62 protein-coding genes and 1 pseudogene (1 of these 63 cut by a window edge) are annotated in these 56,989 nt (G+C 48.2%); 4 read left to right on the forward strand and 59 right to left on the reverse strand.

Going from position 1 to position 56,989, the window contains the following annotated elements; all coding sequences use genetic code 11:
* The 3 genes and pseudogenes from ACS5WU_RS10200 to ACS5WU_RS10210 all read right to left on the reverse strand — a co-directional run.
* Positions 1–300, reverse strand: a pseudogene (locus tag ACS5WU_RS10200) (hypothetical protein); the annotation flags it as partial.
* 58 nt (positions 301–358) lie between these two features.
* A complete protein-coding gene (locus ACS5WU_RS10205; RefSeq protein WP_302761835.1) occupies positions 359–2,878 on the reverse strand; it encodes a dockerin type I repeat-containing protein in 2,520 nt (839 codons plus the stop codon).
* 53 nt (positions 2,879–2,931) lie between these two features.
* Positions 2,932–3,072 (reverse strand): hypothetical protein, encoded by a 141-nt coding sequence (locus ACS5WU_RS10210; protein WP_156415096.1) that lies wholly within the window; start codon positions 3,070–3,072, stop codon positions 2,932–2,934.
* Between the two features lie 175 nt (positions 3,073–3,247).
* Between ACS5WU_RS10210 and ACS5WU_RS10215 the strand changes: the two genes are divergently transcribed.
* Positions 3,248–3,646 (forward strand): helix-turn-helix domain-containing protein, encoded by a 399-nt coding sequence (locus tag ACS5WU_RS10215; RefSeq protein WP_082103497.1) that lies wholly within the window; start codon positions 3,248–3,250, stop codon positions 3,644–3,646.
* A 47-nt stretch (positions 3,647–3,693) separates the two neighbouring features.
* Here the strand turns inward: ACS5WU_RS10215 and ACS5WU_RS10220 are convergent, their stop codons facing one another.
* Genes ACS5WU_RS10220 through ACS5WU_RS10230 form a run of 3 tightly spaced genes read right to left on the reverse strand, consistent with a single transcriptional unit; the run spans position 3,694 to position 6,069 of the window.
* Complete coding sequence (locus ACS5WU_RS10220) at positions 3,694–5,103, reverse strand: glutamate synthase-related protein (protein WP_302761831.1); 1,410 nt, start codon at positions 5,101–5,103, stop codon at positions 3,694–3,696.
* A gap of 28 nt (positions 5,104–5,131) precedes the next feature.
* Entirely contained in the window at positions 5,132–5,674 is a 543-nt protein-coding gene (gene rbr, locus ACS5WU_RS10225; RefSeq protein WP_046443863.1) for a rubrerythrin, read from the reverse strand.
* Positions 5,662–6,069, reverse strand: a complete 408-nt coding sequence (locus ACS5WU_RS10230; protein ID WP_059109142.1) for a Fur family transcriptional regulator — start codon at positions 6,067–6,069, stop codon at positions 5,662–5,664. Before ACS5WU_RS10230 ends, rbr begins: the two co-directional genes overlap by 13 nt.
* A 202-nt stretch (positions 6,070–6,271) precedes the next feature.
* Here ACS5WU_RS10230 and ACS5WU_RS10235 point away from each other — a divergent pair, with 202 nt between their 5' ends.
* A complete protein-coding gene (locus ACS5WU_RS10235; RefSeq protein ID WP_302761827.1) occupies positions 6,272–7,180 on the forward strand; it encodes an NAD-dependent epimerase/dehydratase family protein in 909 nt (302 codons plus the stop codon).
* A 185-nt stretch (positions 7,181–7,365) separates the two neighbouring features.
* Positions 7,366–8,697 (forward strand): H2O-forming NADH oxidase, encoded by a 1,332-nt coding sequence (gene nox, locus ACS5WU_RS10240; protein WP_046443860.1) that lies wholly within the window; start codon positions 7,366–7,368, stop codon positions 8,695–8,697.
* Positions 8,698–8,871: 174 nt separating this feature from the next.
* Here nox and ACS5WU_RS10245 read toward each other — a convergent pair whose 3' ends face one another.
* The 52 genes from ACS5WU_RS10245 to fliK form a co-directional block, all read right to left on the reverse strand.
* A complete protein-coding gene (locus ACS5WU_RS10245; RefSeq protein WP_046443859.1) occupies positions 8,872–9,714 on the reverse strand; it encodes a sugar phosphate isomerase/epimerase family protein in 843 nt (280 codons plus the stop codon).
* 1 nt (position 9,715) lies between these two features.
* The gene (locus ACS5WU_RS10250; protein WP_302762034.1) at positions 9,716–10,660 is read right to left on the reverse strand and encodes a ribokinase; all 945 of its coding nucleotides are present in this window, start codon (positions 10,658–10,660) and stop codon (positions 9,716–9,718) included.
* Positions 10,647–11,483: a BtpA/SgcQ family protein gene (locus ACS5WU_RS10255; RefSeq protein WP_046443857.1), complete on the reverse strand. Its 837-nt coding sequence runs from the start codon at positions 11,481–11,483 to the stop codon at positions 10,647–10,649. Before ACS5WU_RS10255 ends, ACS5WU_RS10250 begins: the two co-directional genes overlap by 14 nt.
* A 14-nt stretch (positions 11,484–11,497) precedes the next feature.
* The gene (locus ACS5WU_RS10260) at positions 11,498–12,577 is read right to left on the reverse strand and encodes a DUF4432 family protein (RefSeq protein ID WP_302762032.1); all 1,080 of its coding nucleotides are present in this window, start codon (positions 12,575–12,577) and stop codon (positions 11,498–11,500) included.
* A gap of 19 nt (positions 12,578–12,596) precedes the next feature.
* Positions 12,597–13,664: an ABC transporter permease gene (locus tag ACS5WU_RS10265; RefSeq protein ID WP_052740499.1), complete on the reverse strand. Its 1,068-nt coding sequence runs from the start codon at positions 13,662–13,664 to the stop codon at positions 12,597–12,599.
* Between the two features lie 15 nt (positions 13,665–13,679).
* The gene (locus ACS5WU_RS10270; protein ID WP_046443855.1) at positions 13,680–14,699 is read right to left on the reverse strand and encodes an ABC transporter permease; all 1,020 of its coding nucleotides are present in this window, start codon (positions 14,697–14,699) and stop codon (positions 13,680–13,682) included.
* Positions 14,700–14,716: 17 nt separating this feature from the next.
* A complete protein-coding gene (locus ACS5WU_RS10275; RefSeq protein WP_046443854.1) occupies positions 14,717–16,225 on the reverse strand; it encodes a sugar ABC transporter ATP-binding protein in 1,509 nt (502 codons plus the stop codon).
* A gap of 89 nt (positions 16,226–16,314) precedes the next feature.
* Entirely contained in the window at positions 16,315–17,409 is a 1,095-nt protein-coding gene (locus ACS5WU_RS10280) for an autoinducer 2 ABC transporter substrate-binding protein (protein ID WP_082103496.1), read from the reverse strand.
* 228 nt (positions 17,410–17,637) lie between these two features.
* Positions 17,638–18,669, reverse strand: a complete 1,032-nt coding sequence (locus ACS5WU_RS10285; protein ID WP_046443853.1) for a LacI family DNA-binding transcriptional regulator — start codon at positions 18,667–18,669, stop codon at positions 17,638–17,640.
* A 103-nt stretch (positions 18,670–18,772) separates the two neighbouring features.
* A complete protein-coding gene (locus tag ACS5WU_RS10290) occupies positions 18,773–19,522 on the reverse strand; it encodes a glutamine amidotransferase (protein ID WP_046443852.1) in 750 nt (249 codons plus the stop codon).
* Positions 19,519–20,532, reverse strand: coding sequence for a sugar phosphate isomerase/epimerase family protein (locus ACS5WU_RS10295; RefSeq protein ID WP_197408912.1), 1,014 nt, complete (start codon positions 20,530–20,532; stop codon positions 19,519–19,521). The genes ACS5WU_RS10290 and ACS5WU_RS10295 overlap by 4 nt, the downstream gene beginning before the upstream one ends.
* Before the next feature lie 13 nt (positions 20,533–20,545).
* Positions 20,546–21,622, reverse strand: coding sequence for a LacI family DNA-binding transcriptional regulator (locus ACS5WU_RS10300; RefSeq protein ID WP_302762176.1), 1,077 nt, complete (start codon positions 21,620–21,622; stop codon positions 20,546–20,548).
* Between the two features lie 455 nt (positions 21,623–22,077).
* Positions 22,078–22,221 (reverse strand): hypothetical protein, encoded by a 144-nt coding sequence (locus ACS5WU_RS10305; RefSeq protein ID WP_465089147.1) that lies wholly within the window; start codon positions 22,219–22,221, stop codon positions 22,078–22,080.
* A gap of 46 nt (positions 22,222–22,267) precedes the next feature.
* Positions 22,268–22,681 carry an RrF2 family transcriptional regulator gene (locus ACS5WU_RS10310; RefSeq protein WP_052740497.1) on the reverse strand — a complete coding sequence of 138 codons (414 nt, stop codon included), beginning with the start codon at positions 22,679–22,681 and terminating at the stop codon, positions 22,268–22,270.
* A 66-nt stretch (positions 22,682–22,747) separates the two neighbouring features.
* Complete coding sequence (gene csrA, locus ACS5WU_RS10315; RefSeq protein ID WP_046443849.1) at positions 22,748–22,990, reverse strand: carbon storage regulator CsrA; 243 nt, start codon at positions 22,988–22,990, stop codon at positions 22,748–22,750.
* Complete coding sequence (gene fliW, locus ACS5WU_RS10320; protein WP_052740496.1) at positions 22,962–23,450, reverse strand: flagellar assembly protein FliW; 489 nt, start codon at positions 23,448–23,450, stop codon at positions 22,962–22,964. Before fliW ends, csrA begins: the two co-directional genes overlap by 29 nt.
* 15 nt (positions 23,451–23,465) lie before the next feature.
* Positions 23,466–24,068, reverse strand: coding sequence for a DUF6470 family protein (locus ACS5WU_RS10325; protein ID WP_046443848.1), 603 nt, complete (start codon positions 24,066–24,068; stop codon positions 23,466–23,468).
* 29 nt (positions 24,069–24,097) lie between these two features.
* The gene (flgL, locus tag ACS5WU_RS10330) at positions 24,098–25,672 is read right to left on the reverse strand and encodes a flagellar hook-associated protein FlgL (protein ID WP_046443847.1); all 1,575 of its coding nucleotides are present in this window, start codon (positions 25,670–25,672) and stop codon (positions 24,098–24,100) included.
* 13 nt (positions 25,673–25,685) lie between these two features.
* Complete coding sequence (gene flgK / locus ACS5WU_RS10335; RefSeq protein ID WP_046443846.1) at positions 25,686–27,233, reverse strand: flagellar hook-associated protein FlgK; 1,548 nt, start codon at positions 27,231–27,233, stop codon at positions 25,686–25,688.
* Between the two features lie 10 nt (positions 27,234–27,243).
* Positions 27,244–27,738: a flagellar protein FlgN gene (locus ACS5WU_RS10340; RefSeq protein ID WP_320606651.1), complete on the reverse strand. Its 495-nt coding sequence runs from the start codon at positions 27,736–27,738 to the stop codon at positions 27,244–27,246.
* On the reverse strand, positions 27,731–28,045 hold the full coding sequence (locus ACS5WU_RS10345) for a flagellar biosynthesis anti-sigma factor FlgM (protein WP_046443844.1): 315 nt from the start codon (positions 28,043–28,045) through the stop codon (positions 27,731–27,733). Before ACS5WU_RS10345 ends, ACS5WU_RS10340 begins: the two co-directional genes overlap by 8 nt.
* Before the next feature lie 12 nt (positions 28,046–28,057).
* A complete protein-coding gene (locus ACS5WU_RS10350; RefSeq protein ID WP_046443843.1) occupies positions 28,058–28,480 on the reverse strand; it encodes a hypothetical protein in 423 nt (140 codons plus the stop codon).
* Between the two features lie 26 nt (positions 28,481–28,506).
* Positions 28,507–29,271: a flagellar hook-basal body protein gene (locus tag ACS5WU_RS10355; protein WP_046443842.1), complete on the reverse strand. Its 765-nt coding sequence runs from the start codon at positions 29,269–29,271 to the stop codon at positions 28,507–28,509.
* A gap of 13 nt (positions 29,272–29,284) precedes the next feature.
* On the reverse strand, positions 29,285–30,040 hold the full coding sequence (gene flgF / locus ACS5WU_RS10360; protein WP_302761963.1) for a flagellar basal-body rod protein FlgF: 756 nt from the start codon (positions 30,038–30,040) through the stop codon (positions 29,285–29,287).
* 104 nt (positions 30,041–30,144) lie between these two features.
* Entirely contained in the window at positions 30,145–30,648 is a 504-nt protein-coding gene (locus ACS5WU_RS10365) for a hypothetical protein (protein ID WP_302761961.1), read from the reverse strand.
* Between the two features lie 14 nt (positions 30,649–30,662).
* A complete protein-coding gene (locus ACS5WU_RS10370; protein ID WP_302761959.1) occupies positions 30,663–30,995 on the reverse strand; it encodes a hypothetical protein in 333 nt (110 codons plus the stop codon).
* Positions 30,992–32,734, reverse strand: a complete 1,743-nt coding sequence (locus ACS5WU_RS10375) for a FapA family protein (protein ID WP_302761957.1) — start codon at positions 32,732–32,734, stop codon at positions 30,992–30,994. Before ACS5WU_RS10375 ends, ACS5WU_RS10370 begins: the two co-directional genes overlap by 4 nt.
* Before the next feature lie 11 nt (positions 32,735–32,745).
* A complete protein-coding gene (locus tag ACS5WU_RS10380) occupies positions 32,746–33,519 on the reverse strand; it encodes a sigma-70 family RNA polymerase sigma factor (RefSeq protein WP_052740502.1) in 774 nt (257 codons plus the stop codon).
* Between the two features lie 30 nt (positions 33,520–33,549).
* The gene (locus tag ACS5WU_RS10385; protein WP_302761954.1) at positions 33,550–34,200 is read right to left on the reverse strand and encodes a PilZ domain-containing protein; all 651 of its coding nucleotides are present in this window, start codon (positions 34,198–34,200) and stop codon (positions 33,550–33,552) included.
* Between the two features lie 4 nt (positions 34,201–34,204).
* The gene (locus ACS5WU_RS10390) at positions 34,205–35,077 is read right to left on the reverse strand and encodes a P-loop NTPase (RefSeq protein WP_465089148.1); all 873 of its coding nucleotides are present in this window, start codon (positions 35,075–35,077) and stop codon (positions 34,205–34,207) included.
* Position 35,078: 1 nt separating this feature from the next.
* On the reverse strand, positions 35,079–36,254 hold the full coding sequence (gene flhF, locus ACS5WU_RS10395) for a flagellar biosynthesis protein FlhF (protein WP_465089149.1): 1,176 nt from the start codon (positions 36,252–36,254) through the stop codon (positions 35,079–35,081).
* 76 nt (positions 36,255–36,330) lie between these two features.
* A complete protein-coding gene (flhA, locus tag ACS5WU_RS10400; RefSeq protein WP_046443834.1) occupies positions 36,331–38,385 on the reverse strand; it encodes a flagellar biosynthesis protein FlhA in 2,055 nt (684 codons plus the stop codon).
* 66 nt (positions 38,386–38,451) lie between these two features.
* Entirely contained in the window at positions 38,452–39,525 is a 1,074-nt protein-coding gene (gene flhB / locus ACS5WU_RS10405) for a flagellar biosynthesis protein FlhB (RefSeq protein WP_302761851.1), read from the reverse strand.
* Between the two features lie 5 nt (positions 39,526–39,530).
* Positions 39,531–40,328, reverse strand: coding sequence for a flagellar biosynthetic protein FliR (fliR, locus tag ACS5WU_RS10410; RefSeq protein ID WP_052740495.1), 798 nt, complete (start codon positions 40,326–40,328; stop codon positions 39,531–39,533).
* An 11-nt stretch (positions 40,329–40,339) separates the two neighbouring features.
* Positions 40,340–40,606, reverse strand: a complete 267-nt coding sequence (fliQ, locus tag ACS5WU_RS10415) for a flagellar biosynthesis protein FliQ (protein ID WP_082103498.1) — start codon at positions 40,604–40,606, stop codon at positions 40,340–40,342.
* Between the two features lie 78 nt (positions 40,607–40,684).
* The gene (gene fliP / locus ACS5WU_RS10420; protein WP_046443831.1) at positions 40,685–41,443 is read right to left on the reverse strand and encodes a flagellar type III secretion system pore protein FliP; all 759 of its coding nucleotides are present in this window, start codon (positions 41,441–41,443) and stop codon (positions 40,685–40,687) included.
* Positions 41,444–41,469: 26 nt separating this feature from the next.
* Complete coding sequence (locus ACS5WU_RS10425; protein WP_046443830.1) at positions 41,470–42,105, reverse strand: flagellar biosynthetic protein FliO; 636 nt, start codon at positions 42,103–42,105, stop codon at positions 41,470–41,472.
* 15 nt (positions 42,106–42,120) lie between these two features.
* Positions 42,121–42,417 carry a flagellar hook-basal body complex protein FliE gene (gene fliE / locus ACS5WU_RS10430; protein ID WP_046443829.1) on the reverse strand — a complete coding sequence of 99 codons (297 nt, stop codon included), beginning with the start codon at positions 42,415–42,417 and terminating at the stop codon, positions 42,121–42,123.
* Positions 42,418–42,443: 26 nt separating this feature from the next.
* Positions 42,444–42,881: a flagellar basal body rod protein FlgC gene (gene flgC / locus ACS5WU_RS10435; protein ID WP_046443828.1), complete on the reverse strand. Its 438-nt coding sequence runs from the start codon at positions 42,879–42,881 to the stop codon at positions 42,444–42,446.
* A gap of 23 nt (positions 42,882–42,904) precedes the next feature.
* Positions 42,905–43,312, reverse strand: coding sequence for a flagellar basal body rod protein FlgB (gene flgB, locus ACS5WU_RS10440; protein ID WP_302761458.1), 408 nt, complete (start codon positions 43,310–43,312; stop codon positions 42,905–42,907).
* Positions 43,313–43,419: 107 nt separating this feature from the next.
* The gene (locus tag ACS5WU_RS10445) at positions 43,420–44,373 is read right to left on the reverse strand and encodes a chemotaxis protein CheV (protein WP_302761460.1); all 954 of its coding nucleotides are present in this window, start codon (positions 44,371–44,373) and stop codon (positions 43,420–43,422) included.
* A 25-nt stretch (positions 44,374–44,398) separates the two neighbouring features.
* A complete protein-coding gene (locus ACS5WU_RS10450) occupies positions 44,399–44,806 on the reverse strand; it encodes a bacteriohemerythrin (protein ID WP_046443825.1) in 408 nt (135 codons plus the stop codon).
* Between the two features lie 260 nt (positions 44,807–45,066).
* Complete coding sequence (locus ACS5WU_RS10455) at positions 45,067–46,869, reverse strand: flagellin N-terminal helical domain-containing protein (protein WP_302761462.1); 1,803 nt, start codon at positions 46,867–46,869, stop codon at positions 45,067–45,069.
* A gap of 178 nt (positions 46,870–47,047) precedes the next feature.
* On the reverse strand, positions 47,048–48,259 hold the full coding sequence (locus ACS5WU_RS10460) for an EAL and HDOD domain-containing protein (RefSeq protein ID WP_302761464.1): 1,212 nt from the start codon (positions 48,257–48,259) through the stop codon (positions 47,048–47,050).
* A gap of 12 nt (positions 48,260–48,271) precedes the next feature.
* Entirely contained in the window at positions 48,272–48,991 is a 720-nt protein-coding gene (locus ACS5WU_RS10465; RefSeq protein WP_302761466.1) for a lytic transglycosylase domain-containing protein, read from the reverse strand.
* A 15-nt stretch (positions 48,992–49,006) separates the two neighbouring features.
* Positions 49,007–49,816: a CheR family methyltransferase gene (locus tag ACS5WU_RS10470; protein WP_046443822.1), complete on the reverse strand. Its 810-nt coding sequence runs from the start codon at positions 49,814–49,816 to the stop codon at positions 49,007–49,009.
* A 32-nt stretch (positions 49,817–49,848) separates the two neighbouring features.
* Positions 49,849–50,298, reverse strand: a complete 450-nt coding sequence (locus ACS5WU_RS10475) for a YaaR family protein (RefSeq protein WP_046443821.1) — start codon at positions 50,296–50,298, stop codon at positions 49,849–49,851.
* A 12-nt stretch (positions 50,299–50,310) separates the two neighbouring features.
* Positions 50,311–50,745 carry a hypothetical protein gene (locus ACS5WU_RS10480; protein ID WP_131924812.1) on the reverse strand — a complete coding sequence of 145 codons (435 nt, stop codon included), beginning with the start codon at positions 50,743–50,745 and terminating at the stop codon, positions 50,311–50,313.
* On the reverse strand, positions 50,711–51,115 hold the full coding sequence (fliS, locus tag ACS5WU_RS10485) for a flagellar export chaperone FliS (protein ID WP_302761469.1): 405 nt from the start codon (positions 51,113–51,115) through the stop codon (positions 50,711–50,713). The genes ACS5WU_RS10480 and fliS overlap by 35 nt, the downstream gene beginning before the upstream one ends.
* Positions 51,116–51,174: 59 nt before the next feature.
* Positions 51,175–53,493 (reverse strand): flagellar filament capping protein FliD, encoded by a 2,319-nt coding sequence (gene fliD / locus ACS5WU_RS10490; protein WP_320606850.1) that lies wholly within the window; start codon positions 53,491–53,493, stop codon positions 51,175–51,177.
* A gap of 94 nt (positions 53,494–53,587) precedes the next feature.
* Complete coding sequence (locus ACS5WU_RS10495) at positions 53,588–54,529, reverse strand: hypothetical protein (protein WP_302760140.1); 942 nt, start codon at positions 54,527–54,529, stop codon at positions 53,588–53,590.
* Between the two features lie 21 nt (positions 54,530–54,550).
* Entirely contained in the window at positions 54,551–56,254 is a 1,704-nt protein-coding gene (gene fliK, locus ACS5WU_RS10500) for a flagellar hook-length control protein FliK (RefSeq protein WP_302760141.1), read from the reverse strand.
* A 105-nt stretch (positions 56,255–56,359) separates the two neighbouring features.
* On the opposite strand from fliK, the gene ACS5WU_RS10505 reads away from it, so the two are divergent.
* Positions 56,360–56,650 carry an EscU/YscU/HrcU family type III secretion system export apparatus switch protein gene (locus ACS5WU_RS10505; protein WP_046443817.1) on the forward strand — a complete coding sequence of 97 codons (291 nt, stop codon included), beginning with the start codon at positions 56,360–56,362 and terminating at the stop codon, positions 56,648–56,650.
* A 5-nt stretch (positions 56,651–56,655) separates the two neighbouring features.
* On the opposite strand, the gene ACS5WU_RS10510 is transcribed toward ACS5WU_RS10505, so the two are convergent.
* On the reverse strand, positions 56,656–56,989 hold the 3' end of the coding sequence (locus ACS5WU_RS10510) for a protein-glutamate methylesterase/protein-glutamine glutaminase (RefSeq protein ID WP_320606849.1). The gene runs 740 nt beyond the window's last position; the window shows 334 of its 1,074 coding nt (coding positions 741–1,074); its start codon lies beyond the right edge, outside the window — the gene reads right to left on this strand; its stop codon occupies positions 56,656–56,658.

Genomic DNA, 56,989 nt, shown 5'->3' on the forward strand with positions numbered 1-56,989 from the left:
AGCTGTTACCTTATAGGTGTAGGAAGCGGAGTTGCCAAGTGTGACAAGCGTATTTTCTCCGCCCATACCAGCAGGTGTCGTCGTCCTGCTGACATACTGCAGTCCGCTTGTTGCGATATCTCCCTGAATTCCCGCCACGTCCGACGGGCAGCTCACTGTAAAGGTAACCGTATCGCCAACGTTTGGCGAAGGATTGCTGACGCTCACCGAGGGAGCCGCGGCGAACGCGGTAACGCTCATCGCCATTACCAGCACGGCCGCCAGCACGATCGATAAAACAATCTTTTTCTTTTTATTCATTTCTGTTCATCCTCCGAATTTATTGCTTTTGAAATATCTTAATCTGTCGTGGCTACAGTTATATCAGCTTGGAAGCCTTTACAACGTCGCCAATCGAAACCTTTCCGTCGCCGTTAATGTCCGCCGCCTTCAGGTATGCGCCATCAAGCGAGGCATTTCCTGCTATATCGCCCGACATCTTCACAAGGGAGCCGATGCTTGCAACACCTGTTCCCATGACGTCGCCCGGTACTACTACCAGTACAGTCTGGAATGGCGTTCCGTCTCCGTTCAGAAGCTGGATCATGCAGCCTGTTCCTACGTTTGCGTCCGCCGCAAGCACATTGCCGCCAGCGTCTTTTACAGCGATCGCGCCATTCGGGTTATTGAAGAGCGCCGCTACAGCATCTGCTTTCAGAACCCCGTCTTTCGTCCCGTCACCGATTCCTCCACCTGAAACGTACTGGTTACCCGTTCCTTCTTCCGGCTGTGAAATCTCAACTTTTTTGTCCGGATCAGAAGGCTCAACAGGCTTCAATTCATGTCCGCCATAGGTTGCTACAACAGGTTCTAAAGTCTTTGCAACCCCGTCGCCGACTGTTTCGCCGTTTTTCGCGCTGATTGTCACCGTATAATCACCATATTGGTTCGCATCTGCGATCCCAAGGAAATCGTTATTGCCGGAAAATACCTGCCTGCCAATCGCCGCATTGTATTTGAGTGTGATCGTATCCCGCGTAGGATCCTGATAGGCTGCGCTGTTTGACAGGTCTATCGTGCGGGTAAATGTAGCCGATCCGTCACTGTACGCGTTTCCTGCCGGCACGCCGCCGTCTACCGCAGCCGTTGTGCCTGACGCGATATGACTGTTTTCTATCTTTACCTCAAATTCAAAGTTCACCGGATCTTTGACCATGCTCTTGTTGATCTGGAAGGTCGTCTCAATCCACGGCAGGTCATTATGGGCAGGATCAAATATTCCGCCATCCTCTCCAAGTTTGTCATAATTGCTTTCGTCGACAAAATGCACTTCCGGGTTCATGACCAGATCGTCCGTTGCCGGCGCTCCATATGTCATTTCCACCGGCTCCGAAGCTCCGATGATTTCATCGCCTGCGCCGAGCAGTTGCAGCGTAAAGGTATATTTTCCCTCCTGCTTATCTGCCGGGATTCCCAGAAAATCATGGTTCGTTCCGTTAACGAGCTCTCCCAGTACCGCCTGGAAATATCCATCGTTCCCGTTCTCGCTGTTCACCGTTCTGGTAAATACAGCCTTCCCATCAGTAAACACATTGGAGCCGCCGTCGAACACATCCGACTTATGGTCTCCATCCGCAGTGATATTAGCGTTTTCTACCGTAATCACAGCCTTAAGTGCAGCTTTGTTTGCAGTGCTCATATTGGCGAGGTCTCTTGTATACGAAATCTCGAACCACGGAAGGTCAACCGGCCTTACGCTCGCGCTGACATCCTGCGCCGTCTTCCAGTTCGTGCTGTCAATAAATTTAACGTTTGCGTTTGTTGCCGCATTGCTGCGAAGCGTTGTTACGCCAGTGCAGTCGACCGTATAAGTGGTAGGCGCATATACCATGCCATTCTCGCCGTCCCAGTCAATCGTGAAAGTAAATTCTTTCGCGTCTTCTTTGACAAGCGGATACCACCAGAAGAAATCATCGCCGTCCTGTACTTCCTCCCAGGTATACGTTTGATCATTTGTGCCAAACCTGACCGTTGCTTTGGAAAAATCGGTTATTGTTTCGGGGGCTTTGATTTCCACGCCAACGCGGTTTCCCGCAGTGCGTCCGAGGCTTTTATCCGCCGCATACCAGTCGACAGTTCCTGTGAATTTAACCGTATGATCGCTTGCAAGTGCTGTATCATCAAAAGTACAGTCCACTCCGCCGGTTCCCCCTGCCGGACTCGGATCGCGCGTGATCGACACTGCGCTGTCCTCGCCAAGCTGGAGCCTGCTGTAATCAAACGTGTAAACCGTTTCGCCATATTCCGCTCCATCGCCATCAAGGTCGACCGCTACACTGATCGGTTTTTCCTGGTCTTCCGGAAGCAATACCAGGCATTCAGGATCGTTCGTAATATCCTTTTCCCCGCCGCGTCCGTTCAGAGTTACCCTTACATTCGGAAAACTCCCTTGGGGAAGCTCTACCCCAAACGGCAGGTAATAACCATTCTGCTGGTCCGGCTCCGTTTCATTGAACGCCTCAAACCCAGTGATATAGTTGAGCGCGCCTTCCGGCACGATCTTATTGTCCTCACTTACGCTGAAGCTGAGGTCTTTCCCGACAAATTCCGATACTTGCTTACCAAAAGCGTCCGTACTTCCGTTAAGCGCTTTGAAAGTTACTCCTGTGCTTGGTTTCGCGCTTTCACTTTCGTCGCTGGCCTCATCCTGAGTCACAGCCTCGGAACTCTTTTCGTCCGGATTCACTTGTAAATCCGCATCATCCTTCTCGTTTTGCGTTCCCGTAAGCGGCGTAAACGCATCCCCGGACTGTGCAGCCGGCTCTGCCAATGCCATTGCGGGCAGCATAGTAACGACCATAAGCGCCGCAACTAATAACGCAATCAATTTTTTCTTCATCTTTCTTCCTCCCTATAATTTTGTTTTTCGTGACTATATGGTGTAAAAAAAATTTATTTCATAATTCTCTTATTTTTGCCCTCCTGTATGTTCTTGATGTCTTTTGCCAGCAATAAAAGCTTCCATTTATTTTCAATCGTAAGCCGGGAATAGATTATTTTGATTTCGTGTAACCGGGCATCGTAATTTTTCATATCAATCTCATCCCCATCGCATTTTATCCACAACTTCATTTTAATCACTTACACATTAAAAGTCAATATATTTTAATCTATTTGTAATAATACGTGAAAATCCGTTATTCTTCCTATTCCACTGAGGCAGCGCCTATTTTGAGCTTTTATATCATGTTGTGTAATTATTTAATCTATGGTAAAATTGAAGCATTCTTTGAGAGGCGATGAAAGTTTGTATCAACGAATAAAGGAAATACGAAACGCATTACATATGAATCAAATGGAATTTTCCAAAAGACTTGGCCTGAGCCAGTCTTCTTTGGCGATGATAGAGGTTGGAAAACGGAAATTCAGTGATAAACATATCAAAATTATTTGCTCTGAATTCCACGTCAACGAAAAATGGCTTCGCACCGGCGAAGGCGAAATGTTCCTTGTTTCCTGTTATGATAAAGAATTCATCGACATTTTCGAAAAGCTGCTTCCCGAATCGCAGGATTTTCTTGTAAAAATCGCAAAAGACTTACTGGTGACGCAAAATAAGCTCGTTAAGGAAGAATCCCCCAAAAAGAATATTTCTCACAAAAAATAAAAAAGAACCGAAGCGTTTTACCGCTACGGTTCTTTTTTTGCTATTGTTTATACATGTCTGATATCGGTATGCCCTGATAATTCCGAGCTTGTCGTTTCGATATCGTCCATTGAAAGCTCGTGGATGTTCCCGTGCCCGGTACACCGTGCAAACGCGCGCAGCTCTTCTGCCGCTACATTCAGGAAATTGCCCACACGCTGCGCCCCTTTTTCTACCAGAAGACGTGCACGAAGCTCCGGATCCTGCGTTGCGATGCCCATAGGGCAGGTCCCTTTATGACATACGCGGTACCGCTGGCAGCCAAGCGCGATCAACGCCGCAGATGCAATCGCCACTGCGTCAGCTCCCATTGCGATCGCTTTCGCAAAATCGCCGCTCGTGCGAAGTCCTCCTGTGATCACAAGATCGATATCGAGGTTATGATCCCGCAGGAATTTCTTCGCGCGATACAACGCATATACGGTCGGCACGCTCGTCGAGTCCTTCAGAAATTTCGGCGACGAGCCTGTAGCTCCGCCCCGTCCGTCAATGGTAATAAAATCCGGCTGTGCCTGGGCAATGTACTGCATGTCCTTTTCAATATGCCCTGCCGCTATTTTTACGCCAATCGGCCTGCCTCCACTGCGTTCGCGCAACTCGCCAACCAGTTTTTCCAAATCCTGCGGGCAGTTGACACAATCAAACCTGCACGGGCTGATTACATCCTTCCCTTCCGGCTTGTTGCGTATCCGCGCAATTTCGCCGACTACCTTCTCACCCGGCAAATGACCTCCCATACCGGGTTTTGTACCCTGGCCAATCTTGATTTCAATCGCATCCGCGCTTTGCAGGTTCTCATCCGTCACACTGTAAAGATTCGGCACATACTCAAAAATATAACGGTACGCCGCCTCCTTTTCCTCAGGAAGAATGCCTCCCTCTCCGCTGCAAATGGCAGTCTGCGCTATAGCGCTCCCCTTTGCAAGCGCAATCTTGGTTTCTTTGGAAAGCGCGCCAAAGCTCATATGCGAAATGTAAACCGGACTATTCAAAACCATTGGTTTTTTTGCCCGCTTGCCAATCACCGTTTCAAGGCTCACCGGCTCATTTTCATCAAGCGGCGCCGTTGCAAGCTGCGCGCCCAAAAGTACGATCTCTTCAAAACCCGGAACCTGTTTTTGCGTATTCATCGGTTCGGTGATCGATTTGCCAGTTTCCGCCATGGCGTGGATCTCGTCGAGGATTCCTCCGTCGTGCTGTACGAACTCCTCCGGCCAGGCAAGAGAATTCCCTTCCGGTTCCACTGGAGCGGCTTTCGCCTGCACAGCGGCCTGCATACCGCCATCCGCTCCCTTATACATCGATTTTGGCCCCATACACACAGGGCAAACCCAATCCCCGGATAGATCGGCAAACAGCACTCCTTCTGTTTCCTCGTCATACGTATTGCCGCAAAGGGCACAAACATATTTCGCCATTCAATCCAACCCTTTCACTATGCCTTCATTAATAATTTTCAGCTTTGATCTGGAAATATGCCTGTGGATGCGCGCATACCGGACAAAGCTGCGGAGCCTTCTGGCCGATTACAATGTGTCCGCAGTTTGCGCACTGCCAAATCATATCGCCATCGCGGGAGAAAATAAGTCCGTCGTTGAGGTTTTCAAGCAGCTTACGATACCGTTCCTCATGCTCTTTTTCAATCTTGCCGACCATTTCAAATAAATATGCAATGCGGTCAAAGCCCTCTTCCTTTGCTTCCTTTGCAAAGGTTGCGTACATATCCGTCCACTCGTAGTTTTCACCGTTTGCAGCGTCTTCCAGATTTGCTTCCGTTCCGGGAATATCGCCTTCATGCAACAGCTTAAACCAGATTTTTGCATGCTCTTTTTCGTTTCCTGCCGTTTCTTCAAAGATCGACGCAATCTGATTATATCCTTCCTTCCTTGCCTTGGAAGCATAATAAGTATATTTGTTCCTTGCCTGGGATTCTCCTGCAAATGCTGCCTGCAGGTTCGCTTCTGTTTTCGTTCCTTTTAAATTTTCCATTCTTTCATACCTCGTTTCTTTATTTTGCAGCCGGGGCAAACCCCGACAAATACAATCTCATGTCCTTCGATATCAAATCCGTGCGTATCGCGTATTTCATCTTCCAGTTTCGAAAGATATGGCATATCGACATCGAATACCTTCCCGCATTCGCTGCACCGGATATGATAATGCTTTTCCAGCGTTTTATCAAAGCGATCCGCCCCATCCGGTATTTTTACGCGGGAAATGGCGCCTTTTTCAGACATTGCACTCAGGTTGCGGTACACAGTCGCTTTACTTATACTTGGATGCACCTTCACAACGGCGCCATACACCTCGTCCGCTGTCGGATGCTGCAGCTTTTTAAGCTGTTCCAATATGATGCTTTTTTGCATCGTATTCCTTGTTTCCATTTCCATTTCCTTATTAGTAATTATTCTTTATTAGTATAATATATCAATAGCGACGCTTTGTCAATCCTTTTTCTCCTTTTTTAAATAAAACAGGATATTTATTGGCCTGCCGTTCTCTTTCATCGCATAATCTGCGCCAACCGGCCTTTACATTCAGGCTATTTCTTTATTATAATGAAAGGAAAACGAGAGGAATCACCTCATGAAAAAAATTCTGGCAATCGGCGGCAGCTATTTTATCGGGCGCATTTTTTCCCTTCTGGCGTTGCAGACAAATGAATACGAGCTTCACGTACTGAACCGCGGACGCTTCCCCTTCAGGCAGAAAGGCATAATACAACATATATGTGACCGCCACGATGCAGCCATGTTTTCAGATTGCGTCGGCGGACTTTCATTTGACGCGGTAATTGATTTTTGTGCTTACCAACCGGGGGATATCGCCTCTATACTCGACATAATAGGTCAAAATACGAGACAGTATATTTATATCAGCAGTTGCAGCGTTGCAAAGCCGGGGAATGAATCTCGCACAGAGTCTTCGCCCCTTGTGGATACAAAACCCAGGAATCCTGTGGAGCAATATTCCTATGATAAAATGTTGCTTGAAAAAGAGCTCGCGGATTATGCGAATCGCTCCGCCCTTTCCGATACCATTCTGCGCCCCGCTTACGTTTATGGCCCTTATAATTACGCGCCGCGTGAATCCTTCTATTTTGACCTGTGGCGGCAAAAGAAGCCCATTCCGGTTCCCATCGATTCTTATTCCCGTTTCCAGTTCGTATACGTGAAAGACATCGCGCGTATCATCATGAAATGTATCGGCAATGAAAAGGCACGCCATAATATATACCAGCTTTCCGCACCGGAGGAAATATCCTACGCCTCTCTGTTAAAAACGCTGGAAGACGCGATTGGACAAAATTTGCCAACAAGGCCCGTCACAATCCAGAATGTTTATGCACAGGAGATTCCCCTTCCCTTTCCACTCGACCAGAACGACTTATTTTCCGGCGAAAAAGCATCGAAGGATTTTGATTTTGAATATACCGCTTTTACCAGGGGGATGCGCGAGACCTTTGACGTATACAAACAGGTGCACCGCCTGTAATCCAACACCGCGCCGTTCAGGCAAGCTGATCTGAAGCCGGATTCCCTTCCGGCTTTTTATATTTCAATAATATTTTTGTTTTTTCATCAAAAAATCGTGTAATACCGCTGAAAACGGGTATTAATCATTTATATGGTCTGATTTCATCAAAATTTAAAACGGCCATTGAAAGAGAGGGTATAGAAATGAGTAAAATTGTTTTGGTCGGTGCAAACCATGCGGGTACAGCCGCGGCAAACACAATCCTGGATCAATATCCGGATAATGAGCTGGTGATTATCGACAGGAACTCCAACATCAGCTACCTTGGCTGCGGCACGGCACTGTGGGTTGGCCGCCAGATCGAAGGAACAGACGGCCTGTTTTATTGTTCGCAGGATGTCTTCGAGAAAAAGCATGCAAAGGTATATATGGAAACCGAGGTTACGAATATTGACTTTGCAGGAAAGAAAGTTTATGCGTCCGGTAAGGACGGCAAGGAAATCGTGGAAGATTACGACAAACTCATCCTCGCAACCGGTTCCCTCCCAATCATTCCCAAAATCAGCGGGCTTGAGCTTGAAAACGTTGACGTCGTAAAACTTTTTCAGGATGGGCAGCGCATCAATGCCGCGCTTGACGACGACAGCATCAAAAATGTCGCTGTGGTAGGCGCAGGGTATATCGGTGTTGAGATTGCGGAAGCTGTTCGCCGCCGCGGAAAAAACGCGATGCTCTTTGAAGCGCAGGACACTTCCCTTTCCAGCTATTACGATCCATGGTTTACGCACGATATGGATCAGGTGCTTTCCGAAAATGGTATTGACCTGCATTTTGGTGAAATCGTAAAAGAAATCAAGGGCGACAAAAAAGTCAGCTCTATCGTGACGGATAAGGGCGAATACCAGGCAGAGCTTGTCATTATGGCAATCGGCTTTATTCCAAACAACAAGCTCGCAAAGGATCAGCTTGAATTATTCAAAAATGGCGCAATCGTTGTAGACCTTCATCAGGAAACGAGTCTTCCGGGCGTTTACGCGGTGGGTGACTGCGCGACAGTATACAGCAACGCCCTGCGTGCCCCTGCATATATTGCGCTTGCCACCAACGCGGTACGCAGCGGCATTGTTGCGGCGCATAACGCGTGCGGTACCCCGCTTGAATCTGCGGGCGTGCAGGGCTCGAACGGCATCAGCATTTACGGTTACAATATGGTTTCAACAGGGCTAAACCTCAAGGCTGCCGAAAAAGCCGGTATCGACGTGCTTTACACGGATTATGAAGATTTGCAGAAACCTGCGTTCATTCACGATAACAAACGTGTAAAAATCCGTATTGTATACGAAAAGGGCTCGCGCCGGGTTGTTGGAGCGCAGATTGCTTCTTATGAGGACATCTCAATGGGTATCCATATGTTCTCCCTCGCAATCGAGGAAGGCGTTACAATCGATAAACTGAAGTTGCTCGACATCTTCTTCCTCCCGCATTTCAACCAACCGTATAATTATATTACGATGGCTGCACTTGGCGCAGAATAAAAACAGCACAAAAAAGAGGCTGTCTTGGCATATAACTGAGACAGCCTCTTTTTGATATAGCCGCCGCTTTTTTATTTCAAGCGTGCCGCCTGCCTTTGCTTCTTTGACGATACATTTCTTTTATCCGAACGCTTTCCGAAGCAAACAGCAATAGGAACATAGAAGGCAAACGTATCAAAGATCATATTTCTGTATCATTTTTCTTGCAAAATCAATACTCTCACGTACAAAGGTATCTCCGTCCGGCGCCAGCTTACGCCATACCCACGTACTCATATTATCCGTACAGTCGGAAAACCCTTCAAACCCAAGGTAACCGTTGAACCCGATCTCCTTGAAGGCCTGGAAAATACCGTCCCAATCCACATGTCCCGTCCCCGGGATTCCCCTGTCATTTTCGCACATATGAAAATTGGCAAGCCTGCTTCCCGCTGTTACAACCGCATCATGGAAGTTCTTTTCCTCCACATTCATGTGATAGGAATCGAGATGGATAAATACGTTTGGTTCCCCGATCATATCCACCAGCCGCACCGCCTGCTCAGCCGTATTGAGCAAATAGGATTCATACCGCGTAACCGGTTCAAATGCAATCGACATACCGAAATCCGCGGCATACCGCGCAACTTCACGCAGGCTGTCCGCGCTGAACTTCCACTCTTCCCCTGAGGGCATTTTTTTAGCGTCCTTCATATACTGGGAATAGATCACTCCGGAAAACATTTTTGCGCCTGCTTCGGCGGACGCCTTGACGCAATCCTTCAGGTAATTCACCCCATTTTTCCGTATTTCCGGATCAAAGGAGGTAACATCCACGTTGTCCGAAAGCAGTACGTTTGATGTTGTCACTCCAAAACCGTCGAGACGTTCCTTTACCGCCCTGGGATCGAAAAGATCAAGGCGCATCAGTGGAATTTCAATAAAATCGAAGCCCCATTCCTTTACTTTATCGATGATATCCAGCGTGTCATTCGACCATTCGCCGCACCATTCATATGCGTGTATTCCTAATTTCATTTTATCTTTTCCTTTCCTGCCGCATAAATTCTTCCACCTGGCTGCGCGTTGGAATTGAGGTCTGCGCGCCCTTCAAAGTTGTGCTCATCGCAGACGCAACCGAAGCAAATTCAACAGCTTCGAAAATTTCCCTGCCATTTGAAAGCGCGGCTGTAAACGCGCCAAGAAAAACGTCGCCTGCTGCCGTAGTATCGACAGCCTCCACATCAGGCGGCAAAAACTTTCGCGTATTTTCCCCATTCCATGCCAGGCACCCGTCTTTTCCAAGTGTGATAAGCGGATTTTGGAAGCGCATTTCGCGCAGAGCTTTCATACATTCTATTGCCGTTGCGTTATCGGTTACCTTTATCCCTGCAATCTGCCCTGCTTCAATTTCATTTGGCTTAATAAAATCTACCATAGGCGGAATATCCCTCGGGATCTGTTCCTTTGGAACAGGAGCAGGATCCATTACAACCGTCATTCCTTTGATTTTTGCCATACGTATCGCCGCAAACAGGGTGTCTGCGGGAATCTCGGCAGTAATCAGTAAAAAACCATATTGTTCAAATAACGTTTCGTGTTCCTGTACATCTTTCGGCCTGATCAGGGCGTTTGCACCCGGCGTAAAAGAAATTGAATTGATTCCTTCCGCATCAATCCGAATCATTGCAACGCCTGCTGTCGCCCCCGGTTCAATAAGGATATTTGAGGTTTCAACCCCATCCGCCTGCATGGCTGCAAGCAGCTCCTTGCTGAACATGTCGTCGCCCAGCTTGCCGAAAAATCCAACTTCCCCGCCCAGTCGTGCCGCCGCTACCGCCTGATTCCCGCTTTTTCCGCCCGGGTAAGTTGCAAAATTATCTGTCGCCACCGTTTCGGCAGGTTCAGGCAGGCGCTCCATGAACATTGTCAGGTCCATGTTGATGCTGCCCATGCACAATATACGATTCTTATGCTTTTTCATTACGCATACTCCATACCTGTTCCATGAATCCCTTGGTACGCTCCAGACTCACTGGATTTTTCCAATGATTAGCTTCCTTGAAATAGCTCCCAACGATTGCGCCGTCCGAATACTTCAATAACTCCCGCACATTTTCTTTTGTCGTACCGCTTCCAAGGAATACCGGCACATCCACATGCTCCGAAAATTCACGCACCTTTTCGGGCGTGGGAGCAATCCCCGTTTCAAAGCCGGTAACAATAAGCGCTTCAGCCCCTTCTGTGACCGCATCGTTCGCCTGCTCAGCAAGCGTCCTGTCGGAAATGATAAAGTGGCTCCCATGCTTTACGTTCACATCGCACAGGAACAATACATCGTCGCGTGCGTCAAGCGCAGTGCGGCGTCTTGAAAGCCTGCCGCCCACTCCCTCGAGGATGCCCGCATGGGAAACATAGGCGTTCACCCATTCAAACACACGAATCCAGCGGGCCTCTGCGGCAACCGCGATTGCAAGCGCCTGCTGTGCACCGTTAAGATGGCAATTTACCCCAATCGGAATTTTAACGTTCTGTTTTACATTCACCGCGGCAGCCGTCATTGCCGCAATCGTCTCGTCACTGATGTCTTCTCCCTTTACATAGGGATAATCCCATATGTTTTCAATTTGCAGTCCATCCACGCCGCCTTCTTCCAAAAGCCGCGCCTCCTGAACGGCGGTGTCGATGATCTGCTGCATACACATATTCTTTTTATCATACATCGGCGAGCCGGGAAGCGGCCGCAAATGTACCATGCCGATAATCGGTTTTTCATAAGTAAAAATTGATTTCAAGTCCTGCCCCATCGCTTCTCGTCTCCTTATTTCATGACCGTTTCGATCTTGTGCTTGATTCGCCGGGCATCTTCTGGCGCAAGACAGCCAACCGTAACATCCGCGCGGAAGGTTTCTTTTCCGGGCAAAATACGTACGTTACCTTTTTCTTTTTCCGCGAGATAGCCCTCTGGCTCTGCTGTCGCAGGAAGTACCATGCCCATTGATTTCCAGTCTTTATGATTCACCATCCAGCGCACCCCGCGGTTTAATACCGCCGCATCATACGTCGTATAATCCGCCGAACCATCTTTGTGCATATACAGGAAATGCGCCTTTCCGTTTTCATCGCCTTGCACGCCGCGCAGGAACAGCACGATTTCCGGATCATATACATCTCCTTCGCCTATCACGCGTGTAACCGACACATCCTTTTGAACCCGGTCAAGAAGCTCCATAAATGCGGGATCGGGCTCGTTGTATTGCGGAATACTTACCCGGACAACCATATTTTCCTTCGTCCACGCAAGCGTCTGGAAAATTTCAGCTCCCGGTTCCGGTGCGTTGTTGACATGGCACATATACATCAGGTCCATCGGATGCGACGCCATATTCTCGATCTCAATTCCGACATCGATGAGCGTACTTCCTTCATATACCCTTGCAACAGGCCGCGCCATATAGTGGCTGCCGAACGCGCGATTGTATTCGTATTCCCCCGTTACGCCCATATAACGGCCCTTTTCGTCTTCCCCGCTCACGACGAACGCCCTATCATATCTCACATATGGCAATTCGCCATGGTGCCCATGGTCGTCTTCCGGCGAGGGGCATCCCATTGCAAGCGCGCCGCAGTGCATCACATAGCAGCCGTAGGTATCGCGAAAAATCTCACGTCTGCGCGGCATATCAAAGCTCGTTTGCATTTTCAGGGAGCGGCCGCAGAAAACTGCGTCCCACACCATTTGCCCGTCGAAAGGGAGTACCGTGATATACCCTTTGCTGTTCTCGATTTTAACCGCGCAGATTCCGCTTTCATACCGGAAAATGTACGCTTTCAGTTCGCCAGCGTCTGCAAACAGCGTTTCCCTGTCTGTAAACGCCGGTTCGTTCAATCTTATTTTCATTGTCATCCCTCTCCCGTTTTTACACCTTTGCCGCTTCCTTAGGCTTATCCTTTTTGTAGGAAGTCGATATTCTCTTCTTCTCTCTGAGCTCGGTAAAGTAATTAAGCGTCAGTACCGCAAGAAGCACACCGCCCCAGATCAGCTGGCGGTAGAAATTGCTGATGGTTGGGAACAGGTTGAGTCCTGAAGAAAGCACCTGCAATATCAGGATCGCAAGCGTTACTCCGCCGACCTTTCCAAAGCCGCCGTTTGGATTCACACCGCCCAGCACGACGATCAGGATGCACTGGAGGGTGTAGGCACTGCCGTAATCCGGTTTTGCCGAATTGTAGTTTACAAGCATGATCAGTCCGGCGACAGCGGAAAGCGTTCCGGAAAGCATATAGGCTTTATTCGTCACCGCCGTGTTGTTGAGCCCGCTGAATTTAGACGCAACGGGATTGGAACCCATCATGTAAAGGCTCGTTCCGAACCTCGTTTTATTGAGCATAATACTCAGGACAATGACAGCGCCGATAAAAAAGAACAGCGCCAGCGGAATAAATCCCGCTACCAGCGTCTTTCCGGTCTCCGCATACATTGCGGGCAGGCGGCTGATAGAGCTCCCCTGCGTAATAATCAGTCCGATACCGGTGAAAAGCTGCTGACTGCCAAGCGTAGCGAGAATCGGCGGTATATGGAGCCGCGAAACCAGGTTGCCGTTCAGGAAACCCGCCGCGCTGCCCACTATGATTCCGAGGATTACCGCAAACACGATGACGATCATTGTCTGTCCGTCGCTTGCCCCTTCCGGCACAAATGCAACAAGCGTTGAAGCCGCCGTAATTGCGGTCAGGTTTGCCATACCCACAACGGAAAGGTCGATTCCTCCAAGGAGCATTGTCAGCATAACACCGAGTGACATGAGGCCAAATTCCGGAAACTGGTACACCATGGACTGGAAATTGGCTATCGACAAAAATTTCGACGGATTGATAATGCTGAACGCAACGACAACCAATATAAAGATAATCAAAAGCCGCGCAAAGTTCTTATCGTGCCCATACCAATTCCTGATTCGCATGGAAAATGTAGCATCATTTTTCATCTCATCATTCCTCCCTTACGATCCCGCCTTTGAAAGGCTGGGTTTTCTTTGTTTCTGGCTGCGAAGTATCTGTACGGAGGACACTGCCGTACCGATGATGATCAGAAGGCCCGTCATGAAATCCTGCCAGTAAGCCGGTACGCCGAGCATAATAAGGCTGTTCTGTACCATGGTCAACAGGAAAATACCAAGGATTGTCCCCGTAAGGGTTCCCGTACCTCCCGTAATGCTCGTACCGCCCAGGACGATTGCCGCAATAACGGTCATTTCCATGCCAAACATGTTTGTCGGATGAACCATGTTCATCATGCACGCACGGATAACGCCTGTAATACCGGCAACAACGCCTGCGAAACAATATACGAAAAATTTCGTTTTTACTACTTTGAAGCCCGCACGGTTTGCCGAGCTTTCATCCCCGCCGATTGCATAAATCCCGCGTCCCAGCATCGTATAACGCAGGATGATAAACGCGATTACCAATACAACCACAAGCGCCAGGAAGGCCGTCGGCATCATTGATGTCACACCCTCCGCATTCTGTGAAACAAACAGGCTGCTCTGCCCGAATTCCTTCATGGAAGGCGGCAGCGTATTGATCTGCTGCGCGTTGAGCGCCCCCTGCAGGATTCCGCGGAATACGCTTTGCGTACCCAGCGTTGCAATCAACGCGGGCAGCCGCATCTTTGCGATAAACAGTCCGTTGAACGCGCCGCACGCAAGCCCGATCGCTCCGGCGAACAGGAATGGAACGACAATCGGCCCAGTATAGTTTGCTCCATTGAGCACAACGGTTACAATATACGACGCAAGCGCTGCAAGTGCCGGAAATGACACGTCTATCCCGCCGGACACGATGATCATAAATGTTCCGATGCTGAACAATGCGGGAACAATCAGCGCGTTGGCAAGGTCCACAAGGTTATTCCCCGTGAAGAACTGGTTGCTGCGCGCCTGTATAATCAGTGCCAAAACAATGATGACAAGGAAAATATAAAATTCCGTCTGATGAGTCAGTTTTTTTATTTTGTTCATAGTTTCGCTCCTTTCCCTCAACCGTTCACGGCAACGTCCGTGACCTGTTTTGCGAGGTCGGCTTCCGTGACCTGGAGCGGGTCGACTTCTCCTGTTATCCTGCCGCCGCGCATAATCAATACCCGGCTGCAGTTGGTAATTACCTCAGGAAGGTCGTCCGATATGATAATGATTCCAAGTCCGCTCTTTGCAAGCTCATGCAGGATGGCGTGCATATCATGTTTCGAGCCGATATCAACGCCCACCGTCGGCCCATTGAGGATCAAGACTTCCGGGTTCGTCGCCAGCCATTTTGCAAGTACGATACGCTGCTGGTTTCCTCCTGAAAGCGTTGATGCGGGCAGATCCGGATCCGCCACCTTGATCTTCAGTTCGTCAACCCACTTTCTCACTTCATCCTGCCGCTTCTCCTGATCGATCATGCCAAGCTTTGAGGAAAGCGCTTTGAGTTCGGAGATCACAATATTCCGGCTGATGGACTGGTCCAGGAACAATCCTTCCGTAAGGCGGTCTTCCGGCACATAACCGATCTTGTTTTTCATTGCCTCCTCAACCGAAGTAAGCTTGATTTCCTTTCCATTCATAAAAATCTTGCCTCCCGTCGGCTTTTTCAGGCCAAACAGGGAGAGGGCAAGCTCCGTACGCCCGGAACCAAGCAACCCTGTCACTCCAAGAATCTCGCCCTTGCGCAGATCAAACGTAACGTCTTCATAGTCGCCTTCGCACGATAGATTCCTGACTTCAAGCACCGGCTTTTCATCTTTAATCTCCGCCGTGAAATGCTCGTTTTCAAAATGACGTCCTGTCATATAATAAGTGAATTTATCGCTGTCGAGCTCTGAAGTATCGCCATCTTTGACGTTCTGTCCATTTCGCAGAATGGTAAAACGCTCCGAAATTTCAAACACCTCGTCGAGCTTGTGACTGACGAAAAGAATTGCGATTCCCTGGCTCTGCAAGTCCTTGATGATTTTGAAAAGCGCCTCAACTTCCTTTTTGGTGAGCGCCGTAGTAGGCTCATCCATGATAATCAGCTTTGCGTTGTTGATGAGCGCGCGGGAAATTGCAACAAGCTGTTTATCCGCAACCGGCAGCGTGCCTACCTTTGCTTCAAGATCTACGTCAAAATTGATTTTACTGACCGCTTCTTCGGCGATCCTGCGAAAACGCTTCCAATTCACGAACTTCCTCTTCTGCATGAGTTCGCTGTTGTACGCCAGATTCTCCATGACCGATAAATTTGGAAAAATTGAAAAATCCTGATAAATCACCTGAATTCCATTCATGATCGCATTGATTGGAGAAAGCTGGTGCGTCTGGTCGATTCCATTGAATTCTACTTTGCCACTATCCAGGCTGTAAACACCGGAGATAATTTTGATCAGCGTCGATTTTCCGCAACCGTTTTCTCCGGCGAGGCAATGTATCTCACCTTTTTTTATCTCAAGGTTAACTCCCATCAGCGCCTTTACGCCTGCAAACGATTTTATGATATCCGTGGCTTTTAAAATATATTCATCCTGCATAGATACCCAATCCTTTCACCGCTTTTTGACTGTTTAAAGACTTTTACAGCGGACGGCTTTTATGCCGCCCGCTGCAAGAAGCCCAGTTCTTAGAAATTATAGTCGTCTACATTTTCTTTTGTGAGCGTGATATACGCGCTGCCTGTCAATACGTGCCCGTCGAGCGTGAGGTCGTCATATCCCTTTAAGCCGAGGTCTGTTCCTGCGCCAACTTCTTCGCCATTCAGGATCAAGGTCGCCAGCTTGCACATTGCATAACCTGCGTCTGCCGGATCCCACAGCGTCAGGGCGGAAACCGCGCCGCTGTCAAGCAGTTCTTTGTTCGTCTGCGGCATACCGGTACCAACCGCGAATACTTTGCCAATGAGGCCCGCTTCTTCGATTGCACGGCCTGCGCCGGGAGCGTCAAAGGAAGAGGTTCCTACGAAACCTTTGATGTCAGGATACTTTTTGAGAACTTCTTTCGCTTTCTGGTAAGCCGTCTCTGCGTTGTCGTCCGTTACGATACGTTCGTCGATCAGTTCCATGTTTGGATAATCTTTTTGCTGTGCTGCAATCGCGCCGTCCGCTTCCATGTTATGCGAGTCGTTTGTGAGGGAGCCAACCATACAGATGTATTTTCCTTCGCCGCCCATTGCTTCTGCAAGGGTATTCATGATGTAAGCGCCGTACTCGTCATAGTTGAATGCTTCCAGGTCGTAGTCGCAGTTTTCCATGGACGATGCTTCGTGCGTAACAACAACGATTCCCTGGTCGCGCGCTTTCTTCAAAACGTCTTCCATTGCGCCCGGATCGTGGGGAACGACACAAAGTGCGTCAACTCCCTGTGCAATCAGGTCTTCTACAACCTGAATCTGTTGTGCTGCGTCTGTCTCCGCAGGCCCTTTCTGGAATACGGTCATACCGGGATTTTCTTCCTGATATTTCGCAACGCCTTCCTCCATGCGTACAAACCATGGGTTCGTGCTGTCCTTGGGAACAACGGCAATCGTATAGTTCCCATCGCCCTTTGCAGCGCTGCCGCCGGCGTCAGCGGATGCCGACGCTTCCGTGCTCGCCGCTGCCGACGCTTCCGAGGAAGCCGCCGCACTTGCGGACGCGCCAGGCTCCGTCCCGCCGCTGCATGCGGTGAACAGTGCAACAGACATCACTATTACCAATAAAACTGCCAAAATCTTTTTCATTTTTTTCCTCCTTAGTTTGGTCCTTTTATTATATTTTGCCATTTAAAGGCAAATTTTATATTTTCATTTATTTAAAGCGCTTTAAATTTCGATTTTATTTTATATAAGCGCTTTTAACGCCTTTGCCTTAACACTTTAACTGCCGATTGTTTTTGAATCGCATTCCTGTATGGAACGCTTCAAGGTTCATTGAAAGCTATGTTACTGATGGAACGATCTTTCGACCGTTTAATTGCTTTTTTCCTTTACAGGCCCGCATGACTGTCTTTCAATCATGGTCGGCCTTGTCATAATATGCGGTTCTTTTGGAGTTTCTCCGTGGATGACTTGTAACAGCATATCCACCGCCTGCCCGCAGGTCCCTTCGATATCGGAATCCATGGAGGTAATCTCCACCATAGATACTTTGGAAAAAATTGTGTTATCATATCCAACCACCGACACATCCTGCGGAACGCGGATTCCTGCCTTTTGCAGGGTATTGATTACTGCCAGCGCCATTTCATCGTTCATCGCGCATATCGCTGTAAAATCACGTCGCTTGCTGATCAGGTTTTCTGTTGCCAGAACCGCTTGTTCATAATGGATATCGTCACATTCAATCAGGTTTTTCGCCAGAATCGGAATCCCCTTTTCTCCAAGCGCCCTGCTGTATCCTTCCCGCCGCAGCGAGGTTGTCGGCACCGTCTTATTACCGCCGATAAAGACAATATCCCGATGCCCAAGGTCTGCCAGGTATTTTATGAGCATATAGGTGCCTTCCCGGATGTCTCCCATTACATACCTGATTCCGTCAATCGTATACAATGACGTGATATACACAAGCGGGATGTTGTATTCCCGCAGGGCCTTTTGGTAAGAGGTGAGGAATTTTGTGGGCTGGTTGCTTGGAACAACGAGAATCCCTTCAATCCTTTTGGAGATAAACGTCCTGATAACCTCTTCTTCGACCTGCGGATCACTGTTGGACATTGCCGCAAGAAGGCTGTACCCTGCCCGATTTACGACCTCGTCGATTGCCCGCAAAATATTGGCATAAAACACAATATTGATATCCGGTACAATAACGCCGATCGTATTACTCTTATTTGTTGCGAGACCTTTGGCAATCATATTGGGAAAATACTTGAGCTCTTTTGCCGCCGCATGAACACGTTTTTTCGTTTTTTCATTGACGAGAGAATTGTTGTTAAGCGCAAGCGAAACCGTCGCTTCCGAAATCCCGAGCTTTTTTGCAATATCCTTGAGTGTTGTCGCCATTTTGCCGCCCCGCTTATCTACGGTTTTAAGAAATATAGAAAAATTAATTTTACTATAACTCTATCATGGCTCGATTGTCAAGAATTTATTAAAGCGCTTTAATTCACATTTTCCCGCATAACCACCGTACCATATTTCCAAACAGCAGCTGGTAGCTCTGCCAATCCACAAATTCTTTCGGTCCCCAGTGCGGCGCGCAATCTGACGCGAAAGCGAGCGTACGTCCTTTGCCAAACTCCATTACGGCAATAAACGTGTCTTCGTTAATTGTGGCAAGTTCCTTTGCTTCCTTCTTCGCTTTGATTTTGTTGTATCCAAGGAAAAATGGCCAGTCTTTCCCCACTCCATCAAAAATCGAATGTGAAGCATCCTTAACCTGAGGTACGATTCCCTCCGGGCATTCCACGCGGTCGTCATAGCTCAGGATCTCGACAGGCAGCGCCTTTGCAAGGGGCGTCATTGCATAGCGGGCCTTATTATCGATTCCCGCGAAGCTGAGGTATCCGCCAATCATTGCAACACCTCCGCCCTGCTCCGCATAATCTACGAGCGCCTTGAGCTTATTGGGGCTGCGTACGCCACGGTAAAACGTGTCCGGCGCGAGGAGCAGCGTATTGCTGCCGATATCGCTCAAAATGACCGCGTCATACGCATTCAGCTTATCTACCGTATCGGGAAAGCCGACCTGCGCCTCATGGCTGGGCATAAAATCAACATCAATCCCTTCTTTTCTCAGCACATTTGCCAGCATATCGCCACAGTGTTCTTCGTGCCGGCATACGTCAAAAATGTCAAATCCCTTCATATGCGTCTCATGGACTGTCCATGATTCGCCAACCAAAAGCACCTTCATTCAGCACCTCCCTTGCGGCAGAACTGTTCTCCAAACATCAGGTTTCTCAGCATCGCGCTTACTTCGCACGCATTTCCTGTTTCATAAATCTCTTCCATCTTTTTATCGTCAATACGGTTTACAAGCCTGGCAAAAATGTCCATCCATCTTACCGTCTCGTTCACTGCGTCCCTTCCATCTTCACGATAAGGATATTGATCCGTTGAAATATAGCCGCTGTATCCGGTTTTTTTCAGCCAGTAGAAAAATTCAATAAATGGAATCGTATGGATCGAGCCTGCAATCATATCGTCATCCCAAAAACCATAATTGTCATTCATATGGACGTGCAGGAGTTTATTTCCATATTCCTTTGCAAGCGCAACAGACTCCGCAACATTTTCACCCGCCACATGCGCATGTCCATAATCGATTGTAACGCCGCTGTTTTCCCGTCCCAGTTTTCCAAGCATCAGCAGAATCACCGCCATCGTGGAGGGATAGGAGAAATTGCGCGGTTCTTTGATTTTATATTCTATGGAGATGTTGACGTCCTTGCGGTAATCGCAGCATTCCGCCACTCCCTGCGCAAACCATTCATGCTCACGGATATAGTCGCCCTGAAAATAATAATCGTAACCATCCTGCCCCGGCCACAGGCTAATGAGGTTTCCCCCCAGCTCTGCGGTAATGTCCATCAGCTCCCTGGTATCTTCCACAGCCTGCTTGCGAATTGAACTGTCCTTGGACGTAAAGGCTCCCTTGCCCCATTTCATTTCCCCAAAATGATCGGGAATAACCGATACGAGCTTCAAATTGTATTCGTCAAGATTTTTGCGGATCTGTTCCACATTTTTTGCCGTAATATTCCAGTCGCTCACCAGCTCTACGCCGCTTACGCCGTCTACCGATGCAACACGCGCAAACATTTCATCAATCGAATAAGGACTGGAATACCCGCCGCTCATATAACGGTCGGCACACATTCCAACATTTGCAAGAATAATACTATATTTTGGTTGAAACATCATTTTGTCCTCCATTCTAACAGCTCCTTTTCATTTTGCTCCAAACCGGCAAACGCCGGTCGATTACGGATTTACGGATCACAATCTGGGCATCGATCACACTGTGCGGAACCCCGATTGCAGTTCCATTGATTAAGCTCAGGATATTCCGAAAGCAGTAAACCCCCATTTCTTCCATGTTCTGCGCTACCGTAGTAAGCGGCGGATCAAGGTTTTCCGCGAGGGAGATATCGTCAAAACCGGTAATCCCAATATCATTGGGAACACGTATTCCATATTCCCTCAATGCTGAAATCGCCCCGGCGGCTATGAGGTCGCTTGTCGTTACAAATACCTCCGGCAATTTTCTTGTCCCGTGACGTTCAAGGTATTCGCGCAGGAAACAGTTGGCTGCCGTTGCCTTATCGAGTTTCAAGTCAGGATGGAACAACATAAACTCCTTGTATTGCTTCAGGCCGTTTTCCTCCATTCCCGCCTTAAACCCAAGGCAGCGGTCTTTGAGGTTATCCATTTCCAGCGTCTCGGACAGAAGGCCTATCTTCATATATCCCCAGTCTTTCAGCAGCGAAATCAGGCTGCGCATAACACTTACGTTGTCCGTTGTAACGGATGGCAGGGATACCCCGGTTATTTTTCTGTCGCACAGCATGACCGGGACTGATTTGTTTGCCTTGCGGATAATATTTCCATCCATCGAACCGCCGATAAATATAATGCCGTCCACACCTTTATCCAGAAGCGCGTCCACGCCCATACATTCCTTTTTATAGTTAAACGCCATTTCGCAAATCATCGTCGTATAATTTTCCTGTAAGGCCGTGTTCATAATAGACTGTACGCACCTTGCATAAAATTCGTTTTTGATGTCTGCGACCATAACCCCCAGGACTTTTGAACCCTTATCCCGTACTTTGAGCCCATAACCGTTTGGCACATAATTGAACCGCTGAACAATATCGATTACACGCTGCCGGGTTGCTTCTGAAATTTTCGCCGTTCCATTCAAAACGTGGGATACAGTCGAAATTGAAACTTCCGCTTCCCTTGCAACATCATGGATTGTAATTTTTTTTCCTGCTCTGTCTTTAATCATCTGCAGATGCTCCGATAGAACCTGATAGAAATTTATTAAACCGCTTTAAATCTTCTTTGTTTAAAAATTCGACTTTTTTCTGTCCGCTATTTAAAAAAATGTTCTGTAGTTTTTCTCATGGGTAAAATTTACTTTGACTGTTGTATGAAGTATAAAATCTTTTCGGGAAAAAGACAACTCTTTTTTAGGCTGATTTAATGAAAATTTCTACGATTATTTTCATTGCATTTTATCAAAACATAATACTAATGTCACTTTTTTGTAAAAAAATAATAGCAATTCCGTTTTTATCTCGAACGAATAATTGTTAAATCATTAAAATTTTTTAAAAAGCCGGACAATTTATAAAAATTTTTCATTGATTATTTTGTAAGAATTTTGGATTCAAAAAAAATTCAAGCACAAATACGAATCAAAAAGGCGGGTAACTTCTTTTAAAACAAACATTCCCTTCGTCATGCCTTTCGATAGCGACGATGAATATTTTTCACGTTTCCATCGCAAACATGTTCCGAAAAGCCTGATTTGATAAGCGCAGTTTCGTCCCCGCCGCTTAAATGAAAAAACAGCGCAACTGCAAGCCTGCGCCGTTTTTTCATTTACCATGATACTTACTTTATTTTTACGGGAAGTCATTTACGTCAATCAGATCGCTTTTTGCTCCACACTCTTACTTTCATACAACTTCTTGATCGTCATATCTTTGAGGACTCCAACCATCTGTTCCTGTATTTCGTCAAAGAAACGCTTAATCTCGATCTCGCCTTCCTGTATTTTTTCTCCCATCTGCTGAAACAGCGAAAAATCACCTTCAAGCGCTTTTACCACCTCATATACGTTAATCTCATCCGAATGAAGCGCCATCATATACCCTCCGTTACAACCCTGGATTGAACGAATAAAGCCGGCTTCCTTCATGATCCCGATCGTTTTCATCAAAAACATATAAGGTATATTTAACCTGTTTGAAATATCCACCGCTTTGGATAACGAGTTGTTGTTCTTATAAAAATATCCGAGTACGCGTAACGCATATACTGTTCTAACCTGAAATTTCATCCTTGTCCTCCATCACACGGCAGCATCCATGCCGCCGCCCTGTCTGACACACCCACCATAGCGCATCTATTCTTTGCTTTTCTCTACCTGTGTCTTTAAATTGGCCAGCTCTACCAGGTTTACATTTACATTGGCAGCCGTTTGATTCTCCAGCACCACTTTTTTCAGTGTTTCATAGCGGTAGACGCGCAAGCTTTTTGGTGCCTCGATTCCAATCTTTACACGATCCGCTTCCGAGCTTAACACAGTTATCTTGATGTCGTCGCCAATCAATATTGCCTCATTCGCTTTTCTTGTCAGCACCAGCATTGTCGTCCGCCTCCTTCTTTTTATAGTATTCCATCAACAGGTCAAAGGCGGGATAGCTGATCGGCATTGGCTTATAATCCATCAAAACCTGTATCCCCAGCATTTCCTTGATATTGATGAGCAATGGAGCCATGAGGTTTACCGTCATCTTTGGCAGTTCTTCCGGCAGCACCATAATATTCAGTACTACAAGCTCCTCTTCATCATGTGTTTTTATCAGATCCAGCTCTTCGTCATTCACCTCGATTTCATAATCAGGCTTAATAATAAACGGATTGATGATTGGAATTGATACCGTTTCATCCGTCATGCTCTGCAGCCACTGGATCGGCTCAGTCTGGTCGCACCTTATGATGGCAAACCTTGTCAAATCCTTTAAGCCCGGTATCCCTGTCGGAAATGTGATAACGCTATGCTCGCTGATTTCTACTTCTCCAAATCTTGCCGACTTGATCTCCACTTCGTTACTCCCCTGTCAAATTTTTTTATCTACTTTTTTCCCATGATTGGAGGCAATCCGGTCTTCATTGACCGTAATCTTTACTTCTGCCCTGCCTTCCAGCCTGATTTCAACGGAATAAGGCGTAACGGTAAATTCCGGCATGAAATCGTCATCCCATTCGATTCTTACGTCGCCCTGCGTCCACTCAACCTTTACATATCCCGGATCCCATTCGACCTCCGGCGGATCGATTGGCTGCGCCATCGTAATATCCTGCGTGTTATCGAGCATCTGTTGCAACGCCCATTCCCCCACAGGATTTCTGTCACTGCCCCTATATCCTTTCAGATTCATGAAATAGTCGCCATGGGCCCGAATATTGCTGATCGCCTCTCCGACAAGCTGTTTTGCATACTGTTGCGTATATTGCCGGAAATTATCCGGTGAACGAAATCCCCTGTCCGACCAGACCTTTTTCCAGTTTACTTTCATTGTAGGAGCCTGGCGGACAACACGCATTTCAGGGCGTACTGTCTCCGTTCGAAATCGTCTCATCTTGTTAACGATCTGCAATTCGGCTTTTGTCGATGTAATATCCAGCGTAGGCCTTGTGCTCTGGATATTCAACGTTTTCATATGCGCTCCTTCTTTCCCTCTTTATATCATTATCTCAAAAAGTCCATCAGTGTTGGTTGTATAATTTGTGCGCCGCTTGCAAGCGCCTGCTCAAAAATTGACTGGCAATACTTATAATTCATAATCGTTTCAGCCTGGTCGATATCTTCCACATCAGAGCGGATCGACTCATAATTGATCGCATCCATGGAATACCGGTTTACCATCGTATCGAGCTTCACGGTACGTACGCCCGATTCCACAAGCGTGGATACAAACCTGTCCTGTATTCCCGTCAGTTTTGTCAGGTATTTCGTCAGTTCATCATTTGATTTGCCTGCTTCAAGGTCTGCCGTCATCTGGGTTAGTATACTGAACATATTATTTTCACCAGTCCCCACGATATCGATCCCTGTAAAGGTTACGTCAAAATTCATATTGAATCCAATCTCAAATTCAACATCCTGCGTGGATTCCTCACCCAGCTGTGACGTTACAAACTCTGCCGAGCCGATCATCCGCGCAAGCGCCTGCTCCTGCGTATCCGCCGGATCTGCAGCGTCCGGCGCCGGCGCCGTATCCCACTCCACACGTCCAAGGCCCTGTGCCGAGAGATCGATAAATCCATTCGCCACATCCGCCGCGCTCACCTGATGCGTAGCAACCTGGCTGCCATAGGAATTTTTAAAAACAAGCGTATCGCCATTTACCTCAATGCTATACTTTTGCGTTGAGTCGTTCAATGCGCCAGTCCACCGTAGTCCGTTATCATTGATCGCCTGCTCGGCCTTAGGGCCCATTACGGCTGCCGCAGGCGTAGTCACGCTGCCCGCCGACGCAATCGCGTTTGCAATCTCTTCCGAATTGGGCGCTGTTGCCTCATTTTTCCACGTAACCGTTCCAAAATCCCCAAGATCGATGGTTCCGGCGGCTGCATCTGCATCCGTTACAGTCTTGGTTACGGTATTTCCCGCCGCATCCGTAAAAATTACTTTCGTACCCGTAGCGTCCGTCGCACCTACGCTGATTGTATATTTCTGCGGGTTTGCAAGCTCTCCCGACCACTGGTAATTTGTTGCGTTCGTAGAATTTTCAATACGTTTCCCCGTGACTGCATCCGCACCGGTTTTAGTAAGGTCGAGACCATTGTAAAGTACGTTTGTTAAATTTCCATTTTCATCTCGAACTGCCTCAAACCCTGCTTTTGTGCTGTTGAATCCGGAAAAAATATATTTATCCCCTACGGTGGAGTTACATGTTTGCAGCAAATGCTCGGTCAATTCCCTGATCTGCGTGGCAAAATTCTTTTTGTCCGATTCCGTCTTCGTGCCCATCGCGTCGACCATGAGCTCTTTCATCTTAACGACGGTCTGCTGCATTTCATATACGGAAGATTCCGCCTGCTGCGCCCAGCTGCGCGCCGTTGTTACATTGCTGCGGTATTGGTTCAGCCTCCTGATCTGCTGTCGTGCATTCATGCTGTTCATCACCCCGATCGGATCGTCCGACAGGTTCACAATCCTGCGGTTGCTGGAAAGCTGCGAACTGTATTTGTTGACACGGGTGAGGTTCCCGTTGAGATTTCTCAATAAATTATCGATCATCATGGAATTGGTTATTCTCATATCAGTTCTCCTCCTACGCCCTGCCTACAAGGCCCATTTTGTTGATCAGGTTGTCGAGCTCCTCATCTATCGCGGAAATCAGCCGGGAAGCCGCATTATACGCGTGCCCGTAACGCACGACGTTCGTCATTTCTTCATCGAGCGAAACATTACTGATCGACTGCCGTTGCAGGGAAAGATGCGACTTCATAATCGATTGCGCGTCCGCCGTATCGTGCATATGCTCGAGCGCTATGCTGATTTCCGAAAGGAATTGCCGGTAAGCGCTGTCAACATTATCGGCGTTCCCTGAACTGTTTTGCTTTGATATCAGTTCACACATTTGCAGCGCAATTTTCCCGTTGCCCTTTTGTTCATTGTCGCCGCCTGTAGATACAGGCATATCCGACGCCGCGATATTGAATACGTCGTTCATAATATCGTCGCTGATCCTGAAATTTTTTGCAGTAACGGCAACCTTTGTTCCATCTGCATTGTATTCCTGTGCAAAAAATTTGATTCCCGTCCGGCTGTCCGTTTCCGCGCCGTTGGGCGTTGTATATCCTTTTTCATGCACCGAGTTGAAATCATCCGTTATTTTCTGGCATAGTGCGTTTAGCTGCTGCATAACGTACGGAATACCAACATTGTCTTTTGTATTTCCATCGCGGATATCAAGATATCCTTTCAACGCGCCGTTTTGCGGATCTACCTCGCTTGTCGTCGGATTTCCATTCTGGTCCGCCCAGTAAACGCCATAAAGCATCGTCTCCCCGCCGTCCACCGGATTCGGCTTGTTCTCTGCGACAGCAAACTGTTTATAGCTTGCATGGCGCACAAGGTTCCGGCCGTTTACCTGAACGATAAGCTGTCCGTTGATATCTTCGGAAGTTTCAATGTTAATAAGCCCTGAAAGCGTATCCAGAAGGGTATTCCTCTGATCCCTCAGGTCGTTTGCCTTCGCGCCTGAAAGCTCGTATCCATAAATCTGCTCATTGAGCGATGCGATTGATTTCGCGATATCGTTGATCTCATTTGTTGTAATTCGCACGCTTTCATTGAGCGTATTCTGCTGATCGATCAAACGGTCGTAATAGGTATTCATGCTTTGCGTCATCTTGATTGCGCTCTGCTGGACATTCTTTCTGACGCCCTGGTCTGCAGGCGCTTTTTCAAGCTCATGCAGGCTGTTGTAGAATTCAGAAAAAATAGCGGAAATACCGGATGAGGTCTCTATGCTGTCAAGCTCGTTATTAAAGAGCGCCTCCACATATTCAAAATATTGTTCCTTGGTCTGCCATTTTGTTGTCGTGGAATTCTCGTTTCTGTACTGATAATCGAGAAACGGATTACGCAACTGCTCCACGCAGATGGTCTCAACGCCTCTCCCCGAGGTTCCCCTTTTGTCCACCGCAATATAGGCGTTCTGTGAGCCTGCCGGTATTGCAGAGGTTGCAAGGCGCTGGCGCGTATATCCCGGCGTATCCACGTTCGAAATATTATGTCCGGTTACGTCAAGCTGGTTCTGACTGATAAAGAGTCCTGTTTTCGCTATTTCCAAGCCATAAAAAGTTGATCTCATTTATTGCTCCTCACACCTGATTATCGATAATTCCCTTGTGTTCCGTTTCCGTCTCTTCTACAATTCCTGAATTTCCATAGATATTGCTCACCTGTGGTTCCTTCAAAAAAGTATTGATCATAAAATCTACATATTGTAATTGCAGCTCGATGAGCGCCCGGCTTTCCGCATTCAGTTTTTTTTGCATATCGATCAATGCTTTCAACCGGTCCACCGCGGCAGACAGGCGTTTTTTCTCTTCTCCCTGCGCAGCGTCGATTACATTCTGTACGGTAATATTTTCAGTGCCCGCCACCACGCCGGCGTCGATTTCGCATACAACCCGTGCGCGTTCTTCCTCCGCCTTGCCAATCTCGCTCAAAAGCAGCCATTCTTCTTTCACAATATCGCCGACTGCCTGTACGTCGCTTTTTACAATGCACTCATTTTTCCTCGTGGAAAGCTCCAGCATCTTTTCATAAAGCGCACTCAGTTGGTCGAGTGCTCCAACCAACCTCTCAACCATTGGCTGCATCCTCTTTCACAACGTTATAATTCGCCAAAATCCTGTTTGCCAGCTCGCTTGTTTTGATCTGGTAGCTTCCATCCTCAATCGACTGGCGAATCATGCCGATCCGCTGTGTATCCGAAGTTTCCAGTCTGGTATTTAAGGTTTCCCGCGCCACCTGAAACGCTTCAGAAAACGAGGCTGCGTCGTCTGAAATCTGTATTTCGTCCCGCTGCTCCGGCATTTCAGCCTGAATACTATTCTTATTGGTAATTGCGCGGTAACGTTCTACTGCGTAAACCGACGTTGTCGCATCAATTTTCATTTGTGTTTCTCCTTACTTTTTTGTTACGTCCACATGGAGCTTATCTCTTACCTTGCGTCCCACATTGTTTTTTTCACTCTTTTGCACCGCAGTTTTTGGTGGAAGCGCTTTATCCAGTATACTTGTAAGCGAGCTCCTGCAATGATTGCATAGGCGTCCGCTTGTAATTGGCGCCCCGCATTTTTCACACACGAGCGAGCCGTCCGGCGTGATCATCTCCAGACGCCCTTCCCGCAGAAAATAAAGAATCATTTTTTCATCGATCTCAGTATCTTCTGAAATTTGGGCGACGGAAGCGCCCGGGTTTTCGTACAGGAAATTTTTAACGATTGAAAATTTTTCATCCATCTCCCTCAGGCATTTGGGGCAAAAGGCATTGCCCATATATTGGAAAATAGTTCCGCAATATTTACACGTCCTGAAATTATTTACCATATTTATTCACTCCTGGCTTGTAAGCTCTATCTCCTGATTGAGTTTGCCGTACCATCCATCTGATCTGCCATGGAAAGCGCCCGTGAAGATAATTGTAGCGCACGCGTAGCGCGAATCATGCTGGAGAACTCTTCCGCCAGATTGACGTTGGAACCTTCAAGCGCCTTCTGGATCACGGTTGTTTCCTCTCCGGCTGCCTGCGGTTGTCCTGAAGCTGCAGAAGCGGTAAACAGGTTTCCCGATGCAGCAGTCAGTCCTTTTTGATTTGGAAACGTTACAAGCCCAAGCGCAGCGTAGGGTTCTGCCCCGTTTCCCGCCGAAATATTCCCCTCAGGCGATATTTCAAGTTTGGTTCCCTCGAGACGTATCCTCTGACCGTCCCTGCCAAGGACATAATAGCCGTTTCCGTTCACAAGGTATTCTCCATCCGCTTGCGAGCTTTTCGCAAAATTTCCATCGCGTGTATAATATACCTGCCCGTCCTGCGACTGTACCATGAAAAATCCTTCTCCGTTAATATAGCAGTCCGTTTCCATGCCCGTTTCCTTATACGCGCCCGGCGTATAAATCCTGCTGATCCCGGAGACAAGCGTTCCAACGCCTTTTCGCATATTGTTGGTATCCTGCGGCTGCTCTACCCTTGACATATTGTAATAAAGCGCATCCTTAAAATCGGTTCTGCTGGTCTTATATCCGTTCGTATCGATATTCGCAATATTGTTGGCAATGGTATCCAGCCTTTTTTGCTGCGAAGCGATGCCAAGCGCCGCCGTGTATGTTCCCTGCATCATAATCTATTCACCCCTAAAATCTTCCGATATCGTTTACTGTCTTGGAAAGCGAGTCGTCCGCCATCTGCAAAATACGCTGATTGCTTTCATAGGCCCTGTTTGTCATCAGCATCTCCGCCATTTCGCGCCCGATATCAAGGTTTGAGCCTTCCAGCATCCCCTGCGCTACCGTTGGGTTCTGCATCACCGCAGGCTGTGCGCCGTTATAGGGATAATACAGGTTGTCTCCCGCTTTTCGCAGTACTGTGTTGTCGGCAAATTGCACGATTTGCAGCCGCCCGACAGCCTGACCGTTCAAATAAACGCCGCCATCCTGCGTCACCTTGAATTCCCCTGTGCCAACGTTGATTGGCGCGCCGTTCTGTCCTAACACATTATAGCCTTCCTGCGTTAACAAATTGCCATTCAGGTCAACCTGAAAATTTCCGCTGCGCGTATACCGCACTCCCTGTGGCGTACGCACACAGAAAAAACCATCTCCCGAAATCGCAAGATCGGTCTGCTGCTCAGTCGTTTGCATCGGCCCCTGCGAAAAATCAACCGACAGCTCATCTACATAAATTCCAGTATTTTGGCCGCCTACTCGAGTCTGCGATAATATAGAAGGATCGTTGAGCCGGTCCAGCAGCATATCCTCAAAGGAACGGGTTACCACCTGATCCTTTTTATAACCGGTCGTATCCGAATTTGTAATATTATTTATGACCACATCCATCTTGGAACGCTGCGTCAGCATTCCTGTTCCGGCAATATAAAAGCTTCTAATCATCTTATGATCTCCTAATCTTCCTATTACTCTATGTATATATCGTTGCTTTTTTATTTTTTTTTAGTAATTTTCGCATTTTAATCAATTTAGCGTGCTATATTGCGTTAAGAAGTGGTTTTTGCCTCTCCCGCCATCTTCAGAATCAAATTTGTTTCGCCTGCGGATATATGAAGCGTCCGGGCGATCTGCGCGACGTTCATACCGCTGCGCCTCATCTGTTCCGCCTCTTGATAAAGCTCTTTTCCGTTCTGGGCTTTCACATTCTCCTGCGGCAGCGTTTTTTCTTCCGGATCAGCTGTTTTAAATTCAGCTACAGGTTGCCGCCTCAACATAGAATCCTTTTCTTTTGCAAGTTCAAATGCCTGTATATCCATTTCCATACGACGAAGCTGCAATGATATTTTTTCCTCGCTGTTTTTTACATAGTCCTTGAGCTCGGCAAGTAACTGCTCCGCTTCAAACATCGCAAGCATGATTTCCTGTTTTTTTTCTTCCAGTGCGCCGTCGTCCTCCATCCTGTTTTTCTTTCTGCCCTTCAGCACCAGAAAAACAATGATCAGTGCAAGGCAGAATACGAACAATGCAAATATATAATATTCCGCTCCCATAAAAACTTTCGCTCCTAAATATTGATGTCGATCTCCGATCCCAGCATTTTTTCTTTTTCCGTCAGTGTGTTTCCAATGTCGTCTGCGGACGTTTCCTCTTCCCGTGCCTCGCGTTGCTCCGGTTCCTGGCCTCCGCCCCCGCTGCCGCTTTCTTTTTCTCTTCTGATACGTCCCTGCTCCGCTTCGTCCGTCTTATTTACGGTCTCCGCGTCCCGCGCAATCTTTGCCTGCTCCATCTGCGTCATGAAATCCTTTCCCTGCTCCGCGCGGTTCACATGATCTGAAACCTGTTTGGCATAATCGACAGATTTTTGTATCATAATCTGCGCATCAATCCCCTTAATCATCGTTTGTTCCCCCTTTTTACGGTTGGATCTGTCTGCGGATCGAACCGGCAGGGCGCAGATCTGATATCAGGGCCGATCCTGCTATAGGTCACGTACTGGTTTTCAATCGAAACAGGCATCGTTACAGAACCAATATGTATTTTCACTCCCGGATAAATCCTGTCAAGCACATGGACACATCCACCGCCCGCACCCGCCATGAGTCCACTTAGCTCTTCCGCTTCCGTCTTCATTGCTTCCTGCTGCTTTTTCATTTGCGAAATCCTGATAACAACGTCAAGCCGGGCTTTCCCAGCCTCCTGCGAGGTGTTTTTCTGTGCCTGTTGCAGCGCGAGCTCCAGCCTGTCTATCTTGGCGGAAACGGCCTTAAGCTCGGCTTCAAGCTCCTTTAGCCTCTGGCGTTTCTTCGGCAGAGCGCCCACCTCCAATACGGTCTCAATTCCCGCCTCCGTACCGATCGTTTTTGCAGCGATATGTTTCCCTGCGCTGGTATACCCTCCAATCAATGCGCCCTTGCCAAGCACTACATTTGCCGCGTCCTCGCATACCACGCGGCAATGCAGTACGGAGCCCGAGATCACGTTCCCTCCAGCGCTTACTTCTGAGCGTTCCATGTATGAAGTCACAACATCGTTTTCCGCTTCAAGCCTTCCTTTGCTCGCACCGCTCACGCCGCCTTTTATCACGATATCCCCGCCGCTTACAAGCGTTGCCGCTTCTACGATTCCCTGAACGGTAATACTACCGCTGCTTTTTACAACAAATCCGGATTTCACATTTCCACCGATCACAACATCGCCGTCAAAGTCTATGTTTCCCACCGACATATCCACATCGCCGCTAATCTTAACATGCGGGAGCACAGAAACCTTGCCCCCAATATAGCTGGCTTTGCCGCTGATTTTTGCGGTCAGCTGGCTTTTATCCTCTGATATGAGCACGTTTTTCCCCGCCGGCAGAGAAACGTCTTTTCCGCGTTTTGCGGGTAGTCTCGTTCCAAGCACATCATAACCATCGGAACCCGGCGTAGCGAAGCTCCTTGACACGAGAACCTGTTTTTCCTCTGTTTTTTCGAATTTCATGACATTGCGAAAGTCTATTCTGTCTTCCCGTTCTTCATCGACTTTCAGAAAATCATCCATCGAGAAATGAAAAGTCAATTTTCCATTCTCACCATCCACCGCCGGTTTTCCCTTTGCAACCAAAATTTTTTGCCCGTACATTTTTCCTTCAAGCATAAAGGCAATCTGTTCTTCATCCACTCCCGCCTTCACTTTATAAATGCGGCCCATCTGGTCAAGCACTTCCTCAACCGACATTGTTTTTCCGCCTTCTTCTCCCGCATGAAGCGTCAGAAAAGCCTGCATCCTGTCGCCGGAAAGCTCTATGCTGATCTCTTCGTCAAGCTTTTTCTCCTTCTGTGGTTCCGCTATTTTTTCACGGCATGCAGCACCCTTTTTAATGAGTGCCGCAACAAGCGCCATATCAGCGCCTTCCACTTCTTTTCTTTTCAGGTAATCCGCAACCTTATCCGGCGCGACCACGGTATCTCCATCTTCAGCAGGCTCAATGATAAAATATACGCCTTCTTCTTCATAAGCAAGTGAAAACAAACCCTCTTTTCTATCCTGCTTTGTATCCATCTCCGGCTGCGCCTGTTCTTCGCGTTCCTCAGGCGTCGCAGATACTTCACAAACACCGGGCTCCTGTTCCGGTTTTCTTTTCTGGAATAACGACATAAAAATCCCCCCTAATATTTCGCCAGCTTTTTACGGATGGTATTGATTGCTTTGGTATGGATCTGTGATATTCTCGATTTCGTCACCTGTAAAATTTCTGCAATTTCCTTTGGAAGCAGCTCCTGTCTGTAATACAGGTCGAGCACAAGCTTCTCCTGTTCCGGGAGTTGCCCGATAATCTCTTCCAGTACCTCGCTCAGTTCTTGCTTTTCCAGCCTTTTTTCCGGTAAATTGTCCTGATTTTCATCATGGATCGTATCGATCACGCGAAAAGGTTCGTCCGTGCCGGTTCCTGCAATAATAACGCTTTCAAAAGAGATAATATTGTAGATATATTCTTCTTTAAGCGTGCTGCGAACCTGCTTTACACTGAACCCAAGGTAATCTGCAAGCTCCTGGTCATGCGGTTCGCGCTCCAGCTTCATTGTAAGCTCTGTCACAGCATCCCGTACCTTTTTGATCTTTGCCCGCATCGTCGTCGATATCCAGTCCTGCCGGCGCATATAATCAAGTATTTCTCCCCGGATGCGTTTACTTGCGTAAGTCTCAAACTTTGCGTTCTTTTGCGGGTCAAATTTGTCGATCGCATCCATCAGGCCGATTACGCCGTTACTGAGCAGGTCGTCATAATCGTTCTGGTGCTTATACACCGGCATCATACGAAGCACAATCGCCTTTACCAGATACAAGTAGTGTACCAGAAGCGCATTTTTGTTTTCAACGCAGGGATCCTGGAAATAGCGGTCCCATAAAACCTTCACTTTTTCGCCCGCCGTATCCGTCAAAAGCTTTCCCTCCAATTACGCGTCTCTTACTTACTTGCGCCCTTTTACCTGCTGGCGGTATATATACTGCCTCAGGCTTTTGCCTATGCGCGCATCGTCCAGGTCAATAAAATGCACGCCCACGCGGATAAGCCTGTTTCGTTCATCTCCTCCGTCTATGACGCGCGCAACCTTTGCACGAAGGTCATATTCCGTATCGCCAAGCCGAAACCGGCATCCCAATATCGTTCCCACTTTATAGCGATAACGTTTTTTTACGCTGCATGTGAAGCCAAGGCCGGTATCGGAAATATCCGTACCCTGGCACTGCCACGCCTCCTCTTCTTCACTTCCATCAACAATCCTCTTCAACAAAACGTCGAACAGCTTTTGCAGGCGGTAGGCTTCCCTGCGGTCATCCTCCATAATCGGCGAAATAATCCCAAGATGCGTCGTCCAGATATCTTCAATCCACTCGCTCCCCAACAACTGAACACGAAACGAACAAATATCCTTACGTCTCACGCAGCGTACGTCAAAACGCTTTTTATGATTGTTTATCTGCCTCAGTTCGCTCGCTATCTCTTGTACCCAAATATCGTTTCCTTCTACAAACTCAATATGCGTTTTAATGATATTTTCTTCCGGAACTTCAATATACAATAGGTCTCCGAATTTTGGCTGCATCGTTTTTTCTGTCATCTTCTCACCTGCTCCGCCTGATTAATCTGCTGAAAAAACCTTTAAGGCCCCGTGGCGGCTCCTTTATTTCCTGGAACGCAATCTCCTCCGCGATTTTCCGCAGCTGCATGGATACCGTACTTTTCGGGTATTGTATGATGTATGGAACCATTGCGGAAATTGACTGCGACATCCTTGTGTCCTCGGGAAGAAAGCCGATCATGCGCACATCGTAATCAAGATGCTTTTTCACAACCGCTGAGAAGTTGGAAAATGTAAGCTGTGCATTCTGTTCCGGCGCCCGGTTGATGAGCGCGCTGATTTTACATTGTTCATTCTCCTCGAGGGCTGTTTTCAAAATTACATAGCTGTCGATTATCGAGGTTGGTTCCGGCGTAATCACCAGTATCGTTTCATCGCTCGCGCTGATCATCCGCAGGATATTTGGATTCAGCCCTGCCCCCGTATCAAACAGAATATAATCCATTTCCTGTTCCAGCCCTATGAGCTGTGCCATAATTTTTTCCATTTGCTCTTCTTTGAGGGCCAATAGCTCCGCAACCCCGGAGCCTCCGGAAATATACCAAACTCCCGGAAAACACTCTTCGATTACGTCTTCCAGCGTTTTTTCGCCGCTGATTACGTGTTCCAGACTATACTGTGAATTTTTCCCGAGCATGATATTGCCATTTGAAAACCCAAAATCAGCATCGATGATTACCGATTTTTTCCCATATTCCGCAAGCGCCAGCGCAAAATTCACAGAAAAACTTGTTTTTCCAACTCCGCCCTTTCCGCTCGTAACGCAAAATAATTTTGCTTTTTTGTCCGCCGGTTCTCCAACTTTCTTCGAGGCCGCGTCCACTCTTTCCTGAAGATGTTCTGCCTGTTTACTCATCTCAGTTCTCCAAAATCGACGTAATGATCTCTTTGGCGGATACAACTTTGATGTCATCCGGTACATTCTGGCCGCATGTCAGATAGGAAAGCGGCATACCACTGATCTTTGCAACGCTTACAAGCGGACCTTTTGTGGGCAGTTCGTCCGTTTTGGTCGCAATAATACTGTATTGCTTGAGAAAAGAATAATTGGCAATCGTCGAGCTGAGCACGCGCTGGGCTGTAGACATACTCAGCGTGATATAAATATCATCGATCCCGCCAAGCTGTACAAGCTTAGCGATATCAAGCCGATACTCCTTATCGTCCGAAACCTTACCCGCCGTATCGATGAGTACAATATCCTTGTCTTTCATGGCTTCAAGCGCATCCTTGATTTCCTCCGGACTGTAAATCGTAATGCAATCCGTTTTCAGTATTTCGCAGTAAGCATTCAAATGCTCCTGTGCCGCGACGCGGAATACATCCGCGTTTATGATCCCCACGTTTAACTTTTTATCATAAACGAGCATATAAGCGAGCTTAACGAGCGTTGTTGTTTTGCCAACACCCGTCGGCCCCGCAAATAAAACCGTCTTCTGCTTGAATTTTGTGCATTCAACCGTATGTGGTTTTCCGAGCATTTCCTCGAGCAGGGATTTTGCAACATCTGTTGCAGACGCGCTGCGTTTGTTGCAGACGCTCTCAATTTCAGCACATAATTCTTCTGCCGTTTCCGTATCTACATCGCCTGCCGTAAGTTTGCGGTAAACTTCCATGACGTCTTTGGAAAAACGCCTGTCCGCAGGCTGCTGCTGCATATCCACCTTTTCGCTCAGTTTGCCGATCAGGCTCCGCAGCTCTCCAATGCTGTCCGAAAGCCCCTCCGCATCGGGAGCTTTCCCTGTATTATGCAGTTGTGCAGCGGCGGCAGAGGCAGCGTAAGCGTTTTGCACATCGCTTCGCATCGGCTGGAAGGCCGGTGCAGCCGGAGGCGCTTTGTACCTTTCCTGTTTTACCGCTTCGTCTTCGTAACCCGCAACCACTTCGAATACTTTTTTAGAAAAAATCCCCAGAGGCCCTTTTTTCTTTCGAACCTGCTTGCTGCTCAAAATCACCGCATCCGGTCCGATTTCGTCCTTCAGAACCTTCATTGCCTCCGACATGTTTTCCACGTAAAACTTTTTTAATTTCATTTCTGCACAAACCCTTTCCACTTCCGGTCAGCAATTCCGGCCACACGTGCCTCTACTGTATATTCGATCCGACCGCTCATTGCTGATCGGGGGTGATGCTGATCACACCATCCGAGAAAACCTCGACATTATTGTCAAGCTCGTTATAGGAAAGCACAATCAGATCAGGTATCATCTGGCTCGTCACGTTTTTAAACTGCCTGCGCACCAGAGGCGAGGTCAGCACGATAGGCGTAATACCCATTTGATTCATCTTTTCAATGACAGCCTTCAGGCTGCTGAAAATCTTTTGAATTTCTCCCTGCGTAAGCGCAACATAAGTCCCCTGTTCCGTCTGCTTGGTCTTATCGGCAATCAGCTTTTCAAGCGACGGATCGAGCGTAATCACGCGCGCCTTGTCGTCCGGCACAAAGCGTTTGGAGATCGTACGGTACAGGCTCTTGCGCACGTATTCTGTCAACAGGTCGATATCGCGCACCACAGCGCCGCAATCGGCAAGCGTTTCGAGTATCGTTCCCATATCCCGAATGGGTATGTTTTCCCGAAGCAGGTTTGCAAGTATCTTTTGAATTTCGCCAAGCGAAAACAACTTTGGCACCGTTTCATCGACAAGGGCGGGCTGCGTTGTTTTGAGATTATCAACGAGCGTCTGCACCTGCTGGCGCGTCAAAAGCTCGAAGCAGTGGCGCTTAATTGTTTCTGTAAGATGCGTAGCAATCACAGAGGGCGCGTCTACAGTCGTATATCCCAAAAGCTCTGCCTTTTCCCGTTCGCTTTCCGGTATCCACACGGCAGGTAAACCAAAGGTCGGCTCCACCGTATCAATCCCCTGTAATTTTCCCTTTACATCATTGGTGCTGAGCGCCAGTACATGGTCGAGCATTACCTCTCCCTTGGCGACCTCCACACCCTTGATTTTAATCACGTATTCATTGGTGCTAAGCTGTATATTGTCCCTGATACGGATAACCGGCACGATAATTCCAAGATCAATCGCGCATTGCCTGCGTATCATCACCACACGCTCTAAAAGATCCCCGCCCTGGCTTGTGTCCACAAGCGGAACCAGTCCGTATCCCATTTCAATCCCTATCAGCTCCACCTGAAGCAATGCGGTTACATTTTCCGGCTTGCGTTTTTCACGCGCGGCGGCAAGCGCCTTATCCTCTTCCTGCGCCTGCTGCTCAGGCTTTTTGTTCGCACGCAGCAGTACGATCCCAATGACCAGTACAAGCCCTGCCACTATGAAAATCGGCGGCTTTGGCAGTCCTGGAATCAGGCTGATAAAAATCAGCATGATCCCAAGCATAATAAATACATAGGGCTGCCTTGTCAGCTGGTTGATGAGGTCACGGCCCAGATTGCTCTGCGACGCAGCGCGCGTCACGATAATTCCGGTCGCCGTCGATACCATCAGCGCCGGTATCTGGCTGACGAGTCCATCGCCAATCGTTGCAATCGTATATGTCTGTAAAATCTCGTCAAACGGCGCTCCATCCCCGTTCATAGAGCCTATGATGAGTCCGCCGACGATATTGATCACCGTTACGAGGATGCCAACCACGGCGTCGCCCTTTACAAATTTACTCGAACCGTCCATCGCACCGTAAAAATCCGCTTCATTTGAAATTTTTTCACGGCGTTCCCTTGCCTGCTGTTCATTAATCAATCCTGAATTCAGGTCTGCGTCGATTGCCATCTGCTTTCCGGGCATTGCATCCAGCGTAAACCGTGCGGACACCTCAGCCACGCGCTCTGCGCCTTTTGTAATGACCACAAACTGTATTACGATAATAATCAGGAATATAATAATCCCTACAACCAGGTTCCCGCCCGTTGCGAAGCTCCCAAACGCCTCGATTACTGAGCCTGCGTTTCCCCCATTCCCCAGGATCAGCCGCGTAGAAGCGATGTTGAGGCCCAAACGGAACAGTGTCAAAATCAACAACAGTGACGGGAACCCGGCAAAATCAAGCGCTTCATGGACGTAAAGCGTCATCAGAAGCACAAGCAGGGACGTCGATATATTAACGACCAAAAGCACGTCCAGCAACACCGGCGGCAGTGGAATTATGATCAGCAATACTACGATTAAAACAACAAATGCAATTCCGGCGTCCTTTATTTTCATCCTGACCTCGTTTACCCTTTATCTCCCAAACTTATCTGAATCTTCCGCCTGAAAGCGGAGGATTACTTACCTGTTTTTGTTTTTTGCCTTGTAAACCTGAGCGAGTATCTCCGCTACGACCTGGTACAGTTCCACCGGTATCATGTCGCCCACCTCGCAGGTCGCGTACAGGCTTCGTGCGAGCGGTTTGTTTTCCACCAGCTCCACGGAATTTTCCTTTGCGATCTCTTTGATTTTTGCCGCCACATTGTCCTTGCCCTTTGCAAGGATAATCGGAGCGCTGTATTTTGCATCATCGTATTTCAGCGCTACCGCATATTGCGTCGGATTTGTAATCACCACGTCCGCATCCGGAACGTCCTGCATCATACGCATCATAGCCATCTGGCGCTGTTTCTGGCGTATTTTCCCTTTGATCTGCGGATCGCCTTCCTGCTGCTTCATTTCCATCTTGATCTCGTATTTGGACATCCGCAGGTCCTTTTCATACCGCCACCTCTGGAACATAAAATCCATCAGGGCAATCGCAGCAAGGAAAAGCATTATATTAAATGCCGCGCTGATGATCATATCAGCGATTTTCAGTATGTTGGCCTCGATGTTTGTACTCATCATGGTTGCAAACGCAGGCATATTGCCCTCTATCTGCAAATAAATGATGACGCCGATCACTACAACCTTCAGGATCGATTTAATCAGTTCAAACAACGTACGTGTGGAAAACACACGTTTGATCCCCTCAAAGAAATTAAGCCTGCTCATCTTCGGCTCCAGCGCCTTGGTGCTGAATAAAAAGCCTGTCTGCACTACGTTTACTACAACCGCCGCGAGAAGCGCCACCGCAAGTATTGGCAGCATGATCTGCAAAAAACCGTAGATCATCGTCTGCATCACGGGGATAATGCTCTCTGTCGTAACCTCGTCCTGTATATATTGTCCGGAAAAAAAGCTTCCGGAAAAATTAATAAGCCCCTGGGCAATCACAGGCATCAGCAGCTTAAGCGCGCCAAACATAATAAGCAGGGTACCCGTCATCACGATTTCCGTGCTTTTTAAAACCTGTCCGCGCTCTCTTGCGTCTTGCCTCTTTTTTGGGGTTGCGCTTTCGGTTCTTTCCCCGCTGCTGTTGTTATCTGCCATTTTCCCTAACCCGTCAGTGCCGCGAACATTTGTTCGAGCCCTGCAAACATCTGGTCAAACACCTGCGGCATAAAGGCCACATAAACCGGAATCATTGCAAACAGCACCAGAAACCCCAAAACGATCTTTACCGGTATGCCGATCGAAAATGCGTTCATCTGAGGCACCATGCGCATCAGTATCCCAAAGCACGCCTCTCCGAGCAGCCCGGATGCAATAATCGGCATCGCGACGATCACCGCAAGCAGGAACGCCTGAATGAACAGCTCCAGAGCCACCCAGCCAATATTTGCGTTAAAGCTTACCTGTCCGATCGGTATCTTCTCGATGGACAGATACATAATCTTCAGCAGCCGCTCATACCCTCTTGTTGCGAAAAACACGAGCAGCATCAGTATGTTCAGGAAATTTCCCACCATCGGTATACTGATATTGTTCTGCACATCAAACACGTTGACCATGCCAAACCCCATCTGCATATCGATGAGCTGTCCCGCCGTAAACGTCAGGTTGAAAAACAGGTTGAGCACATATCCCAATATCACGCCGAACAGCAGCTCCTTGATGCACAAAAAAATGTAGATGAGCGTGTCATCGTGATAATCAAACGCCTGCATCTGCTCTGAAATCTGCGGTATCGACTGTAAAAACAAAAGCGATATGCAGATACAGTACCCTATTTTTACAACGTTTGGGATATTCCTCCTGCCAAAAATCGGCGAGGAAAAAATCAGTCCGGACACCCGCAGGAAAAGCAACAGATAAAAATCCCAATTTTGCGCAAACACCGTAAAAAAATCCATCGCAACCGCCTTTACGCCACCGTTACGATGTAACCATAAATACGATCCGTAAATTCAGTCAGATTGTTCAGCATCAACCCGCCAAAAATGAGCACTGCCAGCAGTATGCCGATAATCTTCGGCACAAAGGTAAGCGTCTGTTCATTAATCTGCGTTGCAGCCTGGAAAATCGATATGATGATGCCGATTACAAGCCCGATCAAAATAGGCGGCAGCGCCACTGTGAGCACTGTGCTGATTGCATCCTGCATTACTTTTATAATTGTCGCCTGATCGATGATAATCACTTCCTTGTCTTAGCCTGGCCTCACTGCCAATATCGGCCTGTCTTCGTATTTCTTCCCCTCTCAGGCCAACTATGTGAACGTTGTAAGCAGCGACTGCATCGTGAGCGACCAGCCGTCCACCAATATAAACAGCAGCACCTTAAAAGGCAGCGAAATAACGATTGGCGGAAGCATCATCATGCCCATCGCCATCAGCGTACTGGATACGACCATATCTATCACAATAAATGGAATATAGATAAAGAATCCAATCTGGAATCCGCGTTTCAGCTCGCTCGTGATAAATGCCGGAATGATCGTTGTAGTCGGCACCTCGTCAAGGTTCTGCACATCCGACGTATCGGAAAATTCCATAAACATTTCAAGGTCCGGCTTATAGGTCTGGTGCAGCATGAAATCACGGATCGGTTCCTCCGCCGCGTCGACAGCCTCTTCAAATGTGATTTCCTGCGCCACATACGGATCGATCGCCTCGGTTTTTACCTGCGTAAATACCGGGGCCATCACAAAAAACGTCAGGAAAAGCGCAAGAGCAACCAATACCTGATTGGGCGGCATCTGCTGCAACCCAAGCGCATTTCTTGTAAACGAAAGTACAATGATGATTCGGGTAAACCCTGTCACCATCAACAAAATCGCGGGTGCTATACTGAGAATCGTAAGCAATCCCACAAGCTGCAACGCCGTGGAACGGCTCCCCACGAGTTGTGTAAGCGGATCAGATCCGCTGTCCGCCCCCGTGCCATCGCCCGTCGTATCTGCACAGCCGCATAACAAAACCACTGCCACAATTATAATAACGGTGAGTAAAACTACCTTCTTTTTCAATCAACAATACCCCTCGCCGCCGGCGATCATTCCTTACCCAAATGTCCTTTGTCCTGATTATCGTCCTGAGCATCCGGCTGCGTCTTCTTTTCAGCCATCATTTCTTTAAGCTGTGCGTCAAACATCCTTTGCTGTTCTTTGTTTCTGCCTGCCTTTTGGAAATAGCCCGACGCAACAATCCGGAAACTTTTGCAAAACCGCCTCCAAAAGTTCTCCGGCCGCACGGGCGCCGAAGCTACCGGCGCTTCCCCGCTTCCAGCTGCATTTTCAAGCGTTTGCTCTTCCTGACCGGCTTGCGGTTCCGGCGGCGTTTTTTCCAGCTCTTCTTCCGTTTGGATCGGCACTTTGTCGATACACTTGATTTCCTGCGCCGTTGTACTCAGAAGATAATATTTTCCCTGGAATTCGACCACCATAACCGTTTTATCCCTGTCAATCGCAATCCGGTCTGCAACACTCACCAAATGCCCCAGCTCCTGGCGCTTTATGCCCGGCCCCGACTTGCCCGGCTCCTTTTTCATTCCCTTGCGCATAGAGCGTTTCGCAACAAATTTTGTCAGGAAATAAGCGGCGAGCAAGATCAACACTAAATAGACGATCATAACCAGTATATTCTGGAAATCGATCCCCTTAGCCAGTTCGACTGTCTTTTCTTCTACCACGTTTTTTGATCCCCGCTATAGCTGCATCCGCATAACTTCGTTATATGCGTCAAGCACCTTATTGCGTACCTGCACGACCATATCAAGCGCGATTCCCGCTTTATTGCTGTTGATCATTACGCCTGCAATGTCGTCCACTTCGCCTGCAAGCAGCGCCTGTGTGTCGCTTTGTGCGGTTTGATTGAGCTGATCGGTTTGGGCTATGGCGTTTGTCAGCATATCGCTGAATGAAGCCCCCTGCCTGTTTTCTGTCTTTTGGCCTGCCGCAGCCTGATATAATTCTGCCGGCGAGGCAATAGAAGTGATATTCATGAATCGATACCCCCGTAAATCGTCTGTTATTTCCCAATATCAAGCGCGGACATTGCCATGCTCTTCGTTGAGTTCATAACGGTAATATTGGCCTCGTAAGACCTCGTCGCAGACATCATGTCCACCATTTCGCGCGCAAGCTCCACATTGGGCATACGCACATATCCAAATTCATCCGCATCCGGATGCGTCGGATTATAATCCAGCTTGAATTCGGATGGATCCTCCGCAATTTCCGTAACCCGGACTCCGCTCCCCGCAGTACCGGAAAGCGAATTGTTGAGCTGTGCTGAAAACGGCGTTTCCTCCTTCTGCTGGAATACCACATAACGCCTTCTGTAGGGCTGTCCGTTCGCAGTGCGCGTTGTGTTGATGTTTGCCACATTTTCCGCGACAACATCCATACGCAGCCTTTGCGCGGTAAGCGCCGAAGCCGTAATGTCCATTGACTGTAAAAAAGCCATGTTCCTACCTCCCCGTCAAAAACCTATTGTCCCTTAATTGCCGTACGCAGCTGGTTAAACTGCCCGTTCACCTTATTTAAAAGCGTGTTATAATAAATCACATTTTTTGCAAAATCAGCCATTTCCTGATCGATATCCACATTGTTGCCGTCCATGCGGTAGATTGTGTCCGCATTTTTAACAACAGCGGCCTGCACATTCGAAGAATCTCCCGCGCCAATCGTACGGTGGGTATCGCGCGTCCTTGTATGCCGGAACCCGCCTTCTTCTTCGGATTGCAGCGCTTCTTTGTACAGCGACTCAAATTCCACATGGGAAGCCTTAAAATCCGGCGTGTCATTATTTGCCACATTATCCAGTATCACAGAATTACGTTTCCACGAAGCTGCGACGCCCTGTTGCAGCGAATTGACTCCATCAAAAATATTCATATTTACAGTCATCCTTCCCGCAAAACAATATCCCCGCTTAAAAAAGCATATAGCTATTGCAATATTATATCATACTATACCAAGTATATCCGATTTCAAATTTTCTGTCAAACGTTTTCGTCCGCCTTTTCGCATTCGGCCAAAAGATGGTCGATCACCGAAACCAAATGACCGATTTCCGGTTTGGAGAGCTGTTCGTCAGCCCCGACCTCTTTGCACTTAATACGCATTTCGTCATTGACAAGCGAAGAAAAAATGATGACCGGTATTTTTTTCAAAATGGCGTCTTCCTTCACAAGCCTTGTCAGGTGATGCCCATCCATTCTTGGCATCTCGATATCCGTTATGAGGCACGCGACACGCTCCAAAACAGGCGCTCCATTTTCACAGGATTTTTTCACTTCACACAGGTAATCCCACGCTTCCTGCCCGTTGTCGCAGCGTTCCGTATTGGTATAGCCCGCTTTGTGGAGCGCTTCTGTTATCATTGCCGCGAGCAGCGACGAATCCTCCGCGATTAAAATCGGCCTCTCGTCCCTCATGCGCTCGCCGAGCTTATCGATCTCCGATAACTGAATGCCCGTCTCCGGCGCGATATCTGCCACAATCTTTTCGAAATCAAGTACAGAGATCAGCCTCCCGCCGTATTGTGCAAGTCCGGTCACAATTCCTTCCATACCGCCATAGATTGTTTTATCAGGCTTATCGACGTCCTTCCACGAAATTCTGTCAATTCCTTCTACTGTATGCACGCGGAACGCAATATTCATCATGTTGAAATTGGTTATAATGAATAAGTCCTTATCCTTATCGTGTTCCTCGTCCATATCGAGGTATGCCGGAAGGTCTATCACAGTAATCACTATGTCCCTCGGCTTAAATACCCCCTCAACCGCCGGATGTACATGCGGCATTTTTTTGACTGGTGAAGGCATCATGATCTCTTTGATCTTTGCCACGTTGATCCCAAAGGTATTGCCGGCGATCGTAAATTCCATGATTTCTATTTCATTTGTCCCGGATTCCAGCAGGATTCCCTGCTTTGCACCATTTTCATCCATAGCCCCTTACCGCTTCCCTTCACACTTACATATTTTTGCTCTTCAGGTATTGCCCAAGCTTCACGTCCTCACGCTTAATGTGGTTCAAAAGCCACATTCCTACCTTTGCGTTTACCTTGCCCACCAAAACGATAGACGAGCCATCCCTTTTGTATTCCGCCGCAATATCTGCCACCACTTTTTTAAATGTTTCATGATAGCCCTTATGCTTCATAAAATCAGGATAACCCGACTGCCTTTGCAGCGTTTCCTCATCACCAAAATGCTTTGTAATATAGTCGCTTAAAAATTGCAGCGTCTTTTCTACCTCAACGCGTCCCTTGCCCTGCGAGCACGCAGCCTCCAGTTTGTTCATCGCATCAAACAATTCCTTGTGCTGCGAATCGATCTTAGCGTTACCCGTTTCCAGGTCTCTTGTGAATACATATGCCATAAATGTTCATCCCCCTTTCCCGCTTTTTACAGCGATTTCACTGAATGCAAATTGTGCAAATCTCTTGCATTTGTAATTGATACCAAAAGCCTGTAACCAGCCTTTTGGCAAACTGCTATCATGAATTTCCCGGAAAACCCTAAAGCGCGCAGCAGGGTTTCCCCCGCCGCGCGGCTTTATGATCCGGTGAAAGAAAGCCTTTTACCAAAAGGGTTTCAGGCTTCTTTCCCCTTACTTTTTCAGAACCTCTCAGCCCAAACTTATCTGAGCAGGGACAGAACGTTCTGCGGAAGAGAATTCGCCTGTGCAAGCATCGCTGTGGAAGCCTGTGCAAGGATATTATTCTTCGTGAACTCTGTCATTTCCGAAGCGATATCCACGTCGCGGATACGGCTTTCAGCTGCCGTCAGGTTTTCTGCCGAAACCTTCAGGTTGGAAATCTTGTGATCCAGCCTGTTCTGCATGGAACCAAGCGCAGCCCTCTGGTCGGAAACCTTGTCGATTGCCGATCTTGTGGCGGTGATCGCTTTTCCGGCAGCATCCTGTGTGTTGATTTCGATGCCGTCAAGGCCAAGGCCTTTCGTGTTCATCGAGTCGATCGAAACGGAAAGCTGCTCGCCTTCCAGAGCGCCGACCTGGATGCGGATCGCGTCAAATTTCGTTTCCGTCACCGGTGTGAAGCCCGACGTATCGACCTTGCCGTCCACGATGAATGCCGAGCCCTTGATCTGAGCGTTCAGCACGTTGCCAGCAGCGTCTTTCAGGCCCTGTGCAATGTTTGTCACCGTATCGCCCGACTGGAATTCATAGGTGTATTCCGTACCGTTCGATTTGATGCTGATCGTATCTCCGCTCTTGAGCTTTACTGTGTCAAGCTCAACTGTGGATTTCGTTGCTGCAGCAGCCGTGAATTTCACGCCATATTCGCCAGTGCCAGCTACGTCCTGCGTTACTGTGAAGCCATCTCCAGCAGCTGTCGCTGCAACGGTAACATCGTTCATACCACCGTCAAGCGCTGTCACGAGATCCGCAAGCGTTTTGCTGGAATCCCATTCGATACCGACATTGCCTGTCTGAGCCGCATCACCTGCAGCGATCAGTTCAAACTTCCTGCCACCGATCGTAATCTGGTCGCCCACTTTCAGGTCTTCCGCTTTTACCTTAGCCGTCGTTACGCCTTGTGCAGCAGCGACCGTGTCAACACCTTTTGTCACTTCAGAAACAGCTTTTCCGCCGCCAAAGCCGCTTGTCGTACCCATGATTGCAGATTTATTCGGATCCGCCTGAGCAGTATCCGCTTCAAGAACAATCTTGTTACCATCTTTCGTCGCCGTATAGCCAGACAGAATCGGATCGCCGGAAGCATTGTAAGCTGTTACGATATCGTCAAGGTTATCTGATAAAGTATCGCCTGCGCCAGCAGTCCATGTAAGCTCTTTCCCGCCAATCGTAACCTTACCCTGTGCATTATCAACTGCAGTCGTACCTGTGAAATCGATCTCGTATTTCGCCTTTACAGCCGTAACAGCCGCCTGGCCCTTGGTTGTCACTTCCGTAGTCATAACGCCGTTATTCGCAGCGTCCACCGTCTCCGTCACGTTCACGCCCGCTGTCTGCGCGCTTCTCTGCGGTCCCTGATAGGAAAGGGAGCCGTCGAGGATCTTCATGTTGTTGAAGGTTGTCTGCTCTGCAACGTCGTTGATCTCGCGCTTTAACTGCTCGAATTCCTTTGCAAGCGCGTTACGGTCAAGCTCCTGGTTGGTGCCTGTAGCGGACTGGTTGGCAAGCTCGTTCATCCTCTGCAGCATGGAGTGCGTTTCCTGCAGCGCGCCCTCAGCCGTCTGTACGAGCGAAATCGCATCCTGCGAATTCTTTGTCGCCATGTTCAGGCCGCGGATCTGGCTGCGCATTTTCTCAGAAATCGCAAGTCCTGCAGCGTCGTCGCCCGCGCGGTTGATGCGGTAGCCGGACGAAAGCTTTTCAGCGCTCTTGGCTACGTTATCGTTGTTGATCGTGTACTGACGCTGTGTGTTAAGCGCCATAATGTTATTCTGAATCCTCATTTTTGAATCCTCCTGATTCTTTTTTGGCATCTTGCCGTTTTATTATGAAATCGCAGCATATTGTTTCTGTTGCGCCGCTGCCTAGGATTGCCGCGCCAGGTAACTTGTGTTGCGTTCTCTAGTTTCTTTTATCGTCACTTTTCCAAAAAACTTTAGCACAATTTTTATCTTTTTCGCATTACCCCAGAACGCTGTCCCACATCTCGTTCACCATATCGATACATTCGAAGTATTTTTGCGAAATTACATGCACCGGTATGCCGAGTTCCTGCGCGTTATTGGACATTTCAACCCAGTTTCCCTGCTCGTAATGCAGCACGAGGCTATACAGCGTACCCGCACGTCCCTTTTTTTCGAGGAGCGCTTCTATGATAACGTCTGAAAGGTTGAGCTGCCCAAGCGCTTCTTCAAGCGGCATATCCAAAAGATTGCCCAGCGTGGAAAACATCCCCATAAGGTATGCCTCCGATTTGGAAAGCGGCATATCCTGCGCGAGTAACAATAGCTCTGCGCACAGGTTCGCACGCAGGAACGACACCTTGATAAATTCAGAAGGCATTTGCGCGTCCGAACGGAAGCTCATCAGGTAAATCCACTGCTTGAGCTGTCCCATACCAAGCACCACCAGCGCTTGATGCACAGAGGACACCTTCTTGCGCAAGGCAAAATATGCCGAATTCACAAGCTTGAAGAGAGCATACGTAAGCGTTACATCCCGCGATACAAGCTCCTCTACCTCGTCAAAATTAATTTCGTCCCTCGTAACCGCCGCCATAAGCTGCAGGAAATTCCCCTGCAAATGCTGCATATTCCTGGTCTTTTCCGGCAACACCGTCGCTATGTAGGGCCCCTGCATAAACCTGATATGCAGATGCTTTGCAGCGTCCAATGCCTTTTGGTCGTTGATATTGTAAGCGACGATCTCTTTTTTGAGACCTGTTGCGATTTCTACAATATTATCAAGCGACGCAAGCCCCCTTGCGAAATTGAGTTTAATGATGTCTACGTAATCAAGTGCAGTCAGATACCGGCTGTTGAACTCAAAGCCTTTTAGCGCTACTTTATAGTTTTGTTTTTTATATTTCTGTACGATTTTAACCGCCAGCGGATTCAGCAGGACATCCTCATCGATCTGTATTACGAGTTTATCCGGATCAAATATGCGCGGCACATTTCGGAACAGGAGGTTGGGCGTAAAATTAACAAACGCAATTTTCCCCTCCAGAAAATCGCCGCTCTGGAACTGCATCAATAACGTTTCCACGGCATTTGCCGCATTGGAATCCCCAACGATTCCCATTCCTGTTCCTTCGTCCACATACAGGATTTCATATGCCCACAATTCATTCTCTTCATTGTGGATCGGTTGTTTTACAATATATGACTGCATATAAACCTCTCCTTACACCAATGTCCTGAGCCCTGCATAACCAAGCACCCTGTCCGCATAATCCCTGATTGACTGCGGTACGGTCAGATATTCCGGGCTGTTGCTGCTCGTTACGCCGCGTTTTGCGATATTGCCGGGGCCGGTATTGTAGGCTGCAAGCGCCAATTTTACATCCCCGTCGTATTTATCGATCAGGCGGGCTACCTCGTCGACGCCGCAAAATATATTTTGACGTGCATCATACACGTCGGTTACGCCAAATTCCCGAGCGTTCTCCGGCATGATTTGCATCAGTCCCTTCGCTCCCGCGCCTGACACGCACTGTGGATTGAAATCCGACTCCGCCTTGATAATCCCCATAATAAGGTTTACGGGAACGCCGTACGTTTGCGACGCTTCTTCGATAATATCCATATAGGGCGCGGCTTTTTCAATCATACCGTCGCTTGTATCTACGGCAGCCGTATAGGATGCGCCGTAACTGCTCATGAGCTCCGGCGTACCGCATTTCGCGCAATATCTTCCCGTTGGCACACCCGTATCCTGCGTCAGCGTGTTATAAAGCGCCGTCTGTGCCGAAGCAGTATCCGCAGTATCCTGCGTGGTTGTCTGCTGCGATACTCCAAGCTTATCCTGCAGGATCGATTGGAACTGTGCGTTTGGAGTCCCTAAAACGCTCTGAATACGCGCCTGGATTTCCCCAACCCTCGCCTGTACATTTTCAATTCCCAATCTGCTTTCCTCCGTTTACTTCTTCCTGTAAATCGACGGCCTGACATACTCAAAATCCGTCTCATTATTGATCAGCGTCTCCGAAAGGCCGATGAACAAATATCCTCCCGGATGCAGGCTGTCATAGAACTTTTTAGCAAGTCTTCCCCTTGTCTGCGAATCAAAGTAGATCATTACATTCCTGCAAAAAATCATGTGGAATTTCCTCTTAAAGTGGAATACAGGCTCCATCAGGTTAAATTTGCGGAAAATTACTTCGTTTTTGATTTCCTGTTTGACCTCATAGGTGTCGTCTCCTGCCTTCCTGAAATACTTTTTGCTCCAGTAAGGCGGCATGCGGTTCATCCGTTCATCCTTATACACTCCTGTTTTTGCGATGCGCAATACCTTGTCTGAAATATCGGTCGCAAGCACCTTCGTATCGAGTCCTCTTTTATTTCCTTTAAAATACTCGTCAATGAGCATCGCAATCGTGTATGGCTCCTCGCCTGACGAACAGCCCGCGCTCCATATGCAAAGATTTCCGTCACGTATTTTTGCAACGCTTTCAGCCAGTGCAACTTCTTTCATGAAATCAAAATGCTGTTCCTCCCGCATAAAATACGTGAAATTGGTCGTAAGCTTTGTAACGAGCATGGACACATCCTCGCCGGTATCGTCCTTCTCCAGATGATCGATAAATTCTCCAAAAGAATGAAAGCCCTTTTGTTTGAGCGCATTTGCCATTCTTCCCTCAATAAGAAGCTTTTTCTCACTGAGGTTGATTCCAAAATTCTGGTACATATAATCGCGCAGGCGATGAAACTCTTGTTCTTTTAGCTGCATACAATCCTCGTCATATCAATTTGTAGTCTCTTCTATAAAAACATATCCACCAACAAGCCGCGTATGTCGTCGATGTCATCCAAAAAGCTGATATTCTCCTTTTCCTGCTCAAGCAGTTTTTTTGTCATACCGTCCAGCTTTCCATTTACCGTTTTGATCATGGCAAATATCTTGCTGCGCCCATTCACGCCAAATTTGCTTTCCTTGCAGAATGCAAACCCATTGCTCACGGTTTCATTGATCAGTCTGGTAATCATCTCCCTGTATTTTTGCAGCTCGCCCATATCTGCGCGCTGCCCAAGCTTTGTTCCCTGTTTCTCAATGTCGGCAACCAGCTGGCTGACGTGCTTCATATATGCGGAATTGGTTTCCTTTGTCATCTGGCTCCGGAAAACCAGTTCCCCATCCAGCGGATTTGAAATTTCCGCATCGTTTCTGGCAATGGTCTCCATCGACAGGCTGTTGATTGTCTGAACCTTCATCTTTTCCCTTTGCTATTTGAGCGGCACTTGCTCATCAGGCATCTCCACTTCCTGCATTTGTTTGTTATACGCGTCTATCGTCCTGATAGACCTGGTTGTCTCACGCATCTGCTTCATTTGCTGTTGCATGATCTCTGAAAGCCGTTTTTTGTTGGCGTCCTCTGCCTTTTCAATTTTTTCGAGCAGCTGCCCGTAAAGCCACCTGTGCTTTTGCACTTCCTGGCCTGCATCTCCATCGTCCGTGCGTAAATTCAAGCCCTGTATCTTCCGAATGATTTCCGCACGTTCATCGAGCTTTTTCTCCACATCGCCGGGCTCGTCAACCTCCCCGGTCAAAAGCGTCGAAATTTCCTCTGTCAGCTTTAAAAAATCCTGCAAAAGTGCAGTTGCCGCTTTCCATGCGGCTTCATCATTATTCCGCTCCGCTTTCACTGAACACATCTCCATCCACGCTTCCTTTTGCTTCTCCCCATGCCTCGCAGAGGGATGTCAGCATTCCGATTACAGGATCAATTCGTTCCATATCCCTCGTAAGGCCCGCCTGGACGATCTCGTCTATCATAAACTGATAAAGCTCGAGCAGGTCCTTTGATACGTCAAACCTCAAATCAAGGCTCCTTACAAGCTCTAAAATGATGTTCTCCGCTTTTTCAAAGCATTCCAGTATTTTGCCGGACTCATTGTTTTCCTGTAATATCTTTGCCAGTTTCAGCTGTTTAATACAGCCTTCATATAACATAATGACCAAATCAATCGGACTGGCCGTGGTTACAGATTCCTGTTTATACCTGTTTTGCAGGTTTGCAGTTGCGTACAAAGCTGTTTCCTCCTACTATTTTCGTAATTGCCACGCAGTTTTTATCCGCCAAATTGCGCTTACGATCTTCCAAGCTGTGAATTGAGCGACGATATCTGCTGCGTCAGCCAGGTGCTTTGCTGTTGATACTGTGACATCAACGTCTCCATCGTTGCAAATTTATTGTATAGCGCCTCCTGCTGTTCATACATCTTCTTCAGCTGGTCGCTCATTTTTGTTTCCGTATCGCTGATCTGCTGGTTGGTATTTTTCAGGTTCGTGCTGCGAATCGTACTCCTTGCATCAGACAGTTGGTCGAAAAAACGGGAAATAAGGCCTGACTGCGCGTGTTCAACCTTGCTGTCCGTAGCCGTTGAGGTAGCCGCCATAACGTTTGCGACCGCATCCGGATCCTTTTTCATCATTTCCCGGAATTTATCCTCGTCAAATTCAAGCTGCCCGCCATACTTTTCCTTGCTGTAAGCAATCGTGGAAATCCCGAGGTCATGGGCCGAAAGCCCTGTATCCCCTACCGCCTCAAAAAGGCTTGTCCTCATGCCGAACAGAAGGTTATTGACCACGCTGTCGTTCCTCAATATGCCCTGTTTTGCCTTTTCATCCCACTGCTTCAGGTCATCTTCAGACAAGTCGGCACGTGCGGACTGGGAAAGCGGCGAATAATCATAATCAATCTCTTCTGTAATCTGTTCGTAAAGGGACTGGACAAGCTTGTTGTAATCTTCTACAAATTTCTTGACCTTATCAACCACCTTATCGATATCCTGCTCCACCGAGAAAGAAGCCGGGCCAAGCTCCGCCACCTTCGGATCTGAAGAGTCAAACGCCGTTTTGAGCGTGAACTCCATTCCATCGAGCACGAAGGAATTGGAGGATTGTGTGATGGTTTCCCCGTCGATTTCAATCGTCGCGTCTGTTCCGCGCGAGCTTGCTTCAGCCGTCCCAAAAAAGGAATCAGCGCCGCCAAATGCGTTCGCGCCGTCTTTATTTGCGACGGTTACCGTTGCATCGCGCCCTGTTTCACTACTGGTGAAAACAAACGAATCTGTAATCTGGCTGTAAGTAAGCTTTGCTTTCGCCTCTTCGTTTCCGTTCACTTTATTGATCATTGTCTGCAGCGTATCGGTAGTGTTGAAAGAAAAATCCACTCCGTTTACAGTGAAACTGAATTTGCCTTCCGAATCAAGCTGCAGGTCAATGCCCATTTTTGCCGCGGCTGTCGCAATGGTGTCTGTTCCGCGGTCAATGGTTTGATATTTTGTCGTTGTATCTTCCTTGATGCCCGTAAGGCCATCATTCCCGAAGAAATTTCCCGTCTTATTGGATACGGAAACCTCCGTACCCGTTCCTGTCACATCGCTGCGCAGCATAAACTGATCCTTCTCCTGGTCGTAGGTCATCGTAACCTTGGCGTCCGTATTGTCATTTACAGTCTGCAACACGGATTTTAGCGTATCTGACCGTTCAAAGGTAAAGGTTTCTCCATTGATTTCAAAGCTTATTTTCCCACTGGCATCAAATCCCAGGTCCTTACCGGTCGCCGTAGCGATCTCCCCGAGCGTCATATCCTCATTGATCAGGCTTTTGGCTTTAATTGTGGTATCCGTAATTCCAAACGCCCCGTTTTTGCCAAATACTTCAGGGCCGGCGGAATTTGCGAATACAAGCGCTGTTTTTTCGCCCTTTACCGTGCTTTCAAAATGAATCTGTCCTCCCACAACCGACATTTTTGCCTTGGCGGACGGATTTCCACTCACCGAATCCAGCACATCCGTCATTTTCTCGTCCTGGTCAAACACAAACGTCTGTCCATTGACAGAGAAGGAAAGCTTATCGCCCGAGCTTGAAAAATTGAATACTTTGGTTCCGTCTTCATAGGTAAGCTCGCTTAACTTTTGGTCCTGCCAGTCCGCTCCAAGCTTTTTTGTGCCTGAAACCGATGCAAGCGAATTCGAATTTGCCGTTCCCGTAAGCCCCGCAACCCTGTTCCTGTACTTCGCCCCATTCACCGTCGCATATTCCGCCAGCGTGGTTTTTGTAATTTTATGGTTTGAAATCGTGGCGTTTGCCGTGCCTTTGATGTCAAAATATGAACTGTATTTATCTGAAATACTGATTTTATAAGCCTTGTATACATTCGTAGAGAATATATTATCCGCGCTTGTCTGGCTCATATATTTATTGCTGAATTCCAAAAGCTTCGTATTAATGTCCGTATATGCGTCCCGTTTCCATTCCAGCTTCGTTTTGCTCTGATACATACGGTCAAGCTTTGCCTGCTCCGATTTCATCGCTTTTTCAATCAACGAGTCGGTATCCATTCCAGAGATGAGTCCGGTAATCCTCGACGTGGAATAAGAACTGATTGGATTTGTTGCCATAATTCATACTTCCTTTCAAAACATTTCGTTTGGTAAACAAACGGTCTTACACTGTTTATATCGTATTGTTTGCCAAAAACTTTAATGCTTTTCTTCAAATATGCACAAAATAGTCGATTTGTGACATCGTATTATTGCTATATGCGTCGGAGCAATATCCGTTGCGAATCAACTGCCTGCCCGCCTGTGCGATCGCGACTCCACGCGTTTGGTCGTAAGTTCCGTCTGCGGATGGCCTCACCACCTGCAGGTGTCCGTGCCCCGAAGGATTTTTCCACGATGTTACCGCGGGCATCCCTGCGTTCGCATATTGCTGCGCTTCCTCAGCGGTTGCTTTTCTCCATCCATAAGCGGCTCCATTACCGTTCAGCCAGTCGTTCACGCCGTTCGCATCAAGCTCTTTCGCATTCGCGCCTGCCGAGGCCATAGGCACGCCCGTCGCCGCATTGATAAAATGGGGTATCTCCGCCCCCATCGCGCGCGTCACATCCCACGCAAAAATATTGCAGTATGTATCTCCTGTACCGTTTTTATTGACACGGTAGCGTTCATTCGTTTCCACTCCAAACTGATCGATCACGCTTTCGTACGCCTGTGCGCTGCGTTCTCCGACATGGTTGGTAAGCGATGGATTGGACGGCAGCCAGGACGAGCTTGGTATTCCTTGCTGCGCTGCATTCTGGTAAGAATCCACAAAATAATGCTGGCATTGCGACGTCGTCCCCGTGCTGCCGGTAAGGTTCGTGTTTCCGCTTTTCTGCTGCGATAACAAAATCATCATTAACATAAGCATCATACTGCTGTCAGAGCCGCCCATTCCGCCAAGCATGGAAGAAGAGCCGCCCATTCCGCCAAGAAGCCCGCTCATAGAGCTGCCTGATGAGGAAGAATCAGCAAAGCCCCCGATTGATCCGGCCTGCGAGCCCATGTAACTGCTCAGAAGCTCAAGAAACATATTGTTGTTTGAGCCGCTTTGCGACGTACCCGTGGCCGTGCCGTTATACAAATTTGAATTGATTCCATTGATCGTAGACATTTTCTCCTCCGTTATAAGGACTCAAATCCTGATATCGATTCCTTCCACCCGTGCTGCTGGCGCTTCTGCTCCAAGCGCTTGCGTCGCGTTGAGCGGCGTTACAGGCGTTTTGATCCGGCATACGCTGATCCCGCCAATTTTAAAGTCGCTTTCTTTCAGCTCGCCGGCTAGCTGCTCTGCGGCTTCCTGTAAAAATCGTTCCACGCGTTCGTTCTCCACCCTTAGCTCAACCATAAGCTCCCCGCTTTCCGTCCTGAGCACAGACTCCACCCTTCCCATATATTGGGTTTCCAGGGCAATCAACACCGTCATACGGGTGCGCTCACCCTCCTGTTTTCCACGGTTGCGTTCAAACACATATAGCTCTGCAGTGTTCTTATTCCCACCGGTTTCAAAGGGTATCTGGCAATAATAAAAATGATTCAGCTCTGCGCCGATTTTAATCTGCGAGGACATTTCTCCCGCTTTTTGCGTGAGATACCCCCCTTCGCCCGTCAGCCTTGCCGCGTTCTCCCTTACATTCTCCGCGAGCGCCTGTTGCCCTTTAAGCGCCTGCTGCAACACTGCCGCATTTTCCGCATCCTGCCTGACCGGTGTGAAAAATTTCTCCAGCGCTTGGATGATCTGTTTTGCTTCCTGTACAGCCTGACCGTTGCCGCCTTGTATCTGTACCGGCTGTTCCTGTAAAGGAACCCCCTGTCCGGTAGCTGCCGCTGTTTCTCTTCCTGCGGCGCTTCCCTGTGTCTGCCTGTCTGTTCTTCCCGCAGGCTGCTCCTGTCCTTCCGCAATCTGTTGCTTCTGGATGCCGGCCTGTTCCTGTGGCGCGGCTTCGCTTGCAGGCATTTGAGCCTCGCTCGCTGCCTGTGTGTGTTTTGCGGTCTCGTAGGCTCCAACCAGAATCGCGCTCAGGGCTGCTTTCTGCTCCTGCGGCACCTGCACAGCCGCTGTAAATTTTTGTATTGCGGCTACCGCCTGTCCTTCTTCAAGACCGGAAAGCTGCTGTGCCAAAGCGCGCAGCGCTTCCGGTGCAATGCTTTTCGTTGCTGCCTGCCCTTCCTGAGCCGAAACACGGTTCAAAAAAGATTCTATAAAATCAGGCTTTTCCTCCACAGTTTGCCCGCTTGTTATCATTTGCTCGAGAATATTGCTCAGCTCCTGTGCAGTATCGCCAATGGGCTGCGGCTGTGAAAACCATCTCTGCAAAGTCTCAACGTTCTGCCTTGTAACCGGCACCTCGTTTTCCGCCATGAAAAACGCCACCGCCGCCTCAAGCAACGGAAACTGCTCCGCTATTTTCAGCAGCGTGCTGATTTTTGCCGCTGTCGGAAATACATTCCTGTCCAGCAAAAACTGGGCTGCCTTTGTATTGCTTTCCGAGGGCTGCACCCCCATGTTCATCAGGTATACCTGCATTTCGTTCGCTTCCAGATTCACCGTCTGCCCATTGATTGCCGTAAGGCGGAGCTGCGTCCGGCCTTCGCCCTTTGTTACAAGCGTCAGCTCTAAAACGTCACCGGGCACAATCCCTGAATCTTTGGGGAAATCCGCCTGAACCAAATCGCCGGTTGCGGTCTTAAGCGTCAGCTTTCCTTCAGAAACTTCCACAACCTGCGCCTGTGTGCTCTGCCCGGGAGCAAGGCGCTCAAATGCAGACAATCCGCCGCCAATTCCTGGCTTATTCCCGTTTCCCACAGGAGAAACCTGCATCATACCCGATATCTGCATTTGTAATCCCTTTCTTACGCAAAAGCGCTAATCATTTGCCAAATCCCTTCGATAAACTATAAAGGGATTTATACGTTTTCCCAATCAACCGATACGGAGTACCAGATGAAAACCAATTCAAAACCGGGCTCACAGGCCGCAGCCTTAAAATACGATCCTGAGCGTGACAACGCTCCAATTATTTCTGCCCTCGGCACCGGCTATGTCGCTGAAAAAATCATTGAGTCCGCCGAGGAACACAACATTCCCATCGTTGAGGATAAATCCCTTTCGGACGTTCTGGTAAAGCTGTCCGTCGGCGATGCGATCCCTCCCAAGCTGTACGAGGCCGTCGCGCAGATACTGGTGTTCCTGAGCCAGAAGGACAGCGAGTTCCATTCCAGAATCAAACCATAGCGGCTTTATTTTTTGACGTTTCCCGCAACCAGGTAATTCATCAACGCAGGAGCAATCTCCTCGAGCGGCTCTTGCTTTGTTACGGCGCCTAATTTTTTCGCGACCATCGGCATACCGTATACGACGCATGTCGCTTCATCCTGACCAATCGTAAATGCGCCCTTATTTTTCATTTCGAGCAATCCCTGCGCGCCATCCGCGCCCATTCCCGTGAGCAAAATCCCCACCGTGCTCTGATCTGCAAATTTAGCGACCGACTGGAACATCACATCCACCGACGGACAGTGCCCGTTGACCTTATCCCCCGCCCGGCAATGCAATACCATATCGTTTCCGCTT

Source organism: Christensenella sp. KGMB01412 (genome assembly GCF_055522415.1).

Bases quoted from the DNA above. Each gene is read 5' to 3' on its own strand.
- ACS5WU_RS10205 (WP_302761835.1), bottom strand. From the start codon at position 2,878: ATGAAGAAAAAATTGATTGCGTTATTAGTTGCGGCGCTTATGGTCGTT.
- ACS5WU_RS10275 (WP_046443854.1), bottom strand. From the start codon at position 16,225: ATGCAGGATGAATATATTTTAAAAGCCACGGATATCATAAAATCGTTT.
- flhA (WP_046443834.1), bottom strand. From the start codon at position 38,385: ATGAAAATAAAGGACGCCGGAATTGCATTTGTTGTTTTAATCGTAGTA.
- ACS5WU_RS10480 (WP_131924812.1), bottom strand. From the start codon at position 50,745: ATGGAGATGTGTTCAGTGAAAGCGGAGCGGAATAATGATGAAGCCGCA.
- ACS5WU_RS10365 (WP_302761961.1), bottom strand. From the start codon at position 30,648: ATGGGAGCGGAATATTATATATTTGCATTGTTCGTATTCTGCCTTGCA.
- flgB (WP_302761458.1), bottom strand. From the start codon at position 43,312: ATGAATATTTTTGATGGAGTCAATTCGCTGCAACAGGGCGTCGCAGCT.
- flgK (WP_046443846.1), bottom strand. From the start codon at position 27,233: ATGAGATCAACTTTTTATGGCTTGGAAATAGCGAAAACAGGACTCTTT.
- flhF (WP_465089149.1), bottom strand. From the start codon at position 36,254: ATGAAATTAAAAAAGTTTTACGTGGAAAACATGTCGGAGGCAATGAAG.
- ACS5WU_RS10210 (WP_156415096.1), bottom strand. From the start codon at position 3,072: ATGAAAAATTACGATGCCCGGTTACACGAAATCAAAATAATCTATTCC.
- ACS5WU_RS10310 (WP_052740497.1), bottom strand. From the start codon at position 22,681: ATGAAATTTCAGGTTAGAACAGTATATGCGTTACGCGTACTCGGATAT.
- ACS5WU_RS10450 (WP_046443825.1), bottom strand. From the start codon at position 44,806: ATGGCATATGTATTCACAAGAGACCTGGAAACGGGTAACGCTAAGATC.
- ACS5WU_RS10350 (WP_046443843.1), bottom strand. From the start codon at position 28,480: ATGGTAAATAATTTCAGGACGTGTAAATATTGCGGAACTATTTTCCAA.
- ACS5WU_RS10215 (WP_082103497.1), top strand. From the start codon at position 3,248: ATGGTAAAATTGAAGCATTCTTTGAGAGGCGATGAAAGTTTGTATCAA.
- flhB (WP_302761851.1), bottom strand. From the start codon at position 39,525: ATGGCAGATAACAACAGCAGCGGGGAAAGAACCGAAAGCGCAACCCCA.
- ACS5WU_RS10370 (WP_302761959.1), bottom strand. From the start codon at position 30,995: ATGATTAAGGGGATTGATGCGCAGATTATGATACAAAAATCTGTCGAT.
- rbr (WP_046443863.1), bottom strand. From the start codon at position 5,674: ATGGAAAATTTAAAAGGAACGAAAACAGAAGCGAACCTGCAGGCAGCA.
- ACS5WU_RS10220 (WP_302761831.1), bottom strand. From the start codon at position 5,103: ATGGCGAAATATGTTTGTGCCCTTTGCGGCAATACGTATGACGAGGAA.
- ACS5WU_RS10250 (WP_302762034.1), bottom strand. From the start codon at position 10,660: ATGAAAAAGCATAAGAATCGTATATTGTGCATGGGCAGCATCAACATG.
- ACS5WU_RS10460 (WP_302761464.1), bottom strand. From the start codon at position 48,259: ATGCAGTCATATATTGTAAAACAACCGATCCACAATGAAGAGAATGAA.
- ACS5WU_RS10355 (WP_046443842.1), bottom strand. From the start codon at position 29,271: ATGATGCAGGGAACATACACGGCGGCGCTTGGCATCGCTTCGCAGCAA.
- ACS5WU_RS10385 (WP_302761954.1), bottom strand. From the start codon at position 34,200: ATGACAGAAAAAACGATGCAGCCAAAATTCGGAGACCTATTGTATATT.
- ACS5WU_RS10505 (WP_046443817.1), top strand. From the start codon at position 56,360: ATGAAAACCAATTCAAAACCGGGCTCACAGGCCGCAGCCTTAAAATAC.
- ACS5WU_RS10455 (WP_302761462.1), bottom strand. From the start codon at position 46,869: ATGAGGATTCAGAATAACATTATGGCGCTTAACACACAGCGTCAGTAC.
- ACS5WU_RS10495 (WP_302760140.1), bottom strand. From the start codon at position 54,529: ATGTCTACGATCAATGGAATCAATTCAAATTTGTATAACGGCACGGCC.
- ACS5WU_RS10475 (WP_046443821.1), bottom strand. From the start codon at position 50,298: ATGAAGGTTCAGACAATCAACAGCCTGTCGATGGAGACCATTGCCAGA.
- ACS5WU_RS10305 (WP_465089147.1), bottom strand. From the start codon at position 22,221: ATGAAAAAACGGCGCAGGCTTGCAGTTGCGCTGTTTTTTCATTTAAGC.
- ACS5WU_RS10270 (WP_046443855.1), bottom strand. From the start codon at position 14,699: ATGAACAAAATAAAAAAACTGACTCATCAGACGGAATTTTATATTTTC.
- ACS5WU_RS10265 (WP_052740499.1), bottom strand. From the start codon at position 13,664: ATGAAAAATGATGCTACATTTTCCATGCGAATCAGGAATTGGTATGGG.
- fliR (WP_052740495.1), bottom strand. From the start codon at position 40,328: ATGGATTTTTTTACGGTGTTTGCGCAAAATTGGGATTTTTATCTGTTG.
- fliD (WP_320606850.1), bottom strand. From the start codon at position 53,493: ATGGCAACAAATCCAATCAGTTCTTATTCCACGTCGAGGATTACCGGA.
- nox (WP_046443860.1), top strand. From the start codon at position 7,366: ATGAGTAAAATTGTTTTGGTCGGTGCAAACCATGCGGGTACAGCCGCG.
- ACS5WU_RS10290 (WP_046443852.1), bottom strand. From the start codon at position 19,522: ATGAAGGTGCTTTTGGTTGGCGAATCATGGACAGTCCATGAGACGCAT.
- ACS5WU_RS10345 (WP_046443844.1), bottom strand. From the start codon at position 28,045: ATGAAAATTGATGCGACAACGTCGGTTTACGCAGTAGAACGTTACCGC.
- ACS5WU_RS10235 (WP_302761827.1), top strand. From the start codon at position 6,272: ATGAAAAAAATTCTGGCAATCGGCGGCAGCTATTTTATCGGGCGCATT.
- ACS5WU_RS10245 (WP_046443859.1), bottom strand. From the start codon at position 9,714: ATGAAATTAGGAATACACGCATATGAATGGTGCGGCGAATGGTCGAAT.
- fliE (WP_046443829.1), bottom strand. From the start codon at position 42,417: ATGAATATCACTTCTATTGCCTCGCCGGCAGAATTATATCAGGCTGCG.
- flgC (WP_046443828.1), bottom strand. From the start codon at position 42,881: ATGGCTTTTTTACAGTCAATGGACATTACGGCTTCGGCGCTTACCGCG.
- fliK (WP_302760141.1), bottom strand. From the start codon at position 56,254: ATGCAGATATCGGGTATGATGCAGGTTTCTCCTGTGGGAAACGGGAAT.
- ACS5WU_RS10280 (WP_082103496.1), bottom strand. From the start codon at position 17,409: ATGAAAAAGATTTTGGCAGTTTTATTGGTAATAGTGATGTCTGTTGCA.
- ACS5WU_RS10230 (WP_059109142.1), bottom strand. From the start codon at position 6,069: ATGGAAACAAGGAATACGATGCAAAAAAGCATCATATTGGAACAGCTT.
- ACS5WU_RS10470 (WP_046443822.1), bottom strand. From the start codon at position 49,816: ATGCAGCTAAAAGAACAAGAGTTTCATCGCCTGCGCGATTATATGTAC.
- ACS5WU_RS10325 (WP_046443848.1), bottom strand. From the start codon at position 24,068: ATGAAAACGTTGAATATCCAGAGCACAAGGCCTACGCTGGATATTACA.
- ACS5WU_RS10260 (WP_302762032.1), bottom strand. From the start codon at position 12,577: ATGAAAATAAGATTGAACGAACCGGCGTTTACAGACAGGGAAACGCTG.
- csrA (WP_046443849.1), bottom strand. From the start codon at position 22,990: ATGCTGGTGCTGACAAGAAAAGCGAATGAGGCAATATTGATTGGCGAC.
- ACS5WU_RS10340 (WP_320606651.1), bottom strand. From the start codon at position 27,738: ATGGTTGAGAGGTTGGTTGGAGCACTCGACCAACTGAGTGCGCTTTAT.
- flgL (WP_046443847.1), bottom strand. From the start codon at position 25,672: ATGAGAATAACCAATTCCATGATGATCGATAATTTATTGAGAAATCTC.
- flgF (WP_302761963.1), bottom strand. From the start codon at position 30,040: ATGATTAGAAGCTTTTATATTGCCGGAACAGGAATGCTGACGCAGCGT.
- ACS5WU_RS10255 (WP_046443857.1), bottom strand. From the start codon at position 11,483: ATGGGGCAGGACTTGAAATCAATTTTTACTTATGAAAAACCGATTATC.
- ACS5WU_RS10375 (WP_302761957.1), bottom strand. From the start codon at position 32,734: ATGTCGTTATTCCAGAAAAGAAAACCGGAACAGGAGCCCGGTGTTTGT.
- ACS5WU_RS10300 (WP_302762176.1), bottom strand. From the start codon at position 21,622: ATGATTAAAGACAGAGCAGGAAAAAAAATTACAATCCATGATGTTGCA.
- ACS5WU_RS10285 (WP_046443853.1), bottom strand. From the start codon at position 18,669: ATGGCGACAACACTCAAGGATATTGCAAAAAAGCTCGGGATTTCGGAA.
- ACS5WU_RS10390 (WP_465089148.1), bottom strand. From the start codon at position 35,077: ATGAGTAAACAGGCAGAACATCTTCAGGAAAGAGTGGACGCGGCCTCG.
- ACS5WU_RS10295 (WP_197408912.1), bottom strand. From the start codon at position 20,532: ATGATGTTTCAACCAAAATATAGTATTATTCTTGCAAATGTTGGAATG.
- ACS5WU_RS10445 (WP_302761460.1), bottom strand. From the start codon at position 44,373: ATGGATGAAAATGGTGCAAAGCAGGGAATCCTGCTGGAATCCGGGACA.